We start from the raw sequence: 40706 nt of genomic DNA on the forward strand, positions 1-40706 counted from the left end.
CTGCCATTCGGCAGTTCACACGGGGCTGTTAAGCCTGATAATATTGTTATTCTACATATGCGATCAGCTTCTCGCCCTTCTCATCGGTATCGATCACGATGGTCTGGCCCTCGCTGATGTTGCCTTCCAGGATGATCCTTGCAGCCAGCGTCTCTACATTCTTCTGCAGATAACGTCTCAGCGGACGTGCGCCGTATGCCGGGTCGTAACCGTGGTCGGTTACAAAGCTCTTGGCATTGCCGGTCAGCTCTACCTTCAGCTCGCGGTCTTCCAGACGGCGGTTGACATCGGCTACCATCAGATCCACGATGTGGCTGATGTTATCCTTTGTTAACGGCTTGAAGAGGATCGTCTCGTCCAGACGGTTCAAGAACTCCGGACGGAAGTGGGCACGCAGATCCTGCATGACCATAGCCTCAGCCTCCGGCTTGATATTGCCGTTTTCATCGATGCCATCCAGCAGATACTGGGAACCGATGTTGGAGGTCATGATCAGAATGGTGTTCTTGAAGTCCACGGTCTTGCCGGTGGAATCGGTGATACGGCCATCGTCCAATACCTGAAGCAGGACATTGAATACATCCGGATGTGCCTTCTCTACCTCATCGAAGAGGACAACAGAGTACGGTTTTCTGCGGACGGCCTCAGTCAGCTGGCCACCCTCATCGTAACCAACGTATCCCGGAGGTGCTCCGATCAGGCGGGCTACAGAGTGCTTCTCCATGTACTCACTCATATCGATACGGACCATATTGTTCTCATCGTCGAACAGTGCCTCAGCCAGGGCTTTCGCAAGCTCGGTCTTGCCGACACCGGTCGGTCCAAGGAACAGGAAGGAACCGATCGGTTTGGTCGGATCCTTGATCCCGGCTTTGGAACGAAGGATGGCTTCGGTTACCTTTTCCACGCCTTCATCCTGGCCTACGACCCGTTTGTGCAGCACGGTATCCAGATGCAGGATCTTGCTGCGCTCGCTCTCGTTTAATTTATTTACTGGAATGCCGGTCCAGCGGGAGATGATCCGCGCGATCTCATCCTCAGTGACACTCTCATGCACCAGGCTCAGATCCTGATTCTTGACCTTTTCCTCCTCGGCTTCCAGTTCTTTCTGCAGCTGCGGCAGCTTGCCGTACTGCAATTCTGCTGCTTTATTTAAATCATACTGCTGCTGGGCAGTTGCGATATCGCGGTTTACCTGCTCGATCTCCTCACGCAATGCGGACAGATGGGAAACAGAATTCTTCTCATTCTCCCACTGAGCCTTCTTGCTGGCGAATTCGTCGTGCAGCTCTGCCAGATTCTTCTGCAGGTCAGCCAGACGCTCCTGGCTCAAATGATCTGTCTCTTTCTTTAACGCAGTCTCCTCGATCTCCATCTGCATGATCTTTCTGGAAAGTTCATCCAGTTCGGTCGGCATGGAGTCAAGCTCGGTCTTGATCAGGGCGCAGGCCTCATCGACCAGGTCGATCGCCTTATCCGGCAGGAACCGGTCAGTGATGTAACGGTCAGAAAGCACGGCTGCTGCCACCAGGGCAGAGTCCGTGATCTTGACACCGTGGAACACTTCGTAACGCTCCTTAATACCACGCAGAATGGAAATGGTATCTTCTACGGTCGGCTGGTCTACCAGCACCGGCTGGAAACGACGTTCCAGGGCCGCATCTTTCTCAATGTATTTCCGGTATTCATCCAGTGTGGTCGCACCGATACAGTGCAGCTCGCCTCTGGCCAGCATCGGCTTTAAGAGGTTGCCCGCATCCATGGAGCCTTCGGTTTTACCGGCTCCCACAATGGTATGCAGCTCATCGATGAACAGAATGATCTGTCCTTCGCTCTTTTTGACTTCTTCCAGGACCGCTTTTAAACGCTCCTCAAACTCGCCGCGATACTTCGCACCTGCGACCAATGCGCCCATATCCAGCGCAAACAGCTTGCGGTTCTTTAAGCCTTCCGGCACATCGCCGCGGACAATACGCTGGGCCAGTCCCTCGACAACCGCCGTCTTACCAACACCAGGCTCACCGATCAGGACCGGGTTGTTCTTGGTCTTTCGGGAAAGAATCTGGATTACGTTACGGATCTCGCTGTCACGACCGATGACCGGGTCAAGCTTCTGGTCCTTCGCACGCTCTACCAGGTCGTAGCCATATTTTTCCAGGGTGTCATAGGTTGCTTCCGGATTGTCGCTGACAACTCTCTGGTTGCCGCGCACCGTAGACAGTGCCTGCAAAAAGGTGTCGCGGGTAATGCCATACTGACGGAACAGCTCCTTCATGGTGCGGTCCGCATACTTTAACATGGACAGGAAAATATGCTCTACAGAGACATACTCATCGCCCATGGCTTTGGATTCGTCCTCCGCATTGATGAGGACTTTATTTAAATCATTGCTGATGTAAACCTGGCTGGAACCGCTTACCTTCGGCAGTCCTGCCAGCTTCTGCTGTGCTTCATTGGTGATCAGCTCTTTGCTGATGCCCATCTTGGTTAACAATTTTAAAATGAGACTGTCATCCAGTGTGAGCAGACTGTAAAGCAGATGCTCCTGTTCAATCTGCTGATTGCCATATTCGTAAGCAAGCTTTTCACAATTCTGGACGGCTTCCATTGATTTCTGGGTAAATTTGTTTATATTCATAAATCACACCTCCATTCCTTTTAGTGCAACGTCATCTTTTATCTCATCTGTTATACTACTTCTATAACATTGACTGTACTATAGCACATGTTGTTAGCACTGTCAATAGGTGAGTGCTAATTTTTTTGTGAAGAATTTGTGTTTCTCACAATGCCATCTTCTGCAACTGCAAAAAGAGCTGGTTTTTCATCTGGAGGAATCCAAAAAAGTGCTTTCCAGTTAATTTTTACCGGGATAACTTAGCAGGAATTTTCTTTATCATCCAGTTTCCTGCGTACCCGCAAATGCATCCCACAAGAACGCCTGCGAGCACATCCGTCGGATAATGCACATACAGATACAATCTGGAAAATGCGATCAGTACAGCCAGCACCAGTGCACCTTTCCAGATTTTTTTCTCCCCGGCAAAAAAGAGTGCCGACACGGCAGCGAAGGCTGCCGCCGTATGACCGGACGGAAAAGAATAATCTGCCGGTTTTGAGACAAGAAGCTGAATCGACGGATTTGCTGTAAATGGGCGTGCCCTGCCTACCAACGGCTTCAAAATACCATTACATAAAACCATATCCAGTACCAGAGCCGCAAGCACCACCATACCGTACTTTCTTGTTTTGGGGATCAACAATAAAATACAGGTAAGGACAATCCAGATAATTCCCACATTTCCTATGCCTGTGATCAGACACATCAGCGAATCCCCAAGCGGTGTCCGAAAAGTCTGGATCCAGTCTAATATTCTTAATTCCATAATATTGATTCACCCTTCCTTTGATTTCCGGCAGCAGCCCCAAACCTGTCCTGCCCGGAAAATCATTTTTTCATTTCTATAGGATATCGAATCGTACCTATCATATAGTATCTCGATTTTACCAACCTATTTTTAACAAAACAACGGTATTTTCTAAACAAATTCGAAACTCTGAAAATTTCATCGCAATACATGGACTCCCTTGTCCACATGCTCTGGCTGTCTTCTATTTCCTTGCATTTAATTGTTAACTAATTTTCAATTATAGGTTGACAATCATATCTCCCCGTGCTATTTTATTTCTCAAAGCCAATTTTTATTTACCATATCAAAGGAGATCCGATCTTATGAGCACAACGCCTGATATTTCCACCGATCCACAGCTTTCCCGCGAGGAAGCGCTTGCCATCTTAAACACTCCGGATGGAGAACTTCCGGAACTCATCGCCCGTGCAGAAGTCCTGCGCAGAAAGTATAAAGGAAACCATGTAAGCATCCATATCCTGACCAATGCCCGCAGCGGAAACTGTTCCCAGGACTGCGCTTACTGTGCCCAGTCCTGCCGATCCAAAGCTGAGATTGATAAATACAAATGGGTAGACGATGAGAAATTATATAAAGACAATGACTTTGTCAACGAGCATCATCTGTCCCGCCACTGTATCGGCTTAAGCGGAATGAAATTCACCGACGCGGAAATCGAAGATCTGGCGAAACGGATCCGTAAAATGAAAGAAACCGGTACGCATCTGTGCTGTTCCATTGGTTTTCTGACCGAGCATCAGGCAAAAATTTTAAAAGAAGCCGGACTCGACCGCATCAACCACAATTTAAACAGCAGCCGTTCCTATTATCCCAACATCTGCTCCACCCATACCTTTGAGCAGCGCGTGGCCAACATCAAAATGCTTCAGGAACTGGGATTTGAGATCTGCAGCGGCGGAATCATCGGCATGGGCGAGTCCAAAGAAGATGTTGTCGACATGCTTCTGGAACTCCGCGAGATCCAGCCGGAAGCACTCCCGGTCAATTTCCTGCTTCCGATCCCGGGCACTCCGTTAGAGCACGCCGATATTTCTGGGCTCACAACGGAATACTGTCTGAAGGTGCTCTGCCTTGCCAGACTTCTGGTCCCGAAATCTGATATCCGCTGTGCTGCCGGACGGGAAGTTTATTTTAAGGGAAAAGAAAAAGACCTGCTCCGCGTGGTGGATTCCATTTTTGCCTCCGGTTACCTGACCGCGGGCGGGCAGGGAATCCAGGATACCATCCGGGCCATTGAGGAAGCCGGTTTCACTTACGAAATCGAATCCGCTTAACAAAAAACGAAAGGAGTTCACTATGACAAACCAGACTACCGCCGGATCTTTCCGGAGAAGCAACACTTATGCCATGACTATGATAGCGCTTATGACCGCTGTCACCTGTATTCTCGCACCGCTGTCCATCCCGATCGGGCCGGTGCCGATCTCTCTTACTAATTTCGCCATCTATCTGTCTCTTTACCTGTTGGACTGGAAAAAAGGGACAATCAGTTATTTCATTTATTTACTGCTCGGCTTTGCCGGACTTCCTGTCTTTTCCGGTTTTACCGGTGGCGTTGCCAAGCTCGCCGGACCAACCGGCGGTTACATAGTAGGCTTTATCCCGATGGCAATCATTGCCGGATTTGTGATTGACCACTACAAAAAGCGCTGGCTTCAGCTGGTCGGCATGATCGTCGGCACCCTGGTCTGCTATGCACTCGGAACCGTATGGTTCTGCTTCCAGGCCAACTACACGGTATCGGCTGCCCTTGCAGTCTGCGTTATCCCATTTATCCCGGCTGACCTCATCAAGATGGTGCTTGCCATGAGTATCGGTCCGGAAATCCGCAAAAGACTGGGTTCTGTGGTTCAATAATAGCAACAACTGTAGTATAATGGATGTCATGAGTGTCTCCATGAGACAACGAATCGTAAAAACACAAAACCTTAAACAAGCGAGGAAAAAAACATGACATCCATCCGAGGTCTCCTGATCAGTCATATGATCTGGAAAAATATGAATCATAATGCGCCACATAAAAAGCATTCTGCCGCAAGACACCGCTGGCAGGATGCTATTTTCAATAAAGACCGCTTGCCAGAAGCCTACACCTGGTCTGCAGAGACCACACCAGGCGGCACTGCCTTTCAACGTGTCATCCGTACAGACACCGGACGTACCGGACGTGTACTCCTATATTTTCATGGAGGTGCCTACCGGGACGGCCTGGTGCCATCCTACCGCAATTTTTCCACCGGCTTTTTTCAAGCAGCCAATGGCTGCGAGACCATTTACCTGGATTACCGGTGCGCTCCGGACTACCAATACCCCACACAATTAAATGAAGCCCTGGATCTTTGGGATAATCTTACCAAACGGCAGGGTTATGCGCCGGACCAGATCATACTGGGCGGTGACTCCGCAGGCGCCAATCTGGCCCTGGCTCTGCTCTTAAAGCTGCGGGATCTAAACAAAACCATGCCGAGAGCCGCATTCTGCATCTCCGCCTGGACCGACATGACCTGCAACACCCAGAGCTTCCGTGACAATTACGGAAGGGATGTCATGTTCGGCAACAAGGGAAAAACTCTGACCGAAGAGCGCCTGCAGGCACTCATGCAGGGAAAGATTTCTTACCACCGGCTTCTGGATTTTATCCGGGAAAGCTTCGCCCGTGAACAGCGTTTTAAATATTATGGAAACAATAGCCGCATTATAGCACATTTTTCGGAGGAGTTCTTATGAAACAAACATCATCAGCATCTTCAGACAGCATTGTCATGACACGTTCCCAGTTTGTCTCGGAACAGATAAAGAAACTGCAGAATTTTTTCACTGCCCTGCAAAGCATACTGATTGTGATCCTGATTGGACTTGTCAGCACCATGATGGTCCAGATCGGACAGATCCAGGGCACAGCCCGGGTCATCAACTATGCCGGACTGGTGCGCGGTGCGACCCAGCGTCTGGTCAAGCTCGAAATTACCGATGCCCCGAACAATAATCTGATCCAATATCTGGACAATATTCTGACTGGTCTGAAATACGGCACCGGCGAATACGAGCTGGTGCGCATCCCGGACGATACCTACCAGCAGAAGCTGGATGAACAGGTTGCCTACTGGGAAAAGCTAAAACAGGAGATTCTTCTGGTCCGCGAAAACGGATATCTGAAAACCGATGTGGTTGGCATGAGTGAGACCTACTTCGACCTTGCCGACCAGACCGTAACCGCCGCTGAGGATTATTCCGAAATGCTGGCACGCCATATCCGGTCGATCGAATACATCTCCGCAGCCGATATGATCCTGCTTCTTGTGCTGATTCTCCGCCAGTATATCACCGCAAGAAAAATCGCAAAAGCAAACAAAATCCTCCAGCAAAAGGCGTATCTTGACGTTCACACCGGCCTTCCTAACAAGAGCCGCTGCGAGGAGCTTTTGCAGGATTCCAGCTTTATCTCGGCAGAGGAACCCATCGGCTGCCTGGTTTTTGACCTGAATAACTTAAAAACCGTCAACGACTCCCTGGGGCACTCTGCCGGAGATGCGCTGATCTCCAATTTCGCACGGATCCTTAGAAACACCATCCCATCCATGGATTTTGTGGGACGCTACGGCGGCGATGAATTTATGGCTGTGATCTACAACACCGATGAACCCCAGATCATGTCCCATCTGAAGGCATTAAAGGAAACGGTTGACCGCTTCAACCAGTATGGAAAGCACACGCCAATCAGCTATGCATTCGGCTGGGCAGTATCCACCGAGTACAAAGAATGCACGCTGCGGACGCTGTTCGACAAGGCAGATCACTACATGTATCTGAATAAGCAGAAAAGTAAGATGGGGCGGGAATATAGCTCGGGGAAATAATTGTTATTTTCTCCGGTTCTGCCAGCAGATCTGCTCACCCTGCACAAGCGGATACCGTGCGAGTTCTGCCCCATCCAGATTCTCCGCATGCATGTCCACGCCTGTAATCTGGTGATTTTCGTAGGTAGTGTAGTAGTAGATTCCCTTGTCTGCATTGCAACAGGAAGTATAAATCGTGATCTCATACTTTTCGCCGCCTACATCACAACAGCCTCTCTGCTGCTCTACGGAGTGCAGGATATGGAAGAACTGGCTCACGCTTGCGCTTTCAGAGTCTTTCGATAAAGAATTTGCACGGACATAAGCAGCCCGTATAAAGCGGGATGCAGAAGATAGATCGCCCGGCAGCCCCAATGCACCCATACCGCGACTGTAGGCCGTAAGGTCAAGACCCGGTGCGAAGGTGTTTTCCGGCTGCCTCGGAGACAGACCGCGGTAATCATTTAAGCGGAACATCTGCTGCGGAAACGGCGGGTTGTTTGTGAGGACTCCGGCCGGATTATCATAAATATGAAGTCCGTCTGCCACGGCTTCCACTACGATGGTTTCTTCCCGGTCCGCGATCATCCAGTGGAGCTGGGAAACCGGATATTTTTCATTGAATGGCGTATTCGTGATCTGGATTTTTGAAAGCAGCGCACGCACCTCTTTCACAGTTGCGCACTGTCCCAACAGCCACAGCGGCAGTTCAAACTGCGCAACATTTTCTTTTGTTCCATCGGTTACGGGTTCTCCGTACACAGCGTTTCCCACAAAGTTCAGACCGGCCATGCCGAGCCCTTTTTCATTTACCGCATCGTAATAAAGCGGATAGTTATCCGCAATATGTGCCATGCCGATCATGGCATAATGATGCTCCATCTCACCAAGGAAACGGAAATGGAACGGATAATTCCGGGGTGTGACTGTAACCTCCTCCCCGTACGGAAATTCGTAATCCAGATTCCGTCCAAAATAAAAGTCTTTTGTTTTATAGACTGCTGCTGTACACATCGCGGTTCCTCCTTCTTTATCATTCCATATATTTCCAGCATTTTAACACCATTATAATGCAATTTTGTTGTTTAAACAACATTCAAATGCAGCCATATCTATTATACTCTAACCATGTTGTTACGTTACTGATATTATTTGTATTGTAAGGAGGAAATATTTATGAGTCAGAATATGTTTTGCTATCAGTGCCAGGAAACTGCAGGCTGTACCGGATGCACCAATTCCGGTGTCTGCGGAAAAACTCCGGAGGTCGCTGCCATGCAGGACCTTTTAGTATATGTTACCCGCGGGATTTCCGCTGTCACCACGCATCTGCGCAGCCTGGGAACCGAAATCAGCGCTGAGATCAACCATCTCATCACTGTGAATCTCTTCACCACCATCACTAACGCGAACTTTGACAAAGAGATGATCGTTGCCCGCATCCGCGAAACGCTGGACACCAAGGAAAATCTCTTAAAGCAATGCCCGGATACCTCCGTGCTTCCGGCTGCCGCACTCTGGAACGGCGAGGAACATACCTTTGCAGTCAAAGCGGCCCTGGTAGGGGTTCTCTCTACCAAGGATGAGGATATCCGCAGCCTGCGCGAGATGATCACTTATGGTTTAAAAGGACTTTCCGCCTACAGCAAGCACGCGAATGCCCTGTTAAAGGAGAATGCGGAGCTGGATGCTTTCCTGCAGCGCGCCCTGGCCGCTACGCTGGATGATTCCCTGACTGTCTCGGATTATGTAAACTTAACCCTGGAGACCGGAAAATACGGTGTGGAGGGTATGGCTCTGTTGGATGCAGCCAATACCGGCGCTTACGGTCACCCGGAAATGACCCGTGTAAACATTGGTGTCGGCAAGCGCCCGGGCATTCTGGTTTCCGGCCACGACCTGCGCGACCTTGAGATGCTGCTGATCCAGACACAGGGAACCGGTGTAGATGTATACACCCATTCCGAGATGCTTCCGGCTCACTACTATCCGGCTTTCAAGAAGTATCCGAACTTCGTCGGCAACTATGGAAATGCATGGTGGAAACAGAAAGAAGAGTTTGAGAGCTTCAACGGACCGATCCTTATGACGACCAACTGCATCGTGCCGCCGAAGGACAGCTATAAAGACCGCCTCTACACCACCGGTGCAGCCGGATATCCGGGCTGTAAGCACATCGGCGGTGAGATTGGCGAAGAAAAAGATTTCTCTGAAATCATCGAACAGGCAAAACGCTGCGCCGCTCCGACGGAAATTGAGCAGGGTGAGATCCTGGGCGGCTTTGCCCACAACCAGGTGCTGGCCCTGGCTGACCAGATCGTAGACGCAGTAAAAACCGGTGCGATCCGGAAGTTCGTAGTTATGGCTGGCTGTGACGGACGGGCCAAATCCAGAAACTACTACACCGATTTTGCAAAGGCACTGCCGCACGATGCCGTGATCTTAACCGCAGGCTGCGCAAAGTACAAATATAATAAGCTGGACCTGGGCGATATCAACGGGATTCCGCGTGTGCTGGATGCCGGACAGTGCAATGACTCCTACTCCCTGGCTGTCATCGCACTGAAATTAAAGGAAGTTTTCGGTCTGGACGACATCAACGACCTGCCGATCGTCTACAACATCGCATGGTACGAGCAGAAAGCGGTCATTGTCCTGCTGGCGCTTTTATACCTCGGTGTGAAGAATATCCACTTAGGACCGACCCTTCCGGCCTTCTTATCCCCAAATGTTGCGAAGGTTCTGGTGGAAAACTTCGGCATCGCGGGCATTGGAACAGTTGAAGAGGATCTGAAATTATTTTTCGAGTAATGGAGTTTCTGCAAAAATGCACCGCAAGCCAAAAGCCTGCGGTGCATTTTCAATGTCTCACTGATGTTTGATATTGACATCCATCTGGTTGAACGGGATCTCAATGCCGTTCGCATCGAACACTTCCTTAATACTTTCCAGCACATCCCAGCGGACCTGCCAGTAATTTTCCGTTTTGGTCCAGCCGCGGCAGCCGAGCATAACCGCGCTGTCGGCCAGCTCATCCACAAAAACGGTGATGCCGTCCTCTGCCAGTACAAGCGGATGCTTCTCGTACACCTGACGGATCAGCTCTTTTGCCTTTTTGATATCGGCGCCATAACCGATTCCTATCACCAGGTCTACCCGGCGCTTTTCCTGGGAAGTAACATTTACAACCGTGCTATTGGAAATCTGGCCATTTGGGATCGTAATCTTTTTGTTATCGACCGTAATGATGGTGGTGTAAGCCAGGCCGATACTCTGTACCGTTCCCTCGTATCCGCCGCTCACAATGTAGTCATGCACGCCAAACGGACGCAGCAGCAGCAGCAGGATTCCGCCTGCCACATTCGCCAGGCTGCCCTGCAGGGAAAGGCCAACAGCCAGTCCGGCAGAACCCAAAAGCGCGATGATGGAAGCCGACGGGATACCGATCTTATCGGCCGCGATAAAGATTGCCAGCGCGTAAATGCAGGCATCTGCCACAGAGATCAGGAAACGGCTGATACTCGGATCCAGATTCATGCGTGTAAAGGTCTTATATAAGAACTTGCGCACGGCATGCACGATCCGGTTTCCGATCACCAGAATGAGAATGGCGATCACCAGACGGTAACCAAAGCTCATAAGTCCCGGAAGCCAGCTCTTTACGGTTTCTAAAATTACATTGGGTTTTAAATTCTGCAGATCCTCATGCACCTCTTCTGCCACTGCCTTGGTTTCCTCCAAAACAGTAGAAAGGTCTGCATCCGTTTCTGCTGCCGTGAGCAGCATCAGCTTTGTCAAAAACATCATTGTGGTTCTTACCCTCTCTTATTTAGTAGTGCTTCGATCTCCTGCTCCTCCTGGGAGAACAGCAGATTCCGGTTGTACTGGTAATAGCGCTCGCATTCATAATCCTGCAGGAAATGAACGCTGTATGCCCCGGTATTGAGTTCTGTCACAAACAGCACCAGCTCCTGGCTGTTTGCAAAAGCCGCTTCCATAAAGTCAAACGCATGCTCCAGCGCTGCGCCCGCCTCGTCGAACAGTTCCTCATAACGGTCACTGTCCACGCCAAAACGCTCACGCAAAAGCGCAAAGCCCTCGTCCCAGTCGGTGATGCCGCTCTTTAAGAGTGCCATGGAATCCTCTTCCAGTTTGGCACTCACCGCACGGCAGGTGCGAAGCTGTGCGCGGGAGAGCAGGGCATTTTCCAGCCGGTTGGTCCAGTCTGCGCGGAATTGACCGGCAAGTGCTGCCAGGGCATTTGCCAGCACACCATCCCGGCTCTGCTCTGCTGCCTCCACGCCCCGCTTCCCGATTTCCGCATTCTGCTTTGCTCTTATCTCTTCCAGGAAACCTGCACTCTGCAGCTTTTTCATCTGCTCCATACGCAGACTCATCATCTCTTCCATATAAATAAGATTTCGGAACTTTTCATTTAATCCTGACAGAAGCAGGCTCACCACGCTGATGCGCTCATCAAAGGACGCCCGCTGCAGCTTGTCCACCGCAGCCTCGGAAATATGACCCGCAAGCACCTGCTCCACCTGGTAATCGTCCTGGTATTTGTAATACAGCTCCAGATAATTTGCAAAGTCCTTCGCAATCTTTGGAAACTGCAGATATTCTCCCACCAGTTCCCGGTCCATCTTGCGGCCCTGCTTTTCGTAGATCCAGATCAGCTCGGACAGATCTTCCCAGCCACGCGGCGTCACAAAGCGCTTGCCGTCCACCGTTGTCTCGATCTGACAGAAATTCTGCGGCCGCACGCTCAGATAAGAAAGGATCGCCGGATGCACCCCGGCTGTCTTTGCATACTCTTTCCAGACGTTCAGATCCGGCTCCACATCGATGCGACGGATCCGGTCCATGGTGACAATATCGAACTCGCGCACTGACTTGTTGTATTCCGGCGGGTTTCCTGCTGCCACAATGATCCAGCCCTCCGGAATCTTATGGTTTCCAAACGACTTGCCCTGCAGAAACTGCAGCATAGTCGGTGCCAATGTTTCCGACACACAGTTGATTTCATCGATAAACAGAATGCCCTCCGGCATTCCACTCCGTTCCATGCGCTCGTAGACCGATGCCACGATCTCACTCATCGTATACTCGGTAACGGCATACTCCTTTCCGCCGTACTGTTTATGCTCGATAAAGGGCAGTCCCACCGCACTCTGCCGGGTATGATGGGTGATGGTGTAAGCCACCAGACCGATCTGACATTCCTGCGCCACCTGCTCCATAATCTGGGTCTTGCCGATTCCCGGCGGTCCAATCAGAAGCATCGGGCGCTGGCGGATGGAGGGAATCTCGTAAGCCCCAAACTCATCCTTTGCCAGATACGCGGCCACAGTGTCTTTGATTTCCTGTTTTGCCCGCTTAATGTTCATGATTCCTGTTCTTCCTTTCCAATGTAATTCTATCGTAACTGTTCCGTACCTTCACAGTTACGTTCCGTCCGTCATGTTCGCTGCCTGTGACATCGTTCTCCAGCAGCTGCTCCTAAAGCGGACCGACCTTCGCTGCCTTACTGCCAGAAGATTGTCCGCCGCTGTTCTCCAGCAGCTGCTCCGGCTCCAGGATCAGTTTCATGGCCCAGGCCGGGACAGAAATATCGGTATACTGATCCTTCAAAAAGACGAAGGCGGTATCATACACCGGCCGCTTTACCGGGTAGATCCCCTCTCCGTCTGTAAAATACAGCAGTCCCTTCAGGCGGTGAAAAGCCCCCTGACGGATCAGCCCATTCACATACTCGAATGCCGGACGGAAATCTGTGCCGCCCTGCCCGATGATGGTAAAATCCCGCATGTAGGCTTCCATCTCTTCCTGATTCGTAATGAGACGGTCCTGCTGCACCTGTTCATCGCACTGGATGATGTGGATGTTGGTCTTCTTAAAATAACTGTCCGACTGACAAAGCACGTCGTAGGTTTCCTCCAGAAAACACCGCACCAGATCCCCGGAACAGGACATGGAGGTGTCGATCACCACAACAAAATCCTCGATCCGGCTGACTTCTTTGGATTCCAGCGGCTCGATGAGCGGCATATTGCCATACAGCGAAAGCCCATAGGTATAAAAGATCGCATCAAAGGAATCTGGGTCGACCTGCATCTCCTCCCGCAGCACCGAAAAGCGCTGCAGAAAGTGACGGTAATCATACCGTTCCCGGTTCTCCACCTGGATCTGCTCCAGTATGCTTTTATTTTCCTCATCCTGCTGGTTTCCCATGGTTTCCATCTCGGTCTGCACCTTTTCCCGGTTATTGCTCCACTGCGTCTGGCGCACCATGGGAGTCTTCGGGGAATCCTCCGGGAGATCCCAGAAACTGTGGTCATCCACCAGAAACTCCGCCGCCAGACGCTCCAGCCTCCTCGGCTCCAGCTGCTCTTCCTTCAGCACGCGATACACACCCTCTGCATTCAGCACAGTAAGCTTCGCATGCAGCCGTCCGTACCAGTCCCGGCGAAACGGCGTCGGTGCCACACGAATGCATTTTACATACATGTCGTCCAACATGGATTCCACCGCAATATCGCAGGCCAGGTTCCAAAGTTCCGGTTCCCGTTTGCCGCGCGTGTCCATATGGCAGAACAGGCAGTGCAGCACCATGTGCAGATATGCCCGGTTCACATGCACGCGTCCCCTCTGGTACAGATCGCAGACGTAATCTGGATGATAGTAGATCACAAATCCATCTGTCCCCACACCACGGCAGCCCGGGTCTGCCTCAAAGCCAAGCGAACTTAACGAAAGGTCCAGATAGCGCATATTCAGGTACAGTTCATTCCTGGCATTCCGGAAGATCCGGGTACAAAGTTCCACCATATTCAGTTCTTCCAGCTGTCTGTGCCTGGTTGGATCGATCATAGTTTATGATTTCCCCTTTCTTCTGTTTCAAAATTCAAACCGGCGTTTCCGCTTTGGCGGCTGCGATTTCATGAGATTTTCCACGTCATCAGTTAAATTCTGCGTCGTTTCAGCATCCTGCACTGCACCTGCAGACTGCATCGAATCTGCAGCCCGCAGATGATGCCGCCGTTCCATCAGCCAGCTCACCATTTCCGTATCGCCGGATTCCTGAGCTATCTGAATAAATGTGGAAAGCTGGGCAGAGAAATTCTGAAGCGGCTGATTTTGTTCAGTATTCCGGAGTTGTTCTGCTGCAAGTTCTGGCTGCCGGGTTTCGCGTTGATCCTTCCTTGGCATAAGCACCTCTTCTACCAGCCACGGCAGTTTCCCTGGTTCCAGGTTGCTCACGTGATTCTTCTTCATGTTATCTGCCTGGATCAAAAGCCGCCCGGCCATCTCCCAGTGCTCCCGGATATAAGTCTGGTACTGTTCCCGGAATTTCTCCGATAATTCTTTGGGATAGAGCAGCCTTCCCAATGCCAGCTCTGTGACCAGTTCTTCTTTTTCCTGCACCTGCACATGTGGAAAAAGCTCATCGTAGCCCCGGTACTGGAACACCCGCCCGGCAAAACAGTACCGGTAACGGTGCCCGCAGCCATGCGTCTCGATGCAGACAATGCGGGCTGGTGTATTCTCAACCGAATCCTCGAAATACTCCGGAAAGATCAGTCTTGCCTCGTATTCTTCCGGCAGTTTCTCCGAAGACAGATCCAAGTTTTGCTGTTCTCTTTCCCGCTGCTTTGTTTCTCCCGGTTTTAAGATTTCCTGTCCTGCTTCCTTTCGCCCCGCCTGCCGCAGCGGCTGAATCATTGCTGTACACGGGTAGGAATTTTCTGAACTGAAAATTCCGTACGATACAGTTGTGGCTGCGGATTTTGCCGATTTGGAATGCGAAGCATCGGCAAAATCCCGTTGCTGCACACGCATGCGTGTGCAGTAACAATGAATCTGCACCCGCAAAGTCTGCCGGAGTTCTGTCAACATCTCCTTTAAGCAGGAACGCTCACCCGGAAACTCCGTAATATCCAGATACTCTACTGCAGGTACACCCGCAAACAGCCCGGCACCAAGGTCCAGCACCCGGCTGTAACAATAAATTCTTTTAAGTTGTTCACACTCATAAAATCCGTACGCACCGATCTTTCTGACATACGGTGGAAGATGAATCTCCTCCACAGAACTGTGCGCCAGCACATAGGAGCCAAGCTCTGTCACCGGACAATCCTCAAAACGCTCCGGTACATAGATCACCGCCTCCGGGTCTTCAATCTGATCTATACGGATTTCATCGTTAATTCTGGTATAAATAAACTTCATCGTAATGCCTCTATATTCTAACTTGTTGCTGAAAAACAACAAACAAATCCTGCTGTTTGCGCAACGCATGAACGGTAATAACTGCGTTACACTTTGCAGTCACACGGTTCTCTAATATATTAGAAAACTTTGGGGCAAAAGTAAAGCCTTGTTTGTTGTCTCTGTTTCTCCTATAATAACGATAATGGAAAGGAAGTGTTAACATGCCATTGGTCAAAGGTCCTTATACCTCCAAAGACTACTGGAATTTATCCAGGATTGACCATATGCATTCAAGACAGATTGACAACATGGCAAAAATAGAATACGATGTAGGCAGCTAAGGAATGTGAGAATTTCCATATGGCAAACCAAAAACCCCAGAGGATCCTAATTAATCCTCTGGGGTTTTCTTCAAATAAAAACTTTCAGTAATTTCATTTATACAAACAAATAACGGATCCCGAATAACTCGGAACCCGTATTTTAGAGAGCGCGAGACGGGACTCGAACCCGCGACCCCGACCTTGGCAAGGTCGTACTCCACCAACTGAGCCACTCGCGCATATTTTGTTGTTGTCTCTTGGACAGTTCATATCTTACCACAAGTTTTCTAAGATTGCAAGCACTTTTTCAAGTTTTTTTGAAATTCGTGAAAACCATGTGAATAAGAATCTTTGTATATCCAAGTGCCTTGGACCGGAATCGAACCAGTGACACGAGGATTTTCAGTCCTCTGCTCTACCAACTGAGCTACCAAGGCCTGTCCTGCCAAAAAGCTTTAATGCCGCAGGCCGGAATCGAACCGGCACGGGAGATTAGTCCCGCAGGATTTTAAGTCCTGTGCGTCTGCCAGTTCCGCCACTGCGGCATATCCTTTTCAGGAAATGGATGGAGGTGGATTCGAACCACCGAAAGCACAGCTAACAGATTTACAGTCTGCCCCCTTTGGCCACTCGGGAACCCATCCATACTAGCTTCGACAAGCAAAAATTATATTATCATACCAACTGCCAAAAAGCAAGCAGTTTTTTGCTTTTCCATTTACTTTCCATTTACTTTTATATATACAAATTGCCAAAAAAGGCCTCCGCACCGTGGTAAGTTCCCGGTACGAAGGTCTTTTCTTTATCTGATTTACATCATTTCTCTATATTCTTCCGCAAAACTGCAGTCTATATGCGTTCTGTCATACAGACACCGGCCGAACATTCCTTACACCAGCACCCCACTGGACAACAGCACGCCGCTGTGCGCCGGTACCTCCAGTGTCAGATATCCGTGGTCTGCATGGTAGTCTACCCGTCCTGCGTTATAGCCGCTCTCATAGGACATCATCATGCGGGTGATCACATCTTCATCGGTAATGCCAAGCTCCCAAACCGGCACGCTGACGGTTCTGCCATCGCCGCGGTTGTTGATGATGATCGCGCACTTATTTTCCCCGCTCATGCGGCCATACATGATGAGCTGGCGGTCTGCCTGCAGCTGCTTTAAGGAACCGCGGCGCAGGGCCGGAAGCTTCTTGTGCAGGTCAATGAGATAACGGTGATACTCGATCAGTTCAAAATCCTCGGATCCCCACGGATACGTCCGGCGGTTATCCGGGTCAGTCCAGCCGCACACGCCTGCCTCGTCTCCGTAATACAGGGTCGGTGCGCCAGGCCAGGTCATCTGCACCATGATGGCTTCCCGGAAGGTTCCGTAATTAATTCCAAATTCTGCCATCTTCGCACCCGCACTGGCCAGACGTCCCACGATCTGGTTGGTCCTGGTCAGGAAACGACTATGGTCGTGGTTTGACAACTGGTTCATAGCCACCAATACAGACTGGGTCTGCATCCGGCTCATGTGGTAATACATAGATCGGAAAAAGCTGACGCCATCACCGTAGAGGGCACCATTATACTCATCGCTGTGCTTTTCCATACCGGTTAAAAACCAGGTAAGCGGCTCCATAAACGCATCGTAGTTCATGACGGTATCCCACTGGTCTCCGGCCAGCCAGCTGCTTGGGTCCCCGTAATGCTCTGCCAAAATGATAGCCTTCGGATTTGCCTCTTTGACATGCTTCCGGAATTCCTGCCAGAATTTGTGGTTATACTCACTGCTATGGCCCAGATCGGCTGCCACGTCCAGACGCCAGCCGTCTACCTGGTACGGCGCAGATACCCACTTACGGGCAATCTTCATAATGTATTCGAACAGCTTCGGCGAATCCTCGTAGTTTAACTTCGGCAGGGTATCGTGTCCCCACCAGCCGTCGTAGGTACCGTTATCCGGCCACGCATCCTCATTATAAAACTTAAAGAAGCTGCAGTACGGACTCTCTTTGCTCTCATAAGCACCTGGTTCGTAGCTGCCCTGGTTGCTATAGATCTTCTCGCGGTCCAGCCACTTGTTAAAGGAACCACAGTGGTTAAACACACCATCGATGATAACGCGCATGCCGCGCTTGTGGACCTCTTCCATAAAGCGGGCAAAAAATGCATCGCTGGCAGCCAGGTTTTCCGGGTCTGCGCTGCGCATCTGGTAGCGGGTTGCATGGTCATTGTTCACTGCATTCTCTGCCACCGGTTCTCCGCCGTCTTTAACGATCACGCCATAGTGCGGATCGATGTGGTCATAATCCTGGCTGTCATACTTGTGGTTGGATGGGGAAACAAACAGCGGATTGAAGTAGATGACCTCCACCCCCAGATACTGCAGGTAATCCAGCTTGTCCCACACGCCCTGCAGGTCACCGCCGTAGAAACAGCCTACATCCATCGTAGACGGGTTAGTGCTCCAGTCCGTAACCCGGTGTACCGGACACCCAATGTAGACATACTCACACTCTGTCACATCATTGCTCTTGTCTCCATTGCAGAAGCGGTCCACAAAGATCTGGTACATGACTGCGCCCTTCGCCCACTCCGGCGTATGGAATCCCGGGGTGATGCGGAATGCGTAGCAGCTCTGGATGTCCATGGTAGCTCCTAATCTGTTAAAATAGCAGATTTCATTGTCCTTCACCACCTGGAAATAATACCGCTGTGGCTCACTGTCCGCCTCCATCCGGTATTCATAGTAATCAAACAGGCGGTCCGAAGATACCTTTCGCATCTCTGCCTGAATATTTTTATCTTCCTCAATATAAAAAACCCGGTCGACATCGTCCTTCGCGGTGCGAAAGCGGAGCGTTACAGTCTCGCCCGCGTCCGGTTCTTCCGGTCTGCGGTAATCCTGCGTCTCATCCGTAAACAATGCCTGCCGGTTCATTCCATTTTCCTGATGCTCATCAAACATAACCCCTGCTCCTTCCTCCCAGGTTTTTTGTTTCTGCCCTGATCCTGTCTGCGCGTTACGCAAACAAAACTTTTGTATGACTATTTCCCCCGATGGAATCGTATAATCTCATTTTATATGATTTTCATGTCAATGACAACATGTTTATTATCTGAAAACAAACATCTACCATTTATGGGTAGGAATTTTCTGAACTAAAAATTCCGTACAGTACAGTCGTGGTAGCAGATTTTGCAGATTTGGAATGCAAAGCATCGGCAAAATCCGCTGTTGTTTGCGCATTGCGCAAATAACAGCGAAAGAGCCAGCGGGGTAGCTGGCTCTTTCAGGAGAAGGTATTTCGTTTCTTATGGGGTGTAGCAAAAACTATATAATGTATTGGGGGGTTTACGTGTATTATAATAGCACGGACCAACCAATAAGTGTTAACAAACATGAACAAATTTCAAAACTTTTTTTGTGCACTTTGCATAGTTTCATTTGTTTTGCCCCGCTAAGCAAACGCATCTATGCCTTCTGACTTCTTTTTATTTCTGGAACAATGTCTCAAACTCTTCCTGTCCGATTTTCTCTTTCTCGATCAGCAGGGCGGTACAGCTCTCCAGCACATCCCGGTGCTCCAGGATAACGTTCTTTGCTTTTGCGTAGCACTCGTCGATGATACGCTTTACTTCCGCGTCAATGGAAGCGGTCACCTCATCACTGTAAGCACGCACATGACCGAAGTCTCTTCCGATGAATACCTCATCATCGTCGCTGCCGTAATCGATCATGCCAACCTTCTCGGACATACCATACTGGGTCACCATGGCACGCGCGATCTTGCTGGCATGCTTGATATCCTGGGAAGCACCGGTCGTCACATCACCGAAGATGATCTCCTCTGCGATCCGGCCGCCTAAGGATACCATAATATCCTGCAGCATCTTGCCCTTGGTGTTGAACATCTCGTCCTCACCCGGGAGCGGCATGGTGTAGCCTGCTGCCCCGACGCCGGTCGGGATGATGGATACCGTGTGAACCGGTCCCACATCCGGCAGTACATGGAACAGGATCGCATGACCAGACTCGTGATATGCAGTAATCTTCTTCTCTTTCTCAGAGATGACACGGCTCTTCTTCTCTGCGCCGATGCCAACCTTGACAAATGCGCGGTCGATATCGCTCTGGCGGATAAAACTGTGGTTTTCCTTTGCCGCAAGAATGGCGGCCTCATTCATAAGGTTTTCCAGATCAGCTCCGGTAAAGCCGGAGGTTGTCTTTGCCACACGGGCCAGGTCTACGTCTTCTCCAAGCGGTTTTTCCTTGGAATGCACCTGAAGGATCTCCACGCGGCCCTTCACGTCTGGACGGCCAACTGCAACCTTACGGTCAAAACGGCCCGGACGTAAGATAGCCGGATCCAGGATATCTACACGGTTGGTCGCTGCCATGACAATGATGCCCTCATTGACACCGAAACCGTCCATCTCAACCAGAAGCTGGTTTAAGGTCTGCTCGCGCTCGTCGTGGCCTCCGCCCATGCCGGTACCACGTCTGCGGGCTACGGCATCGATCTCGTCGATAAATACGATACACGGTGCTACCTTCTTGGCATCCTCGAACAAATCGCGGACACGGGAAGCACCGACGCCGACAAACATCTCTACGAAGTCAGAACCGGAAATGGAGAAGAACGGCACACCAGCCTCACCAGCTACTGCCTTGGCAAGCAGGGTCTTACCGGTTCCAGGAGGGCCCACCAGGATCACACCTTTCGGGATCCTCGCGCCTACACTGGTGTACTTCTGGGGATTTCTCAGGAAATCCACCATCTCTTCCAGATCTTCTTTCTCTTCCTGGAGACCTGCCACATTTTTAAATGTCACATTGCTGGTGTTTGTCATGCGGGCACGGCTCTTGCCAAAGTTCATCATCTTGGCATTGGTACCACCGCCTGCACCGGCTCTCATGTTCATGATGACCAGCATCAGAATCACTGCGCCTACAGAGATCACAACCGGAAGAATGATGCTCATCCAGTAACTGGTCTGCGGAACATCGTTCATACTGTAATCAATGTCTGCATCCTGAAGCATCTGCTGGACCTGGTTTACATCAGAAACATAGGTCACATAAACCTCACCTGCATGGTTGGAAAGACGCACCTCACCGGTCGGTGTCTGCTCATTCTGGTAAATGACCAGACTTCCGACATCTCCATTTTCCAGTACCTGTTTAAACTGCTGGTAACTCAGCTCATTCTGTTTGCGCCCCGGCATAAACGCCAGCGCCAGTACGATCAGAAGCAGCGGAAAAAGCAGCCAGCTGCCCCGAAAACCACTTTGCTGTTTCACTCACCGGCCTCCTTACTGATCTACCTCAACCACACCGATAAACGGCAGGTTGCGGTATTTCTGGGCGTAATCGAGACCGTAACCTACTACGAACTCATCCGGGATGGTGAAGCAGGTATAATCGACCTTGACCTGCTTTTTCACACGGCGCTCCGGCTTGTCAAGCAGGGTGCACAGGTGAATGCTCTTCGGTCCGCGCTGCTTCAATACCTCGATCAGGTAAGAAAGGGTACGGCCGGAGTCGATGATATCCTCCACGATCAGGACCTCTTTTCCTGCCAGGGACTCATCCAGGTCTTTTACAATACGGACAACGCCGCTGGATTTGGTGTCATCTCCATAACTGGAAACAGACATGAAATCCATGGTAACCGGAACGGTAAGGCGTTTTGCCAGCTCACAGGTGAAAAATACGCCACCCTTTAAAATGCAGATCAGATGGATTTCTTTTCCCTCATAATCTTTGCTGATCTGTTCTGCCACTTCGCTGATTCGCTTGTTTACATCTTCTTCCGGCAACAATACTCTGATCTTATCTGCCATAATCTTTTCCTCCGTCGCAGGTTACCTGCAATATGTTTTTTGTTTTGTTATCTATCTTATAGTATTCGCTGATCCGGTAACCCACCACCCACAATACATGATCGTTCTCTGCAAGAAGCAGAATGTGGTCCCGGTCTTCTTTTGGGATCTTTTCGTCGATCATAAAACGGGCAATGGTTTTACGTCCTCCGGACGGCAGGATCAGGTAATCCCCCGTCTTTCGGGTTCTAATGGACAGCGTACCTTTGATTTTATCATAGTCAAACCATTTCGTATACTGGTTTTTGGGAATTTCCTGGCCTTTTTGGCGAGAAAATACTGTCATTTGGAGCGCTTGGTCCATTTCCAGACTATATTCTTCACCGTATCCGGGACCTGCTGCTTCTGTTTTCCGGGAAACCATGTCCGGTCCGGTATTTCGGGTCAGCGCAAGCGTCTCATATCCAATCATTGCGATCAGACCTCCCGGAAGATTGATCCTGCTTCCCACCTGCTTTTCTGCCAGCTCCGTGATCTGATGGAAATGTCGGCTGGTTATATTTTTCCAGCCCGGATGAAGCAGGTTTAACATATGCCGGATCAGGTAGGTTTTCAGAATGTCTGGCTGCGTTCGGAATGTGGCAAGGGGGATTTCTGCGCGGACGCAGTCTTTTGCAGCCTGTTTTTCCGAATCCCAGAACTTTGCAGAATCCTTGTTTCCAGAATCGCAGGAAGCATCTCTTTTCTCCTTGCCGTACAGCGCCCCGGCTCTCTTCCAGATTTCTGCTGCCTGATCTGCCAGATACGCATCTGCCTGCCCGATGATCTGCCCGGCCTGCAGAATGTGTTCCTCTGCCTGTGCGTTCACCGCACGTTTCAGCAGAGGCAGCACCTCGTTCCGGATCCGGTTTCTGGTGTAATCACCGGACTGGTTCGTGCTGTCCTCGCACCAGCCAAAGCCCTCTGCCCTTAGATACTCACGGATTTCCCCGCGCCCCACACAAAGAAGAGGCCGGATACGCCGTCCCTGCACCGGGCGGATGCCGGAAAGTCCCGTCAGGCCGCTGCCACGGAGCAGATGATGCAGAATCGTCTCTGCATTGTCATTCAGATGATGCGCCAGCGCAATCTTCACCCGGTGTTTTCCTGCATTGCCCGGACCCGCTGCCGGATCAGCCAGACATTCTCCTGCATTGTCCGAACCCGCCGCCGAATCGTCCTGGCTCCCTGCTGACTCCGTCTGGTTTCCCACAGGTGCTTCCTGTTTTCCCACCGAAAGCTCCTGCTCCCACGCCGCAGCCTGCTCTTCCAATATCTGGTAGCGCAGGATCCGTCCCGCTTCTTCCTCCGAAAGTCCATGCTCTGCCGCATATTCCGGGACCTGGCAGTGTGCCGCCAGAAACGGGATCTGAAGCATTTTGCAAAGCTCCCTGGCGAAGGCTTCATCCCGCTCTGCCTCCGCACCGCGGATCCCATGGTTTACATGAACCGCACGTAAGTCGAAACGGATCTGCTGTTTTTCTGTTTCTGGCCCAGCTACAGTTCCTGTAACCTCTGCAGCCTGGCATTCCAGCCCCATCTGCGCCAGCTCCTTTAATACTACCAGAAGACACACCGAATCCGCTCCACCGGAAAGCGCCACGATCACACCGTCTCCCGGCTGTATCATGTTCTGTTCCCATATATAGTTTCTTACTTTTTGTAACATCTTATCCTTCCTGTACTCTGGTTTATACCTGTATTTTGTTCCTGCCGCAAGCAGTGATTCCGCTGCTGTTCACACATGCGTGCCCAGCAATGGGTGTTTGCCCTTTCATTCGCTACCGTTTCCAGATACCCGCCACCAGCACTGTCATGTCATCATTCATGCCACCATTCTGGCAGGCAAACCGTAAGATCCGTTCCGCCATATCCTGGGGTGTTTTTACCGGCATGGATTCCAGATACTCCTTCAGGGTTGCTTCTTTTTCCAGACCCGGACAAGCCTCCAGCACTCCGTCTGTCATCATAATGATCCGGTCATCGTCCCAGAGCTTCCGGGAGAGCAGCACAGGCTCTGCCTGGGAGAGCACTCCCGCCGGAAGATTTCCTGCCTCCAGCACCTCTGCCGTTCCACCGCTTAAAATAAACGTAGCAACGGCCCCCATTTTCATAGCCTCCAATAGCCCGCTGCAAAGATTTACACAGCAAAGATCCAGTGTGGCCGGATGCTGCTCCACTCCGGCCAGCAAAAGAATGGTATTCACCATTTTTAGTGCTGAGCGGGCGGAAAATCCTGTTTCCAATAGCTGCTGCACCAGCTCGATCACCTTCTGGCTTTCCCTGGCAGCCGTTTCCCCACTTCCCATTCCGTCGGACAAGCTCATGATAACCTGCCCGGGCAGGCTTCCGAAATACGTATAGTTATCCCCGGAAATGCCTGTCCCATTCTTCGGCATACGTGCTACCCCATAGATCATCCGGTATTCTCCCGGTTCCAGGAAACGCACGATCCCCGGCTGCTTTGTGATAAGCGCACGAGTATCTGATGGCGCATACCATCCCTTTCCGCCCACAGCCTGTCCAAACAGCCCTGCCGCATCCTTCGCTGTCATACACCGGTTTCCAAGCGTGTGAAGAGTCACATAAGCCTCCCGGTACCGGTCTTCATGCTCCAAAAGCAGCATATTATCTACCGAGATCTGATGCAGCCGGAACAGGCGGCGGACCGCCTCCAGCTTCTGGTCCGTAATATCTGCAGCCTGTCCCATCTGCTCTGCAAATTCATCGAGCATGGCCGCCAGCTCCCGAAACTGCACCATGACCGTATCACGGCTTTCTAAAAAACGGTTCTTCCATTCCAGATTCATCGTGGCCCGCCCCAGGTTCCGGTTTAACTGGGCCAGATATTCCTCTTTGTTACGGCAGGTTTCCAAAAACAGTCTCGGCATATCTTCATACTCCACCCGCCCTTTCTGTTCAAACGAGCGGAGGAGATAATATAAATAATAACTGTCTTCCTTGTTTGCATCGCAATACAGGTTACAGCGGCTGCACTGGCCACACACCATTGCGGCTGCCGTCTGCATAGCCGCCTGGGCATCCTCCCTGGTCAGCCCTTTTTCATCCTCCATCCGGTCATTGCAGGCTCTGGCCAGGCATTCTAACGACTGGGCCATCTCACGCAACCGTTCTGCTGTATAGATATGAACATCCGCCATGTCCCGGCGCCGTTTTCGCTTCCACACAAAAAATCCCCTCCTGAACCACAATATATGCTTCAGGAAAGGATCCTATGCCTGTTATTTTTCTGCAACTACAACTGTATTGTACGGCAGCTTAGTTGTTTTTAGGTGCAGGTTTTAAAAGGATTTCATCTGGCTTGACCAGACCCAGCTTTTGCTTGGCCACTTCCTCGATATACTGCTTGGTCTGTACATAGACCCGGCGTTCCTCCAGCTCTGCCGCCCGCTTCTTTTCATTTTCAACCTGGCGAGTCAGGGCTTCTTCTTTTGCCTGATACTCCATAACCTTCTTTTCCATGGAAGTATTCTTGACATTCACAACCACTGCCAGGCTAAGTACCACGACCGAGATGCCGATCACGGCCAGACGGTTTCCCAACCGGTCCTTATTCTTGCGCTTTCTGCGCCCTGTTTCCCGCGCTTTCATATTCCTCACCAACTTCTTTGTTCCCTTAACCTTATTTATGTTACCTTCGTAATTTCATTCTAATGCATCGAACCGCCCTTTTCAAGACCTTTCGCAAATTTCTGCTGATAATCCGGTCATAAAAAAGCATCGAACAAAAAATACTGCCTATGATGTAAAAGCGCAGTGCCCCGTCATTTTCCCGGTACAAAAACAAAAACGTAAAAAAACCGGACCAGATCCAGTAGCACAGATCTTCCAGCCCGGTCACCAGGTTCTTGTGCGGAACCAGAAACCGGAACAGCCGAAGCCCGTCATACACCACCATCAGGACAATCCCAACGCCAAGCCCAAGAAGCAAAAGCCGTGCTTCCCGGCATACCTGTGCCATTAGCCAAACAGCCGGGTCAGAATCGACTGTCCGGCCTTCCGGTAAGCTTCATTTGAAGAATAGGCCAGGCTGTCCACCTGCCCATCCACCTCCAGCTCTCCCTTTTCTACCGTAAGGCGGCTGACATGAAGCTCCTTCCCCTTGATCGTCAAAAGCCCCATGTCCGTGTCCACCACCACCTGGTTTTCATCGAACGATACCACTTCCCGCACCCCGGTCAGGCTCGCCGCGCTCCGGTTTTCCAGCCGACAGGCATGGGCACGGATTCCGGATTTTTCTTCCACGAAAAAACCTCCCCACCTGAACTCATGGTTTAGTATATGGGGAGGCTGGTGGTGTTTATGCTTCATATCACATATTCACGCTCACTATCTTAAAGATACTCGAACATTTCCTTTGCATCTTCCTTGCGGATGGTTTCCTGCACGCTCGTGATGCGCACTTTGACGGATTTATTGCCGAAGGCAATTTCGATCACATCTCCGGCCTTCACGTCCGCACTGGCTCTTGCCACTTTATCATTGAGCATCACGCGACCACTGTCACAGGCTTCATTCGCTACCGTTCTCCGCTTGATGATGCGGGATACTTTCAGATACTTATCCAGACGCATATCATGTCTCCTTCTAATGGATGAATTCCCCTGCAATGTCAATTGCGCTTCCAGCAGATCAATTCCTGTGCGCCAATTCCTTGCTAATGGGTAAAATTCCCCCTATCACGCGAAACGCATTCTAGGGGGAATCTTTATTTTACTTTACATTTTAAACTAAATTTTCTTGGCTGTGCTAATTACCGGAATTTTTTTAGTTACTACGTTTATTTGCAAATTAAGCGTTTACAAGATCCTTTAATGCCTTACCAGCTTTGAACTTCGGGGTCTTGGATGCCTCGATGATCATGGTCTCGCCGGTTCTCGGGTTGCGGCCTTCTCTTGCTGCTCTCTCAGATACCTCAAAGGTACCGAAACCTACTAACTGGATTTTATCGCCTGCCTTCAGAGCCTCTGCAACTACATCGGTAAATGCCTTTACTGCAGCCTCTGCGTCCTTCTTGGAAAGGCCTGCCTGCTCAGCTACTGCTGCTACTAATTCTGTCTTGTTCATTATTAAATTCCTCCTAAATGCGATAACGGCCTGAACGGACGTTTTTTCGTAATTCATTTTGCCCTTTCATTTATATCTGTTTTGCTATGCTTTGTCAAGGTTTTTCGCCTTTTTCTTTCCCTTAAATACCAGAACGCAGCGGGGCGGCACCATGCAGTTCTTCTGGTTGGAAACCTTGCGCTCCTGACCCTCCGCATAAAAGCCTCCGGCTGCGCTGTCGCTTGTGTCAAATGACAGACTCCACTCCAGGTCCTTCGGAAGGTTTGGAAGGGCAAAGCCGTGCGGCTCCCAGTGCATGTTGAAGATGACAAAGAAAAAGGCATCGTTTTGCCCGTCTGGCTTCTTCGCATAATTTCCGCAATAGAGGATGCCGATCTGGCGGCGGAAATTCTCAAACTCCGGCTGCCAGGCATTGACTCCATGGTAAGAGATGTCCGGGTGGCCGCAGGCCAGGTAATCCATCACTCTCGGTTCCTGCTCCATGTGAAAGACCGGATGTGCCTTGCGGAACGCGATCACATGCTTCACAAATTCTAAGAGCTCCTGGTCCCATTTATTTAAATTCCAGTTGATCCAGGAGGTTTCGTTATCCTGGCAGTAGGCATTGTTGTTGCCGTTCTGGGAATTGCCGGATTCATCGCCCGCGAGGAGCACCGGGGTTCCCTGGCTTAAAAAGAGCATCAGCATGGCATTGCGCAGCTGTCTCGCACGCAGCTCCTGGATTCTTTTCTTGCGCACCGGGCCCTCTGCGCCGCAGTTCCAGGAATAGTTGTAGTCGCTTCCGTCCCGGTTATTTTCCCCGTTGGCCTCGTTGTGCTTCTGGTCGTAGGAGACCATATCCAGCATGGTAAAGCCATTGGTCCCCGCCATAAAGTTTAGCACACCACATTCTGCCGGGTTTCTGCGGTTGCGGAAGATCAGGCTGCTCATCTGCTCCTCATCGCCCTTTAAGGCACGGCGCATATCAATCAGAAAACCTTCGTTGTATTCGCCCAAATGCTTCTTTTCCCCGGCTGCAGGCTTTTCCGCCTCCCAGGAGATCGCCCAGAGCTTGGTGTCGGCCAGATACGGGTCCTTTGCAAGAAGTGCTGTCGGCGCATAACCGGTTAAGTGGATCCCATCTACATGGTATTCACGCACCCAGAAGCGTACCGTCTCCAACACAAACTCCGGCACTTCTTTTCCGGAAAAATAAAGCTCCAGCACAATTTCCAGCCCAGCCTTGTGCAGCTCCCGCACCATATACTTAAACTCGGTCACCGGATTACTTCCCTGGTCCGCATAAGATGCCTTCGGCGCAAACATGCAGGCTTTTGTATAGCCCCAATAATTCAGGCGTCCCGTCGGCTCACTGTTTCCATAAGGATTTCCTTCCACATTCTCCGGCATCATAACTTCCTGGAATTCCACCGCCGGAAGCAGCTCCAGCGTCGTGATCCCTAACTCCTTCAGATACGTGATCTTGTCCACCACGCCCCGGAAGGTGCCGCGGTGCTCTGTGCCGGAGGAGGCATGCTTTGTCAGTCCGCGTACATGTGCGCGGTAGACAATGCAGTCTTCATACGGAATATGAAGCGGCCGGTCCCCCTGCCAGTCAAACTCCGGCTCCACGACCGGTGCCAGCAGAAGATTCTTTGCCTGGCTTAATTTGCCCCAGCGCTCCCGCCCGGCAAACGAGCGGCCGTATGAATCCGGGAAACGTTTTCCATCTGCTTCAAATGCATAGAAAAAAGAAGTAAAGTCTCCCTTCAGTGTCATAGACCAGACATGTCCGGTCTTTCCGGTTTCCGGAAACGGGATGTGAAACACCTCGTGAAACTTTACTCCTTTTCCGCTTTTTTCTTCTTTTGCAAACAAAAGCAGGCTGCAGGCCTTCGCTGCAGCCACAGTTGTTACATGGATCCCCCCGTCTATCCTTGTGAGGCCCATTGGATACACTTTACTGTCATGTAAATCGATCTGATACGGCTCCAATTTTGCCCACCTTTCCCGCTACAGAGTATTCCGCCTCCATAGCGTACTGTTTTTTATTTTTGCCTGCCAGCTTATGTTTCTTACGGTCAGCACAGCGCATGCACCAGTAAGCGCAAACCTGCTTAACCGTTACTTACGGTCTTACTTCAGGCACAGCTCTACCGGACAGTGATCCGATCCGAATACCTCTGTGTGGATCTTTGCGGACTCCAGGCGGTCTTTTAAACGGTCAGAAACGCAGAAATAGTCGATACGCCACCCTGCGTTCTTCTCCCGGGCTTTAAACCGGTATGACCACCAGGAATAAATGCCCTCCTGCTCCGGGTAAAAGTAACGCCAGGTATCGGTAAAGCCTGCTGCCAGAAGCTCAGTAAATTTGTTTCGCTCCTGGTCAGTAAAACCAGCATTATTCCGGTTTGTCTTCGGATTCTTTAAATCGATCTCCCGATGTGCCACATTGAGGTCTCCACAGAAAATGACCGGCTTCTTTTCATCCAGTCCCTTCAAATAAGCCCTCCATGCATCTTCCCATTCCATGCGGTAGTCCAATCTGGCTAACTCATTCTGGGAATTCGGCGTATAGCACGTAATTACATAATATTCCTGAAACTCTGCAGTTATGACTCTTCCTTCGTGGTCATGCGCTTCTATGCCGATCCCGTATGTCACGGAAAGCGGCTCCTCTTTCGTAAACAGCGCAGTTCCGGAATACCCTTTCTTTTCCGCATAATTCCAGTACTGATGATAGCCGGGAAGTTCTAAGTCGATCTGGCCTGCCTGCAGTTTGGTCTCCTGCAGACAGAATACATCGGCATCTGCCTCGTGGAAAAAGTCCAGAAAGTTCTTTCCGACACAGGCCCGCAACCCGTTGACATTCCAGGAAATCAGCTTAGTCATACAAGTTCTCCTTATACACGCCGTCCGCGATCAGCTTCCGGATGGAAGCAACAACCGCTTCCTTGTCCTCTTTATAGGTAACACCAAACCACTTATCCCTGGTCTCCAGCACACGCACCTGCGCCTTGCCAGCCTTAATCTGCTGGTCAATGATCTTCGGGAGCAGATACTCTGCCTTTACATCGCCCTCTTTGATGCTGTCCAGAAATTCCGGGAATCCTGCTTCCAGCGCATCTAAGAACTTCGGCGGAAGTCCCCACATATTCATGGAAACATACTGTTTTTCGTCAATCAGCACTGGGGTTCCCTGCTCATCATTCGCAAAAAGGCCGTTTCCGCGCCGCTCGATATCGTAAGTCTCGGTTACATCTTTTAAGGTTCCGTCCGGGTTTACCTGGCAGACTCCGCGGGTTACCGTGCCGTTTTCACTCAGCGTATTCTCCAGAATGAAGCCACCCATGCACATGTCATACACGTCACCATCGGTCTTCATTTCGTTGACCATGTAGTCATGGATCTTAAAAAATCCTTCCCTGCCATAATAATCATCCGCATTGATGACCAAAAATGGCTCATGCACCATATCTTTTACCGTCAGGACAGCCTGACCGGTTCCCCAGGGTTTCTTTCTGCCTTCCGGCACCTGATACCCTTTTGGAAGCGCATCCAGTTCCTGAAATGCATATTCCACATGGGCGATCTTCTCAATGCGGTTTCCGATGATCTCGCGGAAGTCCTTCTCCAGGTCTTTCCGGATAATAAAAATGATCTTGTTGAATCCGGCCTGCAGCGCATCGTGAATGGAATAATCCATAATGATCTCGCCTCCCGGTCCGACCGGTGCCAGCTGCTTAATGCCGCCGCCAAATCTGCTGCCGATTCCGGCTGCCATAATTACCAATGTTGTATCCTTCATGATTGTTCCCTCTCCAAATACCCAACGTATTCTGGTGCCGGATGCCGACACCTTGCCATAATGTACCTAAAATCATAACACAAACCGCGCCAAATAACAATATCACACAGTAACGAACGAGGGCCGGAAGGTTTCGTCCCCGCCATTCGGCGGGGACGGAACCTTCCGGCCCATTTGTGTTTACTGTACAATATTGTTACTTCAATACTCCCGGCTTCGGGAAGTAGCGGAACAGTACCTTTGCGATGATCTTCTCACGCTTTACATAGGTATTTTCCCAGCGGCGTGCATCCATGGAGTAGTTCCGGTTGTCTCCCATCATGAAATAGCAGCCCTCCGGCACTTCAAAGTGCATCGGTGCTTCCGGGATCATCGGCTCGCGGATATACGGCTCGTCGAGCGGTGTGTCGGAACCGTCGATATAAACCTTTCCGTCTATGATATCGACTGTTTCACCCGGAAGACCAATGATACGCTTTACATAGTAGATCGATTCGTTATCCGGGAAACGGAAGATCGCGATATCTCCACGCTTCGGGTCACCAAAGTGGTAGGAAAGGCGGGAACCGATGACACGGTCACCCGTCATGATCGTGTTCTCCATAGAACCACTTGGCACTTCGCTGTTTGCGATGATAAACGTATTCAGTACAAACGCAATGAGTGCTGCAGACACAATGATCTTGACCCACTCAAGGATTTCCTTTAACCAGCCGCCTGACGGCTGCTGCTCCTCTTTGCGGGAACGTTTCTTCTGGCTCTTTACAGGCTCCGCATGCGGTACTTCTGTTTCTTTCTGTGTGTTACCAGTCTTGATTGCTTCTCTCCGGAGCTCCTGTGCGATTTTCTGTGCTTCCAGCTCAGCAGTCTGTATTTCTTTCCCAGAAAATGCTTCTGCATCTTTTCCTGCCGTGCCCGGAGCCGCTGTATGTTCTTTGGCAGAAAAACTTTCTGCGTTTTTTTCTGTCTTTTCTGCCGGATCCGCAGCTGCTGTATCACTTTCCGCAGAAGCCTGCTGGCCTTCTGTATGTTTCAGACTGTCCGGTTCCCCGGCCCAGTGCTGTCCGGCCCGCATGCCGTCGAGTCCGCCCAGAAGCGGATCTTTGTTTGTTCTGTCTTCACTCATGAAATAACCACCTTATTTATTGCGGTACTTGTCCAGGAGCTTGTTGATGCGCTTGGTCGGGCTCAAAAGCTCGCTTAAGGAATCATCGTGATTTAAGTTGTCGATGATCAGGGCAATGTACTTACTCATATCTACATCAATGTAGTACGGTCTGGATAACAGCTCCGGAGTCTGGTAAACCACGTTGGTGGTCAGGATCCGGTCAATCAGGCCGTTCTCATAATATTCATCAAATTTTGCCAGTCCGTTTGTGAACAGGCCGAAGGTTGCGCAGATAAATACTTTTCTTGCTTTTCTGCGCTTTAATTCTTTTGCGACATCTAGCATGCTCTCGCCGGAAGAGATCATGTCGTCGACGATGATCACATCCTTGCCCTCTACGCTGGAGCCTAAGAACTCGTGAGCCACGATCGGGTTGCGTCCGTTCACGATCTTGGTGTAGTCACGGCGCTTGTAGAACATACCCATATCGAGTCCGAGCACGTTTGCAAAATACACAGCACGGCCCATACCGCCTTCATCCGGGCTGATGACCATCATGTGGTCACTGTCGATCTCAAGCTCGGTCTCGTTCTTTAACAGATGCTTGATGAACTGGTAGATCGGCTGAACGGTCTCGAAGCCCTTTAACGGGATCGCATTCTGCACACGCGGGTCATGCGCATCGAAGGTGATGATATTCTCGACGCCCATGTTCATCAGCTCCTGCAAAGCCAGGGCGCAGTCTAAGGACTCACGGCCGGAACGCTTATGCTGGCGGCTCTCATAGAGGAATGGCATGATAACATTGATACGGCGTGCCTTACCTGCTGCTGCCGCAATGACACGCTTTAAGTCCTGGTAATGGTCATCCGGAGACATATGGTTGGTCATGCCGCACAGGGAATAGGTCAGGCTATAGTTGCACACATCTACCATGATGTAAAGGTCATCGCCTCGAATAGAAGATTCAATGGTTCCCTTGCCTTCGCCGGAACCGAAACGCGGGGTTTTTGCATCAATAATGTAAGAATCTCTCTGATATCCTGCAAACGCGATGGTTGATTTATGCTCACTCTCGCGCTCTTTTCTCCACTCGACCAGCCAGTCGTTTACCTTTGCGCCTAATGCGGAACAGCTCTTTAACGGGATCAGTCCTAATGGTCCTACCGGAATGGTCTCAATGGTCTTCTCTTCGTAAATCATCTTATCCTCCATGCTCTGTGTGTATTTATTTGTTTTGGGCAGCAATCAATATTTATTGCCGCAATATCGCTTCTTTTATATCATTATGCCTCAGTTAAGTCAAGACAATCCCCACAAACTTTCGCTTTTAAGCTGGGACTGATTTCTTTTTCACAATCTTATGCCGGATACCAGACCGAAAGCAGCTATCCGCCTGCATACCATAAGCAAAATCTTTTCATGTTCCCTGTTTCCGGGCCATCACACGCTTCTTCATGCGGATATCTGCCCCGTAAAGAGGAATGATCCGGTAACTGCTCATGATCCGGGAAGTCACACGGTCGGAATAAGTGTCCTTTAACATGCCCATGGAGAGATTCGTGGAAATGATCGTCCCCTTCTTTCTGCCAATGCGCTCGTTGATGCAGTAAAAAAGCTGGGAAGAAACAAAGGAATTATTTAACTCCGTTCCCAGGTCATCGATGATCAGCATGTCGCACTCCACAATGTAGCGATAGCTCTCCTCGATATCGTCCTCGCTGTCGCGCCCGAATTTGTATTTGGAAAAGATCTCAAACAGCTCGTTGGAGGACAGATAAATAACAGAGATGCAACGGTCGATCAGCGCCTTTGCAATGCAGTTGGTAAGAAATGTTTTGCCGACGCCGGTACCGCCGGTAAACAGAATGCTGTTTCCTTTCTGCGGATACTGCTCTGCAAACTCCCGGCACTGCCGCACCACAATCTCCATGTAGGCGCGTTCTGTCATGCCAAGCTGCGGCACCTTTTCCGTATCATCGTAAAAGTCGAAACGGAGACGGTCGAAATTTTCCTCTTTCAGGATTGACTCGATGTTGGACTGGGCGTAGAGAATGTTCAGCCGCTGGCGCTCAAAACAATGACAGCGTTTTCCATTCACATAGCCGGTGTCCTGGCAGTCCGGACAGTCATAGCGCAGCTCCATATAATCTGCCGGAAAACCGGCCGCCTTTAACAGCGCCAGCTTCTGCTCCCTTAAGTCTGCCAGTTCTTCCTTTAAGTGTACGCGGGCATTCAGGTCTCCACCAAGGACTCTTCTGGCACAATCTGCTGCCCGGCTGCTGATCTGCCGGTCCAGCTCCTGAATTGCCGGTACTTTCTTATATACTTCCTCGACCCGCGCTTCCATGGCGCGGCGCTGTAAGCGCTGCCGTTCTTCATACCCGCGCATAACTGCGTTGTACTGGGAATTGCTCAGTGCCATTGTTTGCTCTCCTTCTTAACTGCTAATTGCTGTTTTCTACCGCCCACAGTCCCTGCGGCAGTCCCTTTTCTATTTACTGTTCCCCGATCCAGTCCTTCACCTGGTTTAATACCATGGAATCGTAATCGGTATTTCTCTGTTCAAAATTCAGGAACTGGTTGTTCGGCTGCCGGTTGTTTTTCTGGGATTTCTGATTCTTCTGGCCTTTATACTTTTCGTCCAGCACGGAAATATCCGTCAGGCTGTGCACGCCGGCTTTTCTCCACTCGGAAAGGATCCGGTCCGCATAGCGGAAGCTCGGATTGTGTGTCGCCTCAATGGTACGGTTGCACGCTTCCAGAACCACCTCTTTGGTAAACCCATACTCGCCAAACCAGCGCTCGATCATTTCCCGCTCCATTTCCCCCGGGTTTCTTCCGGTCAGGCCAAATGCCCGCATGACGGAAAACGAGTTCTTCGTAAAGCCGCTTGCATAAGCCTTGGCCTGCTCCACGGTCGCAAAGCCCTTTTCGTGCCAGCTGATGGCAACCGTCTCAATATAGCGGATGCTGGTGTGGCCTCCCTGCACACAATGCTCCACCAGGTATTCCAGAAGCTCAGCCGACATATGAAGCCCATCGTAAAGATAGGCAAATACCTCCAGCTCTCTCTGGGTAAATATCTTATTCAGATAACGCTGGGCAATGTAGAGCAGCTCTGCAAATTCCCCATCGCCCTGCAGGCGGTTTACCTGGTCCTGGCTATACACCGGACGCGTCGTTTTCGCCCCGGCACCGCCAGCTGCCAAAGTGGCAGACACCTCACCAGTCCGGCCCACACGGCGGATATCTTCTGTCCCGTTCTGGGAAGCCGCAGCCGTCTGGTCTGATGCCGCTTCTGCTGTCCCGTTTTTGCTGGCAGCCGTACCCTTTGCAGCAGCCAGTGCTTCCCCGGTGCTGATCACGCCAAGCTTTTCCCAGTAGGCCAGCGCACGCCGGATATCTGCCTCTGTATGGTTTAAACCGTCCGCGATCTTTCCGGGACTCATGGGTTCGTCCTTGTGCCGGAGCAGATACAGGTATACCTTCACATATTCCCCGTTTGCTTCCGCCAGATACCGGTCAATAAATTCGTTGGAAACCAGGGTTGCATCCACCTGGAAATGATATGTAAAACTCATAAAAACCTCACCTTTCCTGTCTGCTAACATCTTACCACATCCAAAATTAAAAAGAAATAGCTGAGTTTATCCACAGAATTCCTTGTGGATAATGTGGATAATGTGGATATAATGTTTTCCCATGTCCCGAAAAAAGGCGCGAAAACCGTCGAATTATAGATAAAACCGTGGTTTTTTAAATTTTCAGATACTTTCTTATGTAAATTAAAAAATCCACATAGTCCCTTTACATAAAAAGTGGAAAACTATGTGGATAATGTGGATAACTATTTGTTAAGAAGCTTTTCCCCAACTTTTACAATGTCTCCGGCGCCCATAGTTATCAACAAATCACCGGTGGAACAATTTTTTAAAAGAAATGCTTCAATTTCTTCAAATGATGGGAAATAATGCACTTCCGAGCCCAGCTTTTCGATGCGGGAAGCGATATCTGCGGAGCTGATGCCCAGCGTATCTGTCTCCCGCGCCGCATAAATATCTGCAAGAACAACGGCATCTGCCGCAGAAAGTGCCTCTGCAAACTCATCTAAAAATGCCTTGGTCCGGGTATAAGTATGCGGCTGGAATACACACCAGAGTTTTTTGTGTGGATAATTCTTTGCAGCCTTTAGGGTTGCTGTGATCTCCTGTGGATGATGTGCGTAATCATCGATGATGGTAATGCCATTCAGCTCGCCCTTCTTCTCAAAACGGCGGTCCGTTCCGGTAAAATGAAGAAGTCCTTCCGCGATTGCCTCATCCGGGATAGCCAGCGCCTTTGCCGCAGCGATAGCAGCCAGTGCATTGTATACATTGTGCTCACCAGGAACACCCAGCGTGATCGTTCCGGCTTTCTTTCCCTGCTCCATAACCGTAAAGGCCGGGCGTGCGAACGCATCGTATGTAATCTCTGCCGCGCTGTAGTCACTCTCTGCGCTATGACCAAAGGTCACCACCTTGCAAGGCAGCCCGCCGCAGATCTCCTCATAGTTTTTGATATCACGGTTAATGATCAGAAGTCCCTTTTCATCCAGCTTCTGTGCAAACAGGCGGAAGGAATGGCGGATATCATCCAGATCCTTAAAGAAATCCAGATGGTCTGCTTCTATATTTAAAATGATCTCCATGGTCGGGAAGAAAGAAAGGAAACTGTTGGTGTACTCACATGCCTCGGTCACAAACAGCTCCGGTCCGCCCACACGGATATTGCCGCCGATGGAATGCAGGATTCCGCCGACAGAAATGGTCGGGTTCTTTTCGGCTGCCAGTAAAATCTCGGTCAGCATGGAGGTTGTCGTAGTCTTTCCGTGGGTTCCGGATACCGCGATCGCCTCTCCGTAGTTTTTCATAATCTGACCTAAAAGTTCTGCACGGCTCATCATCGGGATACCACGGCGCACAACCTCGGCATACTCCGGGTTATCCGCATGGACTGCTGCGGTATAAACCACCAGGTCGATATCATCGGTGATGTTTGCTGCTGCCTGGCCATACATGACCTTAGCACCTGCCGACGCAAGGTGATCCGTCAGTTCACTCTCATGCGCATCGGAACCGCTGATGCGAAAGCCCTCCTGCATTAAAATCTCTGCAAGTCCGCTCATGCTGATGCCGCCGATGCCGATAAAGTGAATGGCAATGGGTTTCCTGAAATCTATCTGATACATAATGGCTTCCATCCTTTTCCTTATTAATTTCATGATTAAAATTCTTCTTATATATTATATTGCCTCATATTCTTTTCCTTTTTACTTCCTTTTGCGGGAAAAGTCAATGTTTTTCTAGTCTTTCCATGGAAATTGTAATATAATCGTATAGAAAAAACCGTTGCTGTCTGCACGATAGCCACAGCATCCGGTAAAAGAAAAGAAAGGAGAAACAGTCTGTTTACAGAGGTATCTTACTATGAAATCTAACCATACACCGAAATCGCTTGCTGGTGCCGTTCCCGGCTTCTTTGTCAGCCTGTTCGGCATCCTCGGATGGCTTTTTCAGTCCATTCTTCACCTGTTTACCTGCGGGCTGATCCTCTGCGGCCTCATTGGCCTGCTAATCTATGCCAAGGTGCGCCCGGAGCTCGACCACTGCCGGGAAGTTGCCTACGATAAGCTCGCACAGATGCAGCGCCAGGACTTCAGTATGCTGTCTGACACGGAAATATACGATAAAAACGACCAGCTCATCGGGCTGATCAATGCCGGACATTACGAATATGTCCCGATCAGCCAGATCAGCATGAATCTGCAGAATGCTTATATTGCCCAGGAGGACCGGCGTTTTAAATCGCACACCGGTGTCGACTGGATCGCGACCTTCCGCGCCGGTCTTGCCCTCATCAAAAACCGCGGTGAGATCACCCAGGGCGGAAGCACCATCACCCAGCAGGTGGTAAAGAACACGTACCTGACCCAGGAACAGAGCTTTACCCGCAAGATCGTGGAGATCCTGCTGGCGCCGGAGATTGAGAAAAAGTATTCCAAGGCAGATATCATGGAATTTTACTGCAACACCAATTTCTACGGCAACCACTGCTATGGCGTGGAAGCTGCCAGCCGCTACTACTTCGGCAAGGATGCCAGCGACTTAGAGCCTTACGAGGCCGCTGTGTTAGTCGGCATCAGCAACAGCCCCACCGCCTACAATCCCGTCCGCAACCCGGAGGCTTCTTTGGAAAAACGAAACGATGTCCTGCACAGCATGCTGGAGGTGGGGTATCTTACGGAAGATGCTTACAACAGCGCCATCAGCCAGCCTTTAAACATCGTTCAGGAGGAAGGCGAGGGAAGCAACGAGAATTACATGAGCAGCTATGCCATCCACTGCGCAGCCCTGACGCTCATGAAGCTGGAAAATTTCCCATTCCAGTATACCTTCAAAGACAAATCCGATTACGACTCTTATATGGAAAATTACCAGGCTACCTACACGGAAAAAGCCGATGATATCCGCGCGGGCGGCTACCGCATTTACACCACACTCGACCAGAATCTCCAGCAGGCCTTACAGACCCAGCTGGACGATGTCCTCTCCCCGTACACGGAGCTTCAGGATAACGGAAAATATGCCCTTCAGGGTGCCGGAGTCATTGTGGACAACCAGACCGGCTGCGTGGCTGCCATTGTCGGCGGACGCGGCACCACAGACCCTTACAACCGTGCATACTTAAGTGCAAGACAGCCGGGAAGTACCATTAAGCCGCTCATCGACTACGGTCCGGCGTTTGATACCGGCGAATATTATCCGGCCCGCTTAGTCAACGACCACAAATTTGAAGGCGGCCCTTCCAACAGCGGCGGCTCCTACTATGGCAACGTATCCGTGCGGGAAGCCTTAAACCGGAGCTTAAACACCGTAGCATGGCAGATCCTGACCGATATCGGGGTCGATTACGGCCTGAACTATCTGAGAGAAATGGAGTTCCAGAAGCTTACTTATATCGATAACGGAGTTCCGTCCTTAAGTATCGGCGGATTCACCAACGGCGTCCGCGTTGTGGACATGGCTAAGGGCTACAGCACACTGGCAAACGGCGGCATCTATAACGACCAGACCTGCATCCGCAGAATTGATCATGAACATAACGGAGAATTAACAAAGAACTTAAAGCCGCATACCCAGCTGGTCTACCAGCAAGATTCCGCCTATATGCTGACCGATGTCCTGAAAGGGACTTTAAACGAGCCCTACGGAACCGGTTATGGCCTGGCACTGGAAAGCGGCATGCCTGCCGCCGGTAAGACCGGTACCACCAACAGCAGTAAAGACACCTGGTTCTGCGGCTATACCCGCTACTACACCACCGCAGTCTGGGTCGGCTACGACACCCCGCGTGCGATGCCGGGTATCTACGGAAAAACCTACGCCGGAAGGATCTGGAAGCAGGTCATGGACCAGATCCACGAGGGCAAGGAGCTGTCAGACTGGGAACAGCCTGTTACCGTGGAAATGACAACCGACTCCAAGAGCGGCATCACCGATCTGTTCAGCTCCACCTTAAATGAACGGGCACAGCAGAGCCTCCACGATAAGGAACAGCGCAAGCTGGAAGCAGACCTGGAAACTGCAGTAACCGCATTTGAAGACAAGACCATCGAGACCGTGGAAGACACTTACTGGGTCAAGGAACAGTATCAGAGCATCATCTCCAGGCTGAACCTGATGGACGGAAGCGAAAAACGGACCGAGCTTCTGGAGCGCATGACAAAGCGCAACGAAGAATTCACCCCGATCATCAACGACATGAAAGACACCATTGCCCTTTACGAAGTACAGAAAGCAAAGGAAAAAGCAGAAGCCCAGAAAAAGGCAGAAGAAGAAGCCATTACAACACGGAAAAACCTGGAGATCCAGACCCGGAAGAACACCTTCTTAAGTGCCCTGCGCGATGTAGAAAACCTGGAATACCAGTCTGAGGATGCCGAAGACATTGCACAAAATGCCATCGACAAGCTTTCCCTGGTAGAAAGCTACGAGGAAGCTGCTTCCTACAAAGAACGGCTCCAGAAAGCCATTGACCGCATTGCCACCCTGCCGACGGAAGACGAATGGGAAGCAGAGCAGGAAAAGAAGGAAGAAGCAGAAGTAGCCGCACAGGCTGCGAACGAGCAGAAGATCGGTCTGGAGCAGCAGTCCCTGCGGAATTATTTAAGCCAGGCAAAACGCAGCTGGACCACCTGGTCTTCCCAGATGACCGACAATGCAGGACCCGGAATCGATCATAATTCCGGAACATCCCGCTTCCCGGGATCCGGCACAACCACTGCCCCCGGCTCTGGCAGTTCCCAATCAGCCGTCACTACAGGACCAACAGGAGGAGGAAATTAAACGATGAATCAATATAATCCTGGCAAACAGGCTGAGGCGATCGACAACGTAACATCCACCTCTGGCAAATCGGCTGAAGTAATCGACACCGCGAAAATCCAGGCTGCTCTGGAAAAACGGGCCGACCAGGAGACTACTGCTCTCCCACGCCTGACCGTTCCGGATATCAGCGAAGATCCTTCTTCCCCAGATCCGGAACCGGCCGCCGGCCACACAACCGATCTCTCCGGTAAGATCCGGACTGCCAGACAGATCTCCGAATCCGGAGCAGGCAAAAAAACTTTCTTTAAAAAACGCAGCACCGGCCACTCCGCAAGAGAACGCTGGTGGGACCCTTCGGTCCGCTCCTGGTTTTATACTTTCATGTGCATGAACATGCCGCTTGTCGGCTGGTTCTACCTCTTCCATGAAGCGAAACACGAAGAAGACCCGCAGCGAAAGGAATTCGCCCGGGCCTACCTGTTTTACAAACTCGTATTTCTCATTACGGGACTGGTTGTCCTGCTGATCCTTTTGTTGATCGGGCTGGGACTCTTAGACCAGCTGCTTGCCTACATGGAGATGCTGTAACAATATCACACAGTAAACACAAATGGGCCGGAAGGTTCCGTCCCCCCCCAATGGCGGGGACGAAACCTTTCGGCCCTCGTTCGTTACTGTGTGATATTGTTTA

General features: G+C 50.7%; 32 protein-coding genes and 4 tRNA genes. 7 read left to right on the top strand and 29 right to left on the bottom strand.

Annotated features, from left to right (window positions below):
* Positions 1-46: 46 nt before the first annotated feature.
* Complete coding sequence (gene clpB / locus DW922_RS02035; protein ID WP_118725649.1) at positions 47-2638, bottom strand: ATP-dependent chaperone ClpB; 2592 nt, start codon at positions 2636-2638, stop codon at positions 47-49.
* A 226-nt stretch (positions 2639-2864) separates the two neighbouring features.
* A complete protein-coding gene (locus tag DW922_RS02040) occupies positions 2865-3386 on the bottom strand; it encodes a phosphatase PAP2 family protein (RefSeq protein ID WP_118719563.1) in 522 nt (173 codons plus the stop codon).
* Between the two features lie 347 nt (positions 3387-3733).
* Between DW922_RS02040 and bioB the strand changes: the two genes are divergently transcribed.
* From bioB to DW922_RS02060, 4 genes are all read left to right on the top strand, one after another.
* Positions 3734-4705 carry a biotin synthase BioB gene (gene bioB / locus DW922_RS02045; protein ID WP_118725650.1) on the top strand — a complete coding sequence of 324 codons (972 nt, stop codon included), beginning with the start codon at positions 3734-3736 and terminating at the stop codon, positions 4703-4705.
* Between the two features lie 22 nt (positions 4706-4727).
* Entirely contained in the window at positions 4728-5288 is a 561-nt protein-coding gene (locus tag DW922_RS02050; protein WP_118725651.1) for a biotin transporter BioY, read from the top strand.
* A gap of 93 nt (positions 5289-5381) precedes the next feature.
* Positions 5382-6158, top strand: a complete 777-nt coding sequence (locus tag DW922_RS02055; protein WP_118725652.1) for an alpha/beta hydrolase — start codon at positions 5382-5384, stop codon at positions 6156-6158.
* Positions 6155-7288: a diguanylate cyclase gene (locus DW922_RS02060; protein WP_347560248.1), complete on the top strand. Its 1134-nt coding sequence runs from the start codon at positions 6155-6157 to the stop codon at positions 7286-7288. Before DW922_RS02055 ends, DW922_RS02060 begins: the two co-directional genes overlap by 4 nt.
* A gap of 3 nt (positions 7289-7291) precedes the next feature.
* On the opposite strand, the gene bsh is transcribed toward DW922_RS02060, so the two are convergent.
* Positions 7292-8281 carry a choloylglycine hydrolase gene (gene bsh, locus DW922_RS02065; protein WP_118719567.1) on the bottom strand — a complete coding sequence of 330 codons (990 nt, stop codon included), beginning with the start codon at positions 8279-8281 and terminating at the stop codon, positions 7292-7294.
* A gap of 162 nt (positions 8282-8443) precedes the next feature.
* On the opposite strand from bsh, the gene hcp reads away from it, so the two are divergent.
* Positions 8444-10078 (top strand): hydroxylamine reductase, encoded by a 1635-nt coding sequence (gene hcp / locus DW922_RS02070; RefSeq protein ID WP_118719569.1) that lies wholly within the window; start codon positions 8444-8446, stop codon positions 10076-10078.
* A 57-nt stretch (positions 10079-10135) separates the two neighbouring features.
* On the opposite strand, the gene DW922_RS02075 is transcribed toward hcp, so the two are convergent.
* The 26 genes from DW922_RS02075 to murC all read right to left on the bottom strand — a co-directional run bounded on the left by DW922_RS02075 (position 10136) and on the right by murC (position 36876).
* The gene (locus DW922_RS02075; protein ID WP_243031976.1) at positions 10136-11074 is read right to left on the bottom strand and encodes a mechanosensitive ion channel domain-containing protein; all 939 of its coding nucleotides are present in this window, start codon (positions 11072-11074) and stop codon (positions 10136-10138) included.
* A gap of 8 nt (positions 11075-11082) precedes the next feature.
* Positions 11083-12657, bottom strand: coding sequence for an AAA family ATPase (locus DW922_RS02080; RefSeq protein ID WP_118719571.1), 1575 nt, complete (start codon positions 12655-12657; stop codon positions 11083-11085).
* 112 nt (positions 12658-12769) lie between these two features.
* Entirely contained in the window at positions 12770-14140 is a 1371-nt protein-coding gene (locus DW922_RS02085) for a VWA-like domain-containing protein (RefSeq protein WP_118725653.1), read from the bottom strand.
* Positions 14141-14167: 27 nt separating this feature from the next.
* Positions 14168-15499 (bottom strand): leucine-rich repeat protein, encoded by a 1332-nt coding sequence (locus DW922_RS02090; protein ID WP_195714987.1) that lies wholly within the window; start codon positions 15497-15499, stop codon positions 14168-14170.
* A gap of 471 nt (positions 15500-15970) precedes the next feature.
* A tRNA-Gly gene (locus DW922_RS02095) sits at positions 15971-16043 on the bottom strand.
* Between the two features lie 125 nt (positions 16044-16168).
* Positions 16169-16241, bottom strand: a tRNA-Phe gene (locus tag DW922_RS02100).
* A gap of 22 nt (positions 16242-16263) precedes the next feature.
* Positions 16264-16349, bottom strand: a tRNA-Leu gene (locus tag DW922_RS02105).
* Positions 16350-16366: 17 nt separating this feature from the next.
* Positions 16367-16448: transfer RNA gene (locus DW922_RS02110), tRNA-Tyr, on the bottom strand.
* Positions 16449-16693: 245 nt separating this feature from the next.
* Positions 16694-18766, bottom strand: coding sequence for a glycoside hydrolase family 13 protein (locus tag DW922_RS02115; RefSeq protein ID WP_118725655.1), 2073 nt, complete (start codon positions 18764-18766; stop codon positions 16694-16696).
* Between the two features lie 527 nt (positions 18767-19293).
* Entirely contained in the window at positions 19294-21102 is a 1809-nt protein-coding gene (ftsH, locus tag DW922_RS02120) for an ATP-dependent zinc metalloprotease FtsH (protein ID WP_118725656.1), read from the bottom strand.
* Between the two features lie 12 nt (positions 21103-21114).
* The gene (gene hpt / locus DW922_RS02125) at positions 21115-21645 is read right to left on the bottom strand and encodes a hypoxanthine phosphoribosyltransferase (protein ID WP_118543183.1); all 531 of its coding nucleotides are present in this window, start codon (positions 21643-21645) and stop codon (positions 21115-21117) included.
* Positions 21635-23332, bottom strand: a complete 1698-nt coding sequence (gene tilS, locus DW922_RS02130; RefSeq protein WP_118725657.1) for a tRNA lysidine(34) synthetase TilS — start codon at positions 23330-23332, stop codon at positions 21635-21637. Before tilS ends, hpt begins: the two co-directional genes overlap by 11 nt.
* A gap of 112 nt (positions 23333-23444) precedes the next feature.
* Positions 23445-24851: a SpoIIE family protein phosphatase gene (locus DW922_RS02135; RefSeq protein WP_347560249.1), complete on the bottom strand. Its 1407-nt coding sequence runs from the start codon at positions 24849-24851 to the stop codon at positions 23445-23447.
* 91 nt (positions 24852-24942) lie between these two features.
* The gene (locus DW922_RS02140) at positions 24943-25275 is read right to left on the bottom strand and encodes a septum formation initiator family protein (RefSeq protein WP_118718652.1); all 333 of its coding nucleotides are present in this window, start codon (positions 25273-25275) and stop codon (positions 24943-24945) included.
* A 40-nt stretch (positions 25276-25315) separates the two neighbouring features.
* A complete protein-coding gene (gene yabQ, locus DW922_RS02145) occupies positions 25316-25645 on the bottom strand; it encodes a spore cortex biosynthesis protein YabQ (RefSeq protein ID WP_118718651.1) in 330 nt (109 codons plus the stop codon).
* Entirely contained in the window at positions 25645-25929 is a 285-nt protein-coding gene (yabP, locus tag DW922_RS02150; RefSeq protein ID WP_182436788.1) for a sporulation protein YabP, read from the bottom strand. The genes yabQ and yabP overlap by 1 nt, the downstream gene beginning before the upstream one ends.
* An 89-nt stretch (positions 25930-26018) precedes the next feature.
* Positions 26019-26258 carry an RNA-binding S4 domain-containing protein gene (locus tag DW922_RS02155; protein ID WP_118718649.1) on the bottom strand — a complete coding sequence of 80 codons (240 nt, stop codon included), beginning with the start codon at positions 26256-26258 and terminating at the stop codon, positions 26019-26021.
* A gap of 217 nt (positions 26259-26475) precedes the next feature.
* Entirely contained in the window at positions 26476-26751 is a 276-nt protein-coding gene (locus DW922_RS02160; RefSeq protein ID WP_118718648.1) for an HU family DNA-binding protein, read from the bottom strand.
* An 84-nt stretch (positions 26752-26835) separates the two neighbouring features.
* The gene (locus tag DW922_RS02165) at positions 26836-28725 is read right to left on the bottom strand and encodes an alpha-amylase (RefSeq protein WP_118725658.1); all 1890 of its coding nucleotides are present in this window, start codon (positions 28723-28725) and stop codon (positions 26836-26838) included.
* A 141-nt stretch (positions 28726-28866) separates the two neighbouring features.
* Positions 28867-29622, bottom strand: coding sequence for an exodeoxyribonuclease III (locus DW922_RS02170; RefSeq protein WP_118725659.1), 756 nt, complete (start codon positions 29620-29622; stop codon positions 28867-28869).
* A complete protein-coding gene (locus DW922_RS02175; protein WP_118725660.1) occupies positions 29615-30538 on the bottom strand; it encodes a sugar phosphate nucleotidyltransferase in 924 nt (307 codons plus the stop codon). Before DW922_RS02175 ends, DW922_RS02170 begins: the two co-directional genes overlap by 8 nt.
* A 196-nt stretch (positions 30539-30734) precedes the next feature.
* A complete protein-coding gene (gene lepB / locus DW922_RS17865; protein WP_347560252.1) occupies positions 30735-31355 on the bottom strand; it encodes a signal peptidase I in 621 nt (206 codons plus the stop codon).
* Between the two features lie 321 nt (positions 31356-31676).
* Positions 31677-32849 carry a ribose-phosphate pyrophosphokinase gene (locus DW922_RS02185; RefSeq protein WP_118725661.1) on the bottom strand — a complete coding sequence of 391 codons (1173 nt, stop codon included), beginning with the start codon at positions 32847-32849 and terminating at the stop codon, positions 31677-31679.
* Between the two features lie 217 nt (positions 32850-33066).
* Positions 33067-34071 (bottom strand): ATP-binding protein, encoded by a 1005-nt coding sequence (locus tag DW922_RS02190; protein ID WP_118725662.1) that lies wholly within the window; start codon positions 34069-34071, stop codon positions 33067-33069.
* 73 nt (positions 34072-34144) lie between these two features.
* On the bottom strand, positions 34145-35230 hold the full coding sequence (locus DW922_RS02195; RefSeq protein WP_118718724.1) for a DnaD domain protein: 1086 nt from the start codon (positions 35228-35230) through the stop codon (positions 34145-34147).
* 266 nt (positions 35231-35496) lie between these two features.
* Positions 35497-36876, bottom strand: a complete 1380-nt coding sequence (gene murC / locus DW922_RS02200) for a UDP-N-acetylmuramate--L-alanine ligase (protein ID WP_118725734.1) — start codon at positions 36874-36876, stop codon at positions 35497-35499.
* A gap of 238 nt (positions 36877-37114) precedes the next feature.
* On the opposite strand from murC, the gene DW922_RS02205 reads away from it, so the two are divergent.
* The gene (locus DW922_RS02205) at positions 37115-40033 is read left to right on the top strand and encodes a transglycosylase domain-containing protein (RefSeq protein ID WP_118725663.1); all 2919 of its coding nucleotides are present in this window, start codon (positions 37115-37117) and stop codon (positions 40031-40033) included.
* 3 nt (positions 40034-40036) lie between these two features.
* The gene (locus tag DW922_RS02210; RefSeq protein ID WP_118725664.1) at positions 40037-40603 is read left to right on the top strand and encodes a hypothetical protein; all 567 of its coding nucleotides are present in this window, start codon (positions 40037-40039) and stop codon (positions 40601-40603) included.
* The last annotated feature ends 103 nt before the right edge of the window (positions 40604-40706 follow it).

The sequence above is a fragment of the Clostridium sp. AM42-4 genome (assembly GCF_003480105.1).
Classification (GTDB): Bacteria; Bacillota; Clostridia; order Lachnospirales; family Lachnospiraceae; genus Brotaphodocola.

Coding starts and splice junctions, on each gene's coding strand:
- DW922_RS02140 (WP_118718652.1), bottom strand. CDS start 25,275: ATGAAAGCGCGGGAAACAGGGCGCAGAAAGCGCAAGAATAAGGACCGG.
- DW922_RS02190 (WP_118725662.1), bottom strand. CDS start 34,071: ATGGCACTGAGCAATTCCCAGTACAACGCAGTTATGCGCGGGTATGAA.
- DW922_RS02090 (WP_195714987.1), bottom strand. CDS start 15,499: ATGAAGTTTATTTATACCAGAATTAACGATGAAATCCGTATAGATCAG.
- DW922_RS02160 (WP_118718648.1), bottom strand. CDS start 26,751: ATGAACAAGACAGAATTAGTAGCAGCAGTAGCTGAGCAGGCAGGCCTT.
- tilS (WP_118725657.1), bottom strand. CDS start 23,332: ATGTTACAAAAAGTAAGAAACTATATATGGGAACAGAACATGATACAG.
- DW922_RS02060 (WP_347560248.1), top strand. CDS start 6,155: ATGAAACAAACATCATCAGCATCTTCAGACAGCATTGTCATGACACGT.
- DW922_RS02175 (WP_118725660.1), bottom strand. CDS start 30,538: ATGAAGGATACAACATTGGTAATTATGGCAGCCGGAATCGGCAGCAGA.
- DW922_RS02185 (WP_118725661.1), bottom strand. CDS start 32,849: ATGATTTACGAAGAGAAGACCATTGAGACCATTCCGGTAGGACCATTA.
- bsh (WP_118719567.1), bottom strand. CDS start 8,281: ATGTGTACAGCAGCAGTCTATAAAACAAAAGACTTTTATTTTGGACGG.
- DW922_RS02075 (WP_243031976.1), bottom strand. CDS start 11,074: ATGATGTTTTTGACAAAGCTGATGCTGCTCACGGCAGCAGAAACGGAT.
- bioB (WP_118725650.1), top strand. CDS start 3,734: ATGAGCACAACGCCTGATATTTCCACCGATCCACAGCTTTCCCGCGAG.
- DW922_RS02080 (WP_118719571.1), bottom strand. CDS start 12,657: ATGAACATTAAGCGGGCAAAACAGGAAATCAAAGACACTGTGGCCGCG.
- DW922_RS02210 (WP_118725664.1), top strand. CDS start 40,037: ATGAATCAATATAATCCTGGCAAACAGGCTGAGGCGATCGACAACGTA.
- DW922_RS02205 (WP_118725663.1), top strand. CDS start 37,115: ATGAAATCTAACCATACACCGAAATCGCTTGCTGGTGCCGTTCCCGGC.
- murC (WP_118725734.1), bottom strand. CDS start 36,876: ATGTATCAGATAGATTTCAGGAAACCCATTGCCATTCACTTTATCGGC.
- DW922_RS02055 (WP_118725652.1), top strand. CDS start 5,382: ATGACATCCATCCGAGGTCTCCTGATCAGTCATATGATCTGGAAAAAT.
- DW922_RS02155 (WP_118718649.1), bottom strand. CDS start 26,258: ATGCGTCTGGATAAGTATCTGAAAGTATCCCGCATCATCAAGCGGAGA.
- DW922_RS02040 (WP_118719563.1), bottom strand. CDS start 3,386: ATGGAATTAAGAATATTAGACTGGATCCAGACTTTTCGGACACCGCTT.
- yabQ (WP_118718651.1), bottom strand. CDS start 25,645: ATGGCACAGGTATGCCGGGAAGCACGGCTTTTGCTTCTTGGGCTTGGC.
- DW922_RS02085 (WP_118725653.1), bottom strand. CDS start 14,140: ATGATCGATCCAACCAGGCACAGACAGCTGGAAGAACTGAATATGGTG.
- DW922_RS02115 (WP_118725655.1), bottom strand. CDS start 18,766: ATGTTTGATGAGCATCAGGAAAATGGAATGAACCGGCAGGCATTGTTT.
- hpt (WP_118543183.1), bottom strand. CDS start 21,645: ATGGCAGATAAGATCAGAGTATTGTTGCCGGAAGAAGATGTAAACAAG.
- DW922_RS02195 (WP_118718724.1), bottom strand. CDS start 35,230: ATGAGTTTTACATATCATTTCCAGGTGGATGCAACCCTGGTTTCCAAC.
- clpB (WP_118725649.1), bottom strand. CDS start 2,638: ATGAATATAAACAAATTTACCCAGAAATCAATGGAAGCCGTCCAGAAT.
- DW922_RS02050 (WP_118725651.1), top strand. CDS start 4,728: ATGACAAACCAGACTACCGCCGGATCTTTCCGGAGAAGCAACACTTAT.
- hcp (WP_118719569.1), top strand. CDS start 8,444: ATGAGTCAGAATATGTTTTGCTATCAGTGCCAGGAAACTGCAGGCTGT.
- DW922_RS02170 (WP_118725659.1), bottom strand. CDS start 29,622: ATGACTAAGCTGATTTCCTGGAATGTCAACGGGTTGCGGGCCTGTGTC.